This window comes from Pseudomonas sp. GM55 (assembly GCF_000282395.1).
In the GTDB taxonomy this organism is placed as follows: domain Bacteria; phylum Pseudomonadota; class Gammaproteobacteria; order Pseudomonadales; family Pseudomonadaceae; genus Aquipseudomonas; species Aquipseudomonas fluorescens_CC.
This window is the reverse complement of the sequence record NZ_AKJJ01000032.1, coordinates 1-57,381: the sequence shown is the minus strand read 5'-3', so window position 1 is coordinate 57,381 and position 57,381 is coordinate 1. Positions and strand designations below refer to the sequence as shown.

Below are 57,381 nucleotides of genomic sequence, written 5' to 3'. Positions count from 1 at the left end.
AGGTACGCATCCCGCACGGCCAGATCAAGCGTTTGTGGACTAACGTACTGTATGTCTATAGGACAACACCCTCGGATAGATTAATCTAGGCCGGTTTTTTTGCCCGCCGCCGGAGCCTTTCCCCATGCCCATCCATGAGATCCGCCACCCGCTGATCCGTCATAAACTTGGCCTTATGCGCCGTGCAGACATCAGCACCAAGAATTTCCGTGAGCTCGCTCAGGAAGTCGGCGCCCTGCTGACCTATGAAGCCACCAAAGACCTGCCGCTGGAAGCCTACGATATCGAAGGCTGGTGCGGCACCGTATCGGTCGAGAAAATCGCCGGCAAGAAAATCACCGTGGTACCGATCCTGCGTGCCGGCATCGGCATGCTCGAAGGCGTGCTCAGCCTGATCCCGGGCGCCAAGGTCAGCGCCGTTGGCGTGGCTCGCAACGAGGAAACCCTCGAAGCCCACACCTACCTGGAAAAACTGGTACCGGAAATCGACGAACGCCTGGCGATGATCATCGACCCGATGCTCGCCACCGGCGGCTCGATGGTTGCCACCATCGACCTGCTGAAAAAAGCCGGCTGCAAGGACATCCGCGCCATGGTGCTGGTCGCCGCGCCAGAAGGCATCGCCGTGGTCGAGAAAGCTCACCCGGACGTGATCATCTACACCGCTTCCATTGATCAGAAACTGAACGAGCACGGCTACATCATCCCAGGGCTGGGCGATGCCGGTGACAAGATCTTCGGCACCAAGCAGAAGGACGCGTGAGCATGCAGCACGAGTTCAACGATCCGCTCTGGCGCACGGTGCTGTCGGGTGCGCAGATGCTGTTCGTGGCCTTCGGCGCCCTGGTGTTGATGCCGCTGATTACCGGTCTCGACCCGAACGTAGCGCTGTTCACGGCCGGCCTGGGGACGATCCTGTTCCAGATCGTCACCGGGCGTCAGGTGCCGGTGTTCCTGGCATCGAGCTTTGCCTTCATCACCCCGATCATTCTCGCCAAGGGCCAGTTCGGCCTGGCCGCGACCATGGGTGGCGTGATGGCGGCAGGTTTCGTCTACACCTTCCTCGGCCTCGCGGTGAAGATCAAAGGCACCGGTTTCATTGACCGCCTGCTGCCGCCGGTGGTGATCGGGCCGGTGATCATATCGATTGGCCTGGCCATGGCGCCGATTGCCGCCAACATGGCCATGGGCAAGGCCGGCGACGGCAGTGAATTGATTCATTACCAGACGGCGATGATGATCTCGATGCCTGCGCTGCTGACCACGCTGATCGTCGCGGTTTTCGGCAAGGGCATCTTCCGCCTGGTGCCGATCATCTCCGGCGTGCTGGTCGGTTTCGGCATGTCGTTCTACTTCGGCGTGGTCGATGTTGCGAAGATTGCTGCGGCGCCGTGGTTCGCCATCCCGAACTTCACCGCGCCGGAATTCAACTGGCAGGCGATCCTGTTCATTGTTCCGGTGGCCTTGGCCCCGGCCATCGAGCACATCGGTGGCGTGATTGCCGTGGGTAGCGTGACCGGTCGCGATTACCTGAAGAAGCCCGGCCTGCATCGCACCCTGCTCGGCGACGGCATTGCCACCACGGCGGCCGGCCTGTTCGGCGGTCCACCCAACACCACCTACGCCGAAGTGACCGGCGCGGTCATGCTGACCAAGAACTACAACCCGAAAATCATGACCTGGGCGGCGATCTTCGCCATCAGCCTGGCGTTTATCGGCAAGTTCGGCGCGCTGCTGCAAAGCATCCCGGTGCCGGTAATGGGCGGGATTCTCTGCCTGTTGTTCGGTTCGATTGCGGCGGTGGGGATGAACACGCTGATCCGCCACAAGATCGATCTGGGCGAGGCGCGCAATCTGGTGATTGTTTCGGTGACCCTGGTATTCGGGATCGGCGGCGTGCTGATCGGCACCGGCACCGGGCCGGACGATTTCGGCCTCAAGGGCATCGCGCTGTGCGCGGTGGTGGCGATTGGTTTGAATCTGATCCTGCCGGGCAATGACAGCTGGAAGCACAAGAAGGCGAATGAGCCGCTGATCTGATCCATGGTTCTTGATTGCGGTTGAAGACGCCATCGTCGGCAAGCCGGCTCCTACGTAGGAGCCGGCTTGCCGACGAAGCTTTTAAAGCGCCAGCGGCGCTCGCTCACACAACGCACTCAACGCCCGCGCCCAATGCGGGTCATCGTTGAGGCACGGCACCAGCACCAGGTCCTCGCCCCCCGCCGCGCGGAACTGCTCCTTGCCGCGATCACCAATCTCTTCCAGTGTTTCGATGCAATCGGCCACGAATGCCGGGCACATCACCAGAATCTTTTTCACGCCACTTTTGGCCAACTCATCGAGACGCGCTTCGGTGTAGGGTTCGATCCACTTGGCGCGCCCCAGACGCGACTGGAACGATACCGACCACTTACCGTCCGGCAACCCCATGCGCTTGGCAAACTCTGCCGCCGTACGCAGGCATTGGCCGCGATAACAGGTGGCGACCACCTCAGCTGGCGCCCCGGCGCAGCAATCACCGCCACCCTCGAAGCTGTGCCCGGGGTTGAGCTTCTTCAGATGCCGTTCCGGCAATCCATGAAAACTCATCAACAAGTGATCGAAGTCCTGCTGCAAATGCGGCCGGGTCGTGGCCACCAGCGCATCGAGGTACTCCGGTTGATCGTAGAAAGGCTGGAGCACCGACAGCTGTACGTCGAGGCTCTTCTCGCGCACCACACGCCTGGCTTCTGCAATGACCGTGGTGGTGGTGCTGTCGGCGAACTGTGGATACAGCGGCGCCAGGGTGATTCGCTTGTGCCCCGCGGCGGCCATGCGCACCAGCGTCGATTCAATCGACGGCTCGCCGTAGCGCATCGCCAGTTCGACCGGGCCGTGCTGCCACTGGCCGGTCATGGCTTGTTGCAAACGACGGCTAAGCACCACCAGCGGCGAGCCCTCGTCCCACCAGATCGAGGCATAGGCGTGGGCCGACTGTTCGGGACGCTTGATCAGGATCAGCGACACCAGCAAGCGTCGAACCGGCCATGGCAGGTCGATCACGTATGGGTCCATCAGAAATTGATTGAGGTAGCTGCGCACATCCGCCACCGAGGTGGAGGCAGGTGAGCCCAGGTTGACCAGAAGCAACGCGTGATCGGTCATGCAACGTCCTATTTCAAAGGCGACCGGACAGATCGTCCAGAGCCGCGCGCAAATCCGTGAACTTAAATGTGAAACCCGCCGTCAACAGGCGAACCGGCGTGGCCCGTTGACCACCCAGCAACAGCAAGGACAACTCGCCCAGCCCCACCCTCAATGCGAAGGCCGGCATCGGCATCAACGCCGGGCGATGCAGCACGCTGCCCAGCGCCTTGGCAAACTCGCGGTTGCGCACCGGTTTGGGCGCGCACGCATTATAGGGACCGCTGGCCTCGTTGCGGTGCAGAAGAAAATCAATCAGGGCGATTTGATCGTCGATATGAATCCACGGCATCCACTGCCGGCCGTTGCCGATCGGCCCTCCCAGGCCCAGTTTGAACGGCAGTAACAGCCGCGACAAAAAGCCGCCCTCCGCCGACAGCACCAACCCGGTACGGATGAGAATGACGCGAATGCCCAGCGTTTCAGCCCGCTGTGCAGTCTCCTCCCAGGCAATGCATAACTGGCTGGCGAAATCTTCGCTGACCGGCGCCGAGTCCTCGGTCAGTTCGCGCTCGCCACCATCGCCATACCAACCGGCAGCCGAACCGGAAATCAAGACCCGTGGTTTCTGCTCGCGGCTTTCAAGCCACGCCAGCAGGGTTTCAGTCAACGTGATCCGGCTGCTCCACAACAAGGCTTTGCGCTTGTGCGTCCAGGGCCGGTCGGCAATCGGCGTTCCGGCAAGATTGACGATCGCATCCACCGGCTCCTGCCCCAGCTCCTCCAGCCGGGCAATTCCACGCACTTGGGCACCACATACTTTCGCGACTTTTGCAGGCTTGCGACTCCAGACTGTCAGGCGATGGCCCTGCCCCGACCAGTGTCGGCAGAGCTGACGTCCTATCAAACCAGTACCGCCGGTCAGCAATATGTGCATGACTACTTCCTCGCGTGGCGTTTTACCTTGTCCATTAGTCTATTTTTATAAGCAGGGATCTTTGGTATCGAGCAGGCTCTATGTTTAACAATAGGCCAAGCTGTCAGAACGAGAACGCTAAAAGTTATACCGAAAAACAATATTGTACAGGTTTAAACCTCGGCGTAGTCTGTACAGAAAGGTAAACGAGGCACCTATGACTGTACCTATCGCAATCATTGGCACCGGCATTGCCGGACTCTCCGCTGCCCAGGCCCTGACCGACCTCGGGCATGTGGTTCAACTGTTCGATAAAAGCCGCGGTAGCGGCGGGCGCATGTCGAGCAAGCGCAGCGATGCGGGTGCTCTGGACATGGGCGCGCAATATTTCACCGCCCGCGACCGCCGCTTTGTCACGGAAGTCCAGCGCTGGCAGGCCAGAGGCTGGGTCGCCGAGTGGACGCCGCAGCTGTACACCTACCATGGCGGTCAGCTCAACCTGTCGCCGGACGAGCAGACCCGCTGGGTCGGCACGCCCCGCATGAGCGCCATCACCCGCGCCCTGCTCGGTGACCTTGAAGTGCATTTCGCCTGCCGGATCACCGAGGTCTATCGCGGTGAAGAACACTGGCATCTGCAGGACGCCGAGGGCTTCACCCACGGACCGTTCAGCCACGTGGTCATCGCTACGCCAGCCCCACAGGCCACGGCTCTGCTGGCATCGGCGCCGAAACTCGCGGGCGCCGCCGCCGGGGTGAAAATGGACCCGACCTGGGCAATTGCCCTGGCCTTCGAAACGCCGTTGGAAACCCCCATGGAAGGCTGCTTCGTACAGGACAGCCCACTCGACTGGCTGGCCCGCAACCGCAGCAAACCCGGGCGCGACAACACCCTCGACACCTGGGTGCTGCACGCCACCAGCGCCTGGAGTCGCCAGCACATCGACCTGCCCAAGGAGGCTGTGATCGAACAGCTGCATGGCGCATTCGCCGAATTGCTGCACGACTCCATGCCTGCGCCGAGCTTCAGCCTCGCCCACCGCTGGCTCTACGCCCGCCCTGCCAGCAGTCACGAATGGGGCACCCTGGCCGATGCCGACCTGGGGCTGTACGCCTGCGGCGACTGGTGCCTGTCCGGACGTGTCGAAGGGGCCTGGCTCAGCGGTCAGGAAGCCGCCCGCCGCTTGCATGAACACCTGCAGTAAGGAGCATCAATCCGAGCAAGTCGCTGCTGTCATCATGGACAGCAGCCAGCCAAATACCTATACATAGGATTTGACTTGTACAGCTTTGAATCTATGATGAAGTTATCTTGTACAGACCCGAATGTTTGTACAGGTTCAGATTCGAGGTGCTCCGATGCCCCACTCCCCCGCCAAACCGAAAATCGCCATCAGCGCCTGCCTGATGGGGCTCGACGTGCGCTACAACGGCGGGCACAAGGAATCGCGGCTGTGCAGCCGCACCCTAACTGATTACTTTGATTTCATCCCGGTCTGCCCGGAAGTGGCTATCGGCCTCGGCGTGCCCCGCCAACCGATTCGGCTGGTGAGTGGCGCAGATCAACCCGAAGCCGTGGGAACCCTCGATCACAACCTTAACGTGACACAAGCGCTGGCCACCTACGGCCGCAACATGGCAGTGCAGCTGGGGGATATTTGCGGCTATATCTTCATGCAAAACTCCCCATCCTGTGGCCTGGAGCGGGTCAAGGTCTACCAAGCCAACGGCACACGAGCGGACGGCGGTGGTCACGGGATCTACGCCAAGGCTTTCTGTCTGCTGCACACGGACTTGCCGGTGGAGGAAGACGGCCGGCTCAACGATCCGGTGCTGCGGGAAAACTTCCTCACTCGCGTATTCGCCTACAGCGCCTGGCAGCAGCTGTGCCAGGAAGGCCTGACCCGGCGCGGTCTCACGGACTTTCACTCGCGCTACAAATACCTTTTGATGGCACACAACCCGGGGCAATACAAAGTGCTCGGCAACCTGTTGGGCAACATGGGCCAGACCGATCCGAAGCAACTCGGCGCGCGCTATTTCAGTGAACTGATGGCTGCCCTGAAAAAGTGTGCCACCCGTGGCACCCATACCAATGTCCTGCAACACCTCAGTGGCTACCTGAAGCAGGCCATCAACCGCGAAGACAAGCAGGAAGTGCAACACGTGATCAGTCAGTACCGCCAAGGTATCGTGCCGCTGGTGGTGCCCCTGACGCTGCTCAAACATCACTTTCGCCAACACCCTGATCCATACATCGCACAGCAGGTCTACCTGCAACCGCACCCGGAAAACCTAAGCCTGCGAAACGCCATCTGATGAAAAAAGCACTCGACACCAGCGCCCGCGAAGATCTCGGCGATGACTTTAAAAAGGCGTTGGACGAAGGCTGGCTGCCGATCCGTGAAGTGGCGCGGCAAACCGGCGTCAATGCCGTGACCTTACGCGCCTGGGAGCGGCGCTACGGGCTGATCGTGCCGCAACGCACGCCCAAGGGGCACAGGTTGTTTTCGGCCGATCATGTACAACGCATCCAGGCCATCCTCACCTGGCTCAACCGTGGCGTTGCCGTCAGTCAGGTCAAGCAATTGCTCGACACGCCGCAAGCCTTCAGCGAGTCCGTCGACAACGATTGGCACACCTTGCTGCAAACGTTGCTGCAGGCGGTCAGCGGATTGCAGGAACGCGCCCTGGATGACAGCGTCAATCAGGCGATGGCGCTGTATCCGCCGCGAACCCTGTGCGAACAATTGCTGATGCCCCTGCTGGCCGCTCTGGAGCTACGCTGGCAAGGCCAATTCGGTGCGCAGATGGAGCGGGTGTTTTTTTGTGCCTGGTTGCGCAGCAAGTTCGGCGCACGCATCTACCATAACAATCGTCAGTTGCGCAGCGCGCCGCTGCTGTTGATCAACCACTCGGACCTGCCCACTGAGCCGAATCTGTGGCTCACGGCCTGGTTGATCAGCACGGCCGATTGCCCGGTAGAGGTCTTCGACGGACCGCTGCCTGTCGGTGAACTGGCATTGGCGGTTGAACTACTGCAACCCCGCGGGGTTCTGCTGTACTCCAGCAAGGCCATGAACCTGGCGCAACTGCCGAAACTGTTCAAAGGCATCAGTTGCCCAAGAATGATTGCCGGACCAACGGTATGCATCCACCACGCCGAGTTGTCTGCAAGTACTACCGAGATCGCTGACTTGTACCTGGCCGAAGATCCATTGTCGGCACATCAGGCACTCATTCAGTGCGGGCTGATTTAAATGAATCGCGCGGATACCAACATGCAATTGATCTGGTTGCGCAGCGACTTGCGCCTGCATGACAACACCGCTCTCTCGGCCGCCGCGACTCGCGGGCCGTGCGTGGCCGTGTATCTGCTGAGTCCGGAACAATGGCTGGAACACGATGACGCGCCCTGCAAAGTGGACTTCTGGCTGCGTAACCTGCGCGAGTTGAGCCGCGAACTGGGTCAACTGAACATTCCCCTGCTGGTCCGCTGGGCACCGCGCTGGGAGGACGCCCCAGCCGTGTTGCTGGATCTGTGCCGACAATGGCAGATCGACGCGGTGTACCTCAACGAAGAGTACGGCATCCATGAAACCCGTCGCGATGCGGCGGTCGCCAGGACGCTCGGGGCCGAAGGCATCAAAGTTCACCGCTACCTCGATCAATTGCTGTTCAAGCCCGGGAGCGTGCTGACCCGGACCGGCACTTGTTTTCAGGTCTTCAGCCAGTTCCGCAAAGTCTGCTACGAACGCCTGCACCATTCGCTGCCCGGCCTGGTCCGCGCACCACGCAAGCAAGCGCCGCTGAACATTGCCAGCGATGCAGTTCCCACGAGTATCGAGGGTTTCGCAACGCCCGCCGACAATCTGCGTCAACTGTGGCCGGCCGGCGAAACCGAAGCCCGGCGTCGCCTCAACAGCTTTACCGATGCGCAGATCGACCACTATCAAAACGAACGCGACTTCCCGGCGAAACCCGGCACCAGTCAGCTTTCGGCCTATCTCGCCGCCGGAGTGATTTCTCCCCGCCAATGCCTGCACGCCGCCTTGAACAACAATCAGGGCGAGTTCGAAAGTGGCAAGACCGGTGCCGTCACCTGGATCAATGAACTGCTGTGGCGCGAGTTCTACAAACACATCCTGGTGGGGTACCCACGGGTGTCCCGGCACCGCGCGTTTCGCCCGGAAACCGAAGCGCTGGCCTGGCGCAATGCCCCCGAAGAACTGGCCGCCTGGCAACAGGGGCGCACCGGTTTGCCGATCATCGACGCGGCCATGCGCCAACTGCTGGCTACCGGCTGGATGCACAACCGCCTGCGTATGGTGGTGGCGATGTTCCTGACCAAGAACCTGCTGATCGACTGGCGCGAAGGCGAACGTTTTTTCATGCAGCACCTGATTGATGGCGACCTGGCGGCGAACAATGGTGGCTGGCAGTGGAGTTCCTCCACCGGTACCGACTCGGCGCCTTATTTCCGGATTTTCAACCCGTTGAGCCAGTCGGAAAAATTCGACCCCGAAGGGCTGTTCATCAAGCACTGGCTACCGGAACTGGCCGGTCTGAGTAAAAAGGACGTGCACAACCCCGCCAGTTTCGGCGGCCTTTTCGGTGTTGTGGATTACCCGTCACCGATCGTTGACTTGAGTGCTTCGCGTACACGCGCCTTGACTGCGTTCAAGAATCTGCCGTCACGGCAACTGTCCGCCGAACTGGCCGGGAGTGCCTATGAATAGTTTCATGCAGCAGTTTGCCCTCCGTTCATGACGCTCGACAAAGACAACCTGCAACATTTGGCAGACCGGGCAATCGCCTGGCTGAAAAGGAGCTTGGGATGAGTCGTACACCTCCTCGCCGTTATTGGCTGACCGGCGCCAGCAGCGGTATTGGTGCCGCGCTGGCCGAGAAAATCCTGAAGACCGGCGCGCACCTGGCGGTAAGTTCAAGGTCAGTTGCGCCACTGAAAGTCTTGTCACAACGTTATCCGGGACAAGTGCTGGTAGTCGCCGGAGACCTGACCAACAGCCAGACCGTGCGCGAGATTGGCGAGCAGATTGCCGAGGATTGGGGTTCGCTGGACACCGTGATACTCAACGCTGGCACCTGCGAGTACGTGGACGCCAAGCAGTTCGACGCGTCGATTGTCGAGCACGTGGTGCGCACCAACCTGTTGGCCAGCAGCTATTGCATCGAGGCAGCCCTGCCTTTGCTACGGGCTGGCACCGCACCGCATATGGTGCCCATAGCCAGTGCGGTGACTTACCTGCCGCTGCCCAAGGCGGAAGCCTGCGGCGCCTCGAAGGCCGGGCTGCGTCATCTGTTCGAATCCCTGCGTATCGACCTGGCTCCCGAAGGCATAGAAGTCACGGTGATCAGCCCCGGTTTTGTCGAAACGCTGCTGACGACGAAAGACGACTTCTCCCTGCCCTTGCGTTGGCCAGTGGCGAAAGCCGCACGGTACATCTTCGAAAAGCTCAAGGACCGTCCGCAGGAAATCGCTTTCCCGGCAGCATTCATGGCTACCCTGTGGCCGCTCTCCAGACTGCCGGACCATGTGAAACTGGAGATAGGGAAACGCACGGTGCGCAGCCAGCCGCCGCTCAAGGATCAACCGTGAACATCGCCATCATCGGCAGGGGTATCTCGGGGGCGGACCTGCGTCCGTCCGACCTTTCACATATCACCCGGCGACTGCCTTACACTGCGCGCCATGAATACCATCCCCCATACGCAAATCGCGGAACCCGCGGTCACGTGCTCGACCTGCGCAGCCTGCTGCTGCCAGCTCGAAGTCATGCTGATCACCGACACGGGTGTGCCTGAACGGTTCATCGATACCGATGACTGGGGCGGGGAAGTCATGCTGCGCCTGGACGACGGCTGGTGTGCCGCACTGGATCGCAACTCGATGATGTGCACCATCTACGAAAAACGCCCGCTGATCTGCCGGGAGTTCGAAATGGGCGCACCAGAGTGCATCGACGAACGCCAGGGGATTTCGACGGCGTACCGCTGATTTCAAAATCACCCGAAAGCAAATGTGGGGGCGCCGAACCGTCGCGCCCACATTGATTGTGCGGGGTGTTACAACGGCAACGTGTAATGCAGCGCGTAGCTTTCTACACCGTCGTTGGAACTGGCGAGCCCGGCGTTGGAATAGTGCGTCGCGCGGATTCCTACTTCATGGCCGCCATTGAAGCGCAGGCCAAAACCGAGCCGGTCTTCAAACTGGAAAGAACTGCCGAGGTTGTTGTCTTCGAGTCGGGTATTGGAGAAAAACGCCACGCCAATGCCTGCTTCAACGTACGGTTTGACGTTCTGGCCGGCAAATTCGTAAACGAACACCGGGGAGAACGACAGGCTGTTATTGCTCGAGGTCTTGTCGCCTTCCCAGTAGGTATAGGCACCGCTCCAGTAGCCGGTCATGCGACCGACGTCACTCTGCCACCAGCTCTGGTCCCAATCGAATTGCATGCCCAGTCGATACGTCATGGTCGAATCGCTGGTCTGACCAACCGCGAACTCCACACCTGCCGCCTGCGCAGTAAAGGTGTGCCCCATTAATGCGGCCGCAATCGCGGCCAAACAGAATAGTCGCTTCACGAGAAACTTCCTTTTCCGAACGATTTCGTATGATTTTTTTTGTAGCCCAACCCTGCAACGCTATAGAAGTCAGCGATCAATCAGAAGCTCACCCGATTTTTCGTATTCCCCCGGTCAATCTTTTACCTGTTGAAGCTTCGCACAATGCCAGAGGTATTCCACAGTTTCGGCAAGATATTTCTGAAATGCAGCGGATCGGCGCTGGTCCAGAACTGCGCCTCACGGGCAGCCCCTTCGGCGAGCAGTTCGCTTTCGGCCAATAGCCGCTGGAGCTGCCGTGCGACGGCGGCACCGGTGTCGATCAGACTGATGTCCTCGGGGATCATCTGCCGGAGCATCGGCTTGAGAAAGGGATAATGGGTGCAGCCGAGAATCAGGGTGTCCGCGCCGGCGGCCAGCAGCGGCTGGACATACCTGGCCAACAGCTGACGCAGCTCGGGGCTACGCAGATCGCCGTTTTCAATCAGCTCCACCAGCCCGGGGCACGGCTGGGTAATCACTTTCACGTCCGTGGCGAAACGGTCGAGCAATGCGGCGAACTTGGCACTCTGCAAGGTGCCAGTGGTGGCCAGTACCCCCACCACGCCGGAGCGGGTTGCGGCAGCGGCCGGTTTGACTGCCGGCTCCATGCCGACGATGGGCCATTCGGGATAGTCGCGGCGCAAGTCGGCGACACCTGACACCGTTGCCGTGTTGCAGGCCAGCACCAGGGCCTTGGCGCCCTGTTGCTGAAAGAAATCGGCCATCACGCTGCAACGCTGCCGGATGAATTCCGGGGTTTTCTCGCCATAGGGAACATTCCCGCAATCGGCGACGTACATCAGCGTCTCGTTGGGCAACAAGCGCTGGATCTCGGCCAGCACCGAGAGCCCACCGACACCAGAGTCGAACACGCCGATTGGCGCCTCACGCATGTTTCGACCCACAGACGCTGCAACCCGGATCCCGCTTGACCCGCAATTCGCGAAAGCGCGTGCCCAAGGCATCGATCAATAACAGGCGCCCCACCAGCGGCTCACCGAATCCGGCCAGCAACTTCAGCGCTTCAAGCGCTTGCAGGCTGCCGACCAGCCCCACCAGCGGCCCGACCACCCCGGCTTCGCTGCACGTCAGTTCGGCTTCGCTGCCGTGCCCATACAAACAGTGGTAGCACGGGCTCTCGGGGCGACGCGGATCGAACACCGACAATTGCCCTTCGAGGCGAATCGCCGCGCCGCTGACCAGCGGTTTGCCGGCCGCCACGCAAGCGGCGTTGACCGCTTCACGGGTGGAGAAATTGTCCGAGCAATCGAGCACCAGATCCACCCCGGCCACCACGGCAGCCAGGGAATCTTCATCCAGCGCCGCACGATGGGCGATCAGTTGAATTTCAGGATTGATCGCACTCAGACGCTTGAGCGCCGAATCGACCTTCGTCATGCCGACGCTGTCGGTGTCGTGAATGATCTGGCGTTGCAGGTTAGTCAGGTCAACCGTATCGAAGTCCGCCAGATGCAACTCGCCGACCCCTGCGGCGGCGAGATACAGCGCCACCGGCGCACCGAGGCCACCGAGGCCGACGATCAATACGCGGCTGTCCTTGAGGCGCAACTGGCCGTCGATATCGATGTGTTGCAGCAGAATCTGCCGGCTGTAACGCAGCAACTCCTGATCATTCAGCACGGCAGGCGCCCCAGACTGATGCGTTGGTGACCGCCCAGATCGGTGCGGCTGTGAACTTCCTCAAAACCGCGGGTCAGCAACAAATCGCGGACCGCCTCGGCCTGATCATAACCATGCTCGAGCATCAGCCAACCGCCAGCGTCGAGATGGTCCGGTGCCTGGGCGACGATCAGACGCAGATCGTCGAGCCCGTCGACACCAGCCACCAGGGCGCTGGCCGGCTCAAAGCGCACATCGCCCTCGACCAGATGCGGATCGGCCGCTGCTATGTAGGGCGGATTGCTGATGATCAGTTGAAAACGCTGACCTTCCAGGGCGCTGAACCAATGGCTGCTCAGTACCTTGGCGTTGTTCAGGTGCAGGCGCTGACGATTGCGTTCGGCCAGGGCCACGGCTTCCAGCACGCGATCCACGGCAGTGACGTTCCAGGCCGGACGCTCGCTCGCCAGTGCCAAGGCAATCGCGCCGCTACCGGTGCCCAGGTCGAGGACCCTGGCCGGTGTGGCGGGCAACAACTCCAGCGCGGCTTCCACCAGCAGCTCGGTGTCCGGTCGCGGGATCAGCGTGTGCGGCGCCACTTCCAGATCCAGCTTCCAGAAACCTTGCTGGCCGAGGATATAGGCCACTGGCTCACCACTGCGGCGGCGCTGCAAATACTCGGCGAACGTCAGCGCCGCTTCGCTCGGCACGATGCGTTCCGGCCAGGTGTGCAGGAAACTGCGGGACTTGCCCAACGCCGCCGCCAGCAACAATTCGGCGTCCAGACGCGCCGTCGGCGAGTCGGGTAAATCGGCGGCACGCAACAAACTGGCAATGATCGTCATTTACTCACCTATCGCTGCCAGTTGATCAGCCTGGTACTCGGCCAGCAACGGCTCGATCACCGCCTCGACGCCGCCGGCAAGGATCTCGTCGAGGGAATACAGGGTCAGGTTGACCCGGTGGTCGGTGACCCGGCCCTGGGCAAAATTGTAGGTGCGGATGCGCTCGGAGCGATCACCGGAACCGACCAGCAACTTGCGCTCACTGGCGATGGCGTTGGCCGCGGCCGAGGTCTGCTGATCGTTCAGCTTGGCCGACAACCAGGACATCGCCCGGGCGCGGTTCTTGTGCTGTGAACGTTCTTCCTGGCATTCGACCACGATGCCGGACGGCAAGTGCGTGATACGGATCGCCGAGTCGGTCTTGTTGACGTGCTGGCCACCGGCGCCGGAGGAGCGATAGGTATCGATGCGCAGGTCGGCCGGGTTGATCTCGATGGCTTCCTGTTCGTCCGGCTCGGGCAATACCGCCACGGTACAGGCCGACGTGTGGATGCGGCCCTGGGATTCGGTCGCCGGCACCCGCTGCACGCGGTGGGCACCGGATTCGAATTTCAGCTTGCCGTAGACGTTGTCGCCTTCGACCCGGGCAATCACCTCTTTATAGCCGCCGTGTTCACCCTCGTTTTCCGAGAGGATTTCCACCCGCCAGCCACGACGCTCGGCATAACGCGAATACATGCGGAACAGGTCGCCGGAGAAAATCGCTGCCTCGTCGCCGCCGGTGCCGGCACGGATTTCGAGGAACACGTTGCGCCCGTCATTCGGATCCTTGGGCAGCAGCATGCGCTGCAGGTCGGCTTCGAGCGTGACCAGGCGCTCCTTGGCCTCGCGAACTTCTTCCACGGCCATTTCCCGCATGTCCGGGTCGCTGTCCTTGAGCAGAGCCTGGGCGCCTTCGAGGTCGGCCTGCACTTTCAGCAGCTGTTTATAGGCGTTCACGATCGGCTCAACTTCCGCGTACTCCTTGGAATAGGTGCGGAACTTGTTCTGATCGGAAATGACCTCGCCGTCGCCCAGCAAGGCGGTCAATTCCTCGAAACGGTCCTGGAGAATATCCAGCTTATTGAGCAGTGACGCTTTCATTGCGGTTTTTTATCCGAAAAGCTATCCGATGAGCCCTCACCGAGGGCAAAGAGTTCCTGGGCCATCGCCAGCGCATCCAGGCGACCTTCGGCAGAGAGCTTTTTCAACTGCACGCTCGGTGCGTGCAACAGTTTGTTGGTCAGCCCGCGAGCCAGTTGCACCAGCACCTCTTCGGCACTGGTGCCGTTGGCCAGCAGGCGCTGGGCCTTTTGCAATTCTTCGTCGCGCAGGCGCTCGCTCTGTTGACGATAAGCCTTGAGCACGTCCACCGCCGCCAATTCACGCAGGCGGACCATGAAGTCTTCGGCGCCGACCGAGACCATCTCTTCGGCGGCCTGGGCTGCGCCCTGGCGGCTCTTGAGGTTCTCGGCGACCACTTCGTGGAGATCGTCGACGCTATAGAGGTAAACATCGTCCAACTCGCCGACTTCTGGCTCGATGTCACGCGGAACAGCGATATCCACCATGAAGATCGGTTTGTGCTTGCGCAGTTTCAAGGCGCTTTCCACGGCGCCCTTGCCCAGAATCGGCAACTGGCTGGCGGTGGAACTGATGACGATATCGCTACGCACCAGCTCCGCCGGAATATCCGACAACAACACGGCATGGGCACCGAACTGTTCGGCCAGAATGCTGGCGCGCTCCAGGGTACGGTTGGCGACCACGATACGCTTTACACCGAGGTCATGCAGATGGCGGGCGACCAGGGTGATGGTCTCCCCGGCGCCGATCAACAAGGCCTGGCTGCGCTGCAAGTCGCTGAAAATCTGTTTCGCCAGGCTCACCGCGGCAAACGCCACCGATACCGGGTTCTCGCCGATGGCCGTGTCGGTGCGCACCTGCTTGGCCGCATTGAACGTGGCCTGGAACAGCCGCCCGAGCAATGGCCCGATGGTGCCGGCCTCGCGGGCCACGGCATAGGCCGACTTCATCTGGCCGAGAATCTGCGGTTCGCCCAACACCAGCGAGTCGAGCCCGGAAGCCACCCGCATCATGTGACGAACTGCCGCATCATCTTCATGCACATAGGCGCTTGCGCGCAGCTCGTCGAAGCTCAAATGATGATATTCGGCCAGCCAGTGCAGCACGACGTCCGCCGACAGGTGATCCTGTTCTATATAGAGTTCACTGCGATTGCAGGTGGAGAGGATCGCAGCTTCGCGGCTGTCGGTGAGTCGGCAGAGCTGCTGCAAGGCCTCAACCAGCTGCTCAGGGGTAAAAGCCACGCGCTCGCGGACGTCTACTGAAGCAGTCTTGTGGTTAATACCGAGTGCAAGGAAGGCCATTCAAAGTCGCTGATTGTGACGTGAAGCCGGTAATTGTCCTACTTCGACGGAGTCAGAACAACTACTCGATATCTATTGGCCCGGTAGGCGTCGTCGCATACTGAGAGCGGTTCTTGTTTCGCATCCCTTTGTAGGAGCTGGCTTGCCAGCGATGGACCGACAGGCGCCGCGTCTTTGCGGTTAAAACGCGTCATCGTTAACGACCATCGCTGGCAAGCCAGCTCCTACACAAGGACCCGGTGTACACGGGTAAATTGGCGGCTCGGTTATGTTTGGCCGAAAGCTTGTGTCATGATGATCTGACCGCAGGTTAGTCGTCCTCTTCCTATATGAATAGATCCTCCGCGTTGCTCCTCGCTCTTGTCTTCCTCAGCGGCTGCCAGGCCTTGGCACCCGTTTCGTCGGACGGTACGCCGCCGGTTGAAGACAGCACCCCGGCCCCTGAAAAGCCCAAGGTCTACAGCTCGTTCAGCGAGGAAACCATCTTCAGCCTGTTGAGCGCCGAACTGGCTGGCCAACGCAATCGTTTCGACATTGCGCTGGACAACTATGTGACTCAGGCCATCAACACCCAGGATCCGGGAATCTCCGAGCGGGCATTCCGTATCGCCGAATACCTGGGCGCCGATCAGGCAGCCCTGGATACCGCGCTGATCTGGGCCAGAAACGCCCCCGACGACCTCGAAGCGCAACGCGCCGCCGCCGTGCAACTGGCGCGCGCCGGGCGTTATGACGACTCCATGGCCTATATGGAGAAAGTCCTGCAAGGCAAGGGCGACACCCATTTCGACTTCCTCGCGCTGTCCGCGGCCGACACCGACCAGGACACCCGCAACGGCTTGATGAAAAGCTTCGACCGTTTGTTGCAGCGTCATCCGAACAACAGCCAGCTGATTTTCGGCAAGGCACTGCTGATGCAACAGGATGGCGACGCCAAAGGTGCGCTGACGCTGCTGGAAAACAATCCGCCGGATGACGGCGAAATCGCTCCGATCCTGCTGCGCGCACGCCTGCTGCAAACCCTCCATCGCGGTGACGAAGCCCTGCCACTGCTGCAGAAAAGCATCAAGAAATACCCGGACGACAAACGCCTGCGCCTGACTTACGCACGCATGCTGGTTGAACAGGACCGCATGGACGACGCCAAGGCCGAGTTCTCGAGCCTGGTCCAGCAATACCCGGAAGACGACGAACTGCGTTACTCCCTCGCGCTGGTCTGCCTGGAAGCCAAGGCCTGGAATGAGGCCAAGGGTTATCTCGAAGACTTGATCGCCCGGGAAAGCCATGTCGACTCGGCACACCTGAACCTCGGCCGCATCGCCGAAGAGCAAAACGACCCGCAAGGCGCGCTGATCGAATATGCCAAGGTTGGCCCGGGCAACGACTTCCTGCCGGCGCAATTGCGTCAGGCCGACATCCTGATCGACAACGGCAAAACCGCCGAAGCGCAACGCAAGCTGGCGGCAGAGCGCGATGAGCAGCCGGATTACGCCATCCAGTTGTACCTGATCGAAGCCGAAACCCTGTCCGCCAACAATCAGGGCGACAAGGCCTGGAATGTTCTGCAGCAGGCCTTGCAGAAATACCCGGACGACTTGAACCTGCTCTACACCCGCGCCATGCAGGCGGAAAAGCGCAATGACCTGGCGCAGATGGAAAAAGACCTGCGCATGATCATCAAGCGCGACCCGGACAATGCCATGGCGTTGAATGCCCTCGGCTACACCCTGTCCGACCGCACCACGCGCTACGCCGAAGCCAAGGCCCTGATCGAACAGGCGCACCAGATCAGTCCGGAAGACCCGGCGGTACTCGACAGCCTTGGCTGGGTGAATTACCGCATGGGCAACCTCGACGAAGCCGAGCGCCTGCTGCGTCAAGCCCTGGACCGCTTCCCCGATCAGGAGGTCGCCGCTCACCTGGGCGAAGTCCTGTGGGCCAACGGCAAACAGCGTGAAGCGAAACAAGTCTGGGGCAAGTTCCTCAAGGAACAGCCTGACAGCCCGACCTTGCGCGGCACCATCAAACGCCTGACCGGATCAGAGACCCTTTAGGATTATGTTTTTGCGCCATTTCATCGTTTTCAGTTTTATCGCCCTGCTCGCCGGTTGCGCAGGCCTGGGTCCACGCGAGTCGGTCGAGGGGCATGGCAATCCAGCCCAATGGCGTGAGCACAAACAGCAACTGACCGGCCTCGATGGCTGGCAAATCGACGGCAAGATCGGCATTCGCGCCCCGAAAGACTCGGGCAGTGGCACGCTGTTCTGGCTGCAACGCCAGGATTACTACGACATTCGCCTGTCCGGCCCGCTAGGCCGCGGCGCGGCTCGCCTGACCGGCCGGCCGGGCAAGGTGTCGCTGGAAGTCGCCAACCAGGGGCGTTACGACGCGCCGAATCCGGAAGTGCTGCTCGAAGAACAGCTTGGCTGGAAGCTGCCGGTGTCCAATCTGGCCTGGTGGGTCCGCGGGCTCCCGTCTCCAGACAGCAAAAGTCACCTGACACTGGATGCCGACAGCCGCCTGGCCAACCTCGAACAGGATGGCTGGCAGGTCGAATACACCGACTACACCCAGCAAAACGGTTACTGGCTGCCCGAGCGAATCAAGCTGCATGGCACCGACCTTGACGTCACACTGGTGATCAAGGCCTGGCAACCACGCAAATTGGGGTCATGAGATGCCAGCCAATCGCCTGACTTTGCCATCTCCGGCCAAACTCAACCTGATGTTGCACATTCTCGGTCGCCGTGAAGACGGCTACCACGAACTGCAAACGATGTTTCAGTTTCTCGATTACGGCGACGAAATCACCTACGCCCTGCGCGAAGACGGTGTCATTTGCCTGCACACCGAATTCGACGGCGTCCCCCACGACAGCAACCTGATCGTCAAGGCTGCGAAAAAACTCCAGGAACAGTCCGGGTGCACACTGGGTGTCGACATATGGATCGAAAAAATCCTGCCCATGGGCGGCGGCATTGGTGGCGGCAGTTCGAATGCCGCAACGACTTTGCTCGGCCTCAATCACCTGTGGCAATTGGGTTGGGATGAAGATCGCCTGGCTGGCCTGGGATTGACGCTGGGCGCCGACGTCCCGGTTTTCGTACGTGGCCACGCGGCTTTTGCCGAGGGCGTGGGGGAGAAACTGACCCCTGTCGACCCGGAAGAACCGTGGTATCTCGTGCTGGTGCCGCAAGTCTCTGTAAGTACGGCAGAAATTTTTTCAGATCCGTTGTTGACACGTAACACTCCTCCCATTAAAGTGCGCCCCGTTCCCAAGGGAAACAGTCGAAATGACTGCTTGCCGGTGGTAACAAGGCGTTATCCAGAGGTACGTAACGCTTTGAATTTGTTAGGTAAATTTACCGAAGCAAAACTCACCGGAACTGGAAGTTGTGTGTTTGGGGGCTTCCCAAGCAAAGCTGAAGCTGATAAAGTCTCGGCCCTTCTTACAGAGACCCTTACAGGGTTTGTAGCAAAAGGAAGCAACGTTTCGATGTTGCATCGCAAGCTACAGAGTCTGCTCTAAAGGAACCGATTACAGGGTAATCGTTGCAACAGATACAGGGGCGTCGCCAAGCGGTAAGGCAGCAGGTTTTGATCCTGCCATGCGTTGGTTCGAATCCAGCCGCCCCTGCCATTTTCCTATACTCATCCAGGTTACCCTCAGCCTTCAGGTACTGCGCGTGTCCAAGATGATGGTCTTTACGGGGAACGCTAACCCCGATCTGGCTCGGCGTGTCGTACGTCAGCTGCATATCCCTCTCGGTGACATCTCTGTCGGTAAGTTTTCCGACGGCGAAATTACAGCCGAGATCAATGAAAACGTCCGCGGTAAAGACGTCTTCATTATTCAGCCGACTTGCGCTCCGACCAACGATAACCTGATGGAACTGGTAGTGATGGCTGATGCCTTCCGCCGCTCCTCGGCTACTCGTATCACTGCTGTTATTCCTTACTTTGGTTATGCCCGTCAGGATCGCCGTCCGCGTTCCGCACGTGTGGCTATCAGCGCGAAAGTCGTGGCTGACATGCTTACCGTAGTCGGCATCGACCGTGTTCTCACGGTTGATCTGCATGCTGACCAAATCCAGGGTTTCTTCGATATTCCGGTAGATAACATCTACGGCTCCCCGGTTCTGGTGGATGACATCGAAGATCAGCGCTTCGAAAACCTGATGATCGTGTCCCCGGACATTGGTGGCGTCGTGCGTGCACGTGCCGTTGCCAAATCCCTGGGCGTGGATCTCGGGATCATCGACAAACGCCGTGAGAAAGCCAATCACTCTGAAGTGATGCATATCATCGGTGATGTCGAAGGGCGTACCTGTATTCTGGTCGATGACATGGTCGATACCGCCGGCACCCTGTGCCACGCGGCCAAGGCCCTGAAAGAGCATGGCGCTGCCAAGGTTTTCGCCTACTGCACGCACCCGGTGCTGTCGGGTCGGGCGATCGAAAACATTGAAAATTCCGTGCTGGACGAGTTGGTGGTGACTAACACCATTCCTCTGTCCGCTGCAGCACAAGCCTGTGCGCGTATCCGCCAACTGGATATCGCACCGGTAGTTGCCGAGGCGGTCCGCCGCATCAGCAATGAAGAATCGATCAGCGCGATGTTCCGCTAAGGGCCCTGCCCTTCTCGAAATGTCTCGTTGACGAAAAGCGCCCCGCCCCGGCATTCCTGTCGGGGCGGGGCTTTTTTGCCCATATCGCCTTTAGCGCTGGTCGCAAACGCTGGGGCGAGTGTGGTTATTTTGGAGATACAACATGAACGATTTTACTCTGAATGCTGAAGTGCGTTCCGACCTGGGGAAAGGTGCGAGCCGCCGCCTGCGTCGTCTCGCAAGCCTGGTTCCAGCTGTAGTTTACGGTGGCGACAAAGCCCCTGAATCCATCAGCATGCTGGCCAAAGAAGTTGCCAAACTGCTCGAAAACGAAGCGGCTTACAGCCACATCATCGAGCTGAACGTTGGTGGCACCAAGCAGAACGTCGTGATCAAAGCCCTGCAACGTCACCCGGCCAAAGGCCACGTGATGCACGCTGACTTCGTACGCGTAGTCGCTGGCCAGAAACTGACCGCTATCGTTCCAGTGCACTTCATCAACGAAGAAGCACCGACCAAGAAAGGCGGCGAAATCTCCCACGTTGTTGGCGAGATCGAAGTTTCCTGCCTGCCGAAAGATCTGCCTGAGTTCATCGAAGTCGACCTGGCTAACGCTGAAATCGGTTCGATCATTCACCTGTCCGACCTCAAAGCTCCTAAAGGCGTTGAGTTCGTGGCCCTGGCACACGGCGATGACAAGGCTGTTGCCAACGTCCACGCTCCACGTGTTGCTCCAGAAGCTGCAGAAGGCGCTGCAGAGTAATTTTACTCTGTACGCCGGAGTGACCGGAAACATCGCGGACTAGAGCGTAGCGAGAAAGCGGGCGAGAACGCGGAGTTTACATCATGGTAAATGAGCAATTTTCGTCCACTTTCGCCGCACTCCCTGATTGCGGCGATGTTATCCACCACTCCAATGAAGGGCCCCTATCGTGACTGCCATCAAACTGATCGTTGGCCTGGGAAATCCAGGCGCTGAATACGAACAGACCCGGCATAACGCAGGGGCCCTTTTTGTTGAGCGCATCGCGAACGCACAAGGCGTGAACCTTGTGGCGGACCGCAAATATTTCGGCCTGACCGGGCGCTATTCGCATCAGGGTCAGGATGTTCGTCTGCTGATTCCCACCACGTACATGAACCGCAGCGGCCAGGCCGTGGCGGCCCTTGCAGGTTTCTTCCGCATCAAGCCTGAAGAAATCCTCGTGGCACACGACGAACTCGATCTGCCTCCGGGCGTTGCCAAACTCAAAGTGGGCGGCGGCCATGGCGGTCACAACGGGTTGCGCGACATCATTGCGCAACTGGGCAATCAGAACACTTTCCACCGCCTGCGGCTTGGCATCGGTCACCCGGGCGTCGCCAGCATGGTTTCAAATTTCGTCCTGGGTCGTGCGCCACGCGCCGAACAGGAAAAACTCGATGCCAGCATCGACTTTGCCCTCGGCGTGCTGCCGGATATCCTCGCCGGTGAATGGAACCGCGCGATGAAAAACCTGCACAGCCAGAAGGCCTGACTTTTACCCGAGGGGAAACACCATGGGATTCAATTGCGGCATCGTCGGCCTGCCTAACGTCGGCAAGTCCACCCTGTTCAACGCCCTGACCAAATCCGGGATCGCGGCCGAGAACTTCCCCTTCTGCACCATCGAGCCGAACAGCGGTATCGTGCCGATGCCGGATCCGCGCCTGCAAGCCCTGGCGGAAATCGTCAATCCAAAGCGCATCCTGCCGACCACCATGGAATTCGTCGACATCGCGGGCCTGGTTGCCGGTGCGTCGAAAGGCGAAGGCCTGGGCAACAAGTTCCTGGCCAACATCCGTGAGACCGATGCCATCGCCCACGTGGTCCGCTGCTTCGAAGACGAGAACGTGATTCACGTCTCCAACAGCGTCGACCCGAAACGCGACATCGAAATCATCGACCTGGAACTGATCTTCGCCGACCTCGACAGCTGCGAGAAGCAACTGCAGAAAGTCGCGCGCAACGCCAAGGGCGGTGACAAGGACGCTGTGGTCCAGAAAGGCCTGCTGGAGCAACTGATCGCTCACTTCACCGAAGGCAAGCCGGCGCGCAGCCTGATGAAAAACATGGGCACCGACGAGAAAGCGGTGATCAAGGGCTTCCACCTGCTGACCACCAAACCGGTCATGTACATCGCCAACGTCGCTGAAGACGGTTTCGAAAACAACCCGCACCTGGATGTGGTCAAGGCCATCGCCGAAGAAGAAGGCGCCGTGGTTGTTCCGGTGTGCAACAAGATCGAAGCGGAAATCGCCGAGCTCGATGACGGCGAAGAGAAAGACATGTTCCTCGAAGCCCTGGGCCTCGAAGAGCCTGGCCTGAACCGCGTGATCCGCGCCGGCTACGAAATGCTGCACCTGCAGACCTACTTCACCGCCGGTGTCGAAGAAGTCCGCGCCTGGACCGTCCGCGTCGGTGCCACCGCACCACAAGCCGCTGGCGTGATCCACACCGACTTCGAAAAAGGCTTCATCCGCGCCGAAGTGATCGCCTACAACGACTTCATCCAGTACAAGGGCGAAGCCGGTACCAAGGAAGCCGGTAAATGGCGTCTGGAAGGCAAGGATTACATCGTCAAAGACGGCGACGTGATGCACTTCCGCTTCAACGTGTAACGGTGACCGTGGATTTACACGGAACCCGATAGACTGAAAATCCCCGTAATCACTCGCTGATACGGGGATTTTGCTTTTTGGGATCGTGGTAGCGCGCAGCCCTCTCCACATGTGCTCTGCTAGACTGAAAACGGCTCATCCGTGATCTGGAGAACCGTCATGCTGGAGAAATTTGAACGCTATCCACTCATGTTCGGCCCTACGCCGATAGAGAAACTGAATCGCCTATCGGCGTATCTCGGGGGCAATGTCGAGCTCTATGCCAAACGAGAGGATTGCAACTCCGGACTCGCGTTTGGCGGTAACAAGATCCGAAAGCTGGAATACATTATTCCCGATGCCATTGCCTCGCAGGCAGATACGCTGGTGTCCATCGGTGGCGTCCAGTCAAACCACACGCGCCAGGTCGCGGCTGTGGCTGCCAAACTCGGTATGAAGTGCCGTCTCGTTCAAGAAAGCTGGGTTCCGTTCCCGGATGCGGTCTATGACCGAGTTGGGAATATCCTGATGAGCCGCGTGCTGGGAGCCGAAATTGAATTCGTCGACGAAGGTTTCGATATCGGCATCCGCGAGAGCTGGGAGCGGGCGCTGGAAGATGTTAAGGCGAAAGGAGGCAAACCGTATGCCATTCCCGCCGGCGCTTCTGTGCACAAATTTGGAGGTCTCGGCTATGTCGGCTTCGCCGAAGAAGTACGCGAACAAGAGACCAGGATGGGGATCAGGTTTGATTACATAATCGTCTGCACTGTGACCGGCTCCACGCATGCAGGCATGTTGGTGGGATTTGCCAAGGATGGTCGTGCCCGCAATGTGATTGGTATCGACGCCTCCGCCACACCTGAACAAACCAGGGCACAAGTGCTGGCCATTGCCCAGCAAACGGCCAGACTTATTGGGCTTGGCCAGGAAATCACAGCTGACGATGTTGTCCTTAAAGAAGAATATGCCTATCCGGCCTACGGCATCCCATCAGAAGAAACCAATGCAGCCATCCGATTGTGCGCTCGCATGGAAGGCATGATGACGGACCCGGTATACGAGGGAAAATCCATGCAAGGCCTCATTGATCTCGTCCGCCAGGGGTTTTTCCCGAATGGGTCGAAGGTGCTTTATGCACATCTCGGTGGTGTACCGGCGATTAACGCGTACAGCTATATCTATCGAAACGGCTGAATTTTTAGAGGGTCCTGAAACCGGCGTAAACCATATTCAGGACGCAACACGACGGAAATTTCAGCCACACCACCGCACTCACACTCGATGGGTGTTGGTTCAGGCTTTTTGGGTTCTGGGCAGGAAGATCGCCAACACCCCAAACAGCGGCAGGAACGAACACAGGTAGTACACGTACTCAATGCCGTGCATGTCCGCCAGATGGCCCAGCAACGCCGCGCCAATCCCGCCGAAGCCGAACATCAGGCCGAAGAACACGCCGGCAATCATCCCGACATTGCCCGGCACCAGTTCCTGGGCGTACACCACGATGGCCGAGAACGCCGAGGCGAGAATGAAGCCGATGACCACGCTGAGAATGCTGGTCCAGAACAGGTCGACATGCGGCAGCAGCAAGGTGAACGGCGCAACGCCGAGGATCGAAAACCAGATCACCGCCTTACGCCCGATCCTGTCGCCGATCGGTCCGCCAAAGAATGTCCCCGCCGCTACCGCGCCGAGAAACAGGAACAGGTGCAACTGCGAACTGGCGACCGACAGGTCGAATTTCTCGATCAGGTAGAAGGTGAAGTAGCTGGTGAGGCTGGACATGTAGAAATACTTGGAGAACACCAGCAACCCGAGCACGACCAGCGCGCTGATCACTCGCCCCCTGGACAGGCCGTGAGTCGCCGCTTGACCCTGCTTGAGCTTGAACAGGTTCAAGTGGTTGGCGTACCAGCGGCTGATGCGGTAGAGCACGAACAGCGCAAATACCGCGAACAGGCCGAACCACGCCACCTGCCCTTGACCGTAGGGAATGATGATCGCCGCCGCCAGTAACGGACCGAACGCCGAGCCTGCGTTCCCCCCGACCTGGAAGGTCGATTGCGCCAGCCCGAAGCGCCCGCCCGAAGCCAGGCGCGCCACGCGGGACGCTTCGGGGTGGAAGGTCGAAGAACCGATACCGATCAAGCCCGCCGCCAGCAGAATCAGCGGGAAGCTGCCGACTACCGACATCATCAGAATCCCGATCAAGGTACAGACCGTACCCGCCGGCAGCAGCCACGGCTTGGGATGGCGGTCGGTGTAGTAACCGACCCACGGCTGCAACAGCGAGGCCGTCAACTGGAACGTCAGGGTGATCAGGCCGACCTGGGTGAAGGTCAGGCCATAGTTGGCCTTGAGCATCGGATAGATCGACGGCAGTACCGACTGGATCAGGTCGTTGATCAAATGCGCCAGCGCCACAGCGCCGATGATGCGCATCACCAGGGGACTGCTTTGGGGCGTAGCGGACGCCGGCACTGAACCGGTCTGGGCGTTGCTGATAGCCATGGGGTTTTCCGTACAACAGGTGGGTGCAAACGGGCAGGTGCGCCAATGTGCCATTTTTCAGTGCAGCAACGCCATCCCCTTAGCCTGCTAACGACTTCGATTTTCATCGCTACAACGTTGATGGCGCAAAGCCATGGTCTGAATCTTGCCTTGCTTGTCTGCTTGAACGCGGCTTCCTTACAAAGGAGGCCGACAATGGGAAGTTTCGCCACAGAGTCAGCCTACAGAGCGGACAAGGGTGAACTTTCGAGGCCTTTTTAGAGGGCACGAGTCGGCGGTGCAACAACCTCCGACGCACGCCAATGGTGCGTGGTGCCCAGAGGAGTCATGGGGCATGCAGGCTTTTTTATCACCGGGGATCGGGTTGCTGGGGCGTTTCGGCTTTGCACGCAAATTCCAGCTGTTGTTTCTGCTGTTTATCCTGCCGCTGGCTGGCAGCCTGTGGATGATCGGCCAGGACTATCGCGACAAACTCAGCCTGATCTCCGGCGAACGTGCCGGGGTGCGGCAACTGCTTGCGCTTGATGCGCTGGATGACCTGCTCGCCGCACAGCGTGATCGCGCCGCCCGGTGGCGCGCCACGGAAACCAATCGCCAACCAACACCCGCCACCCTCGCTGCAATGGCTGCGTTCGATGCGGCTCAACCCGCCGTCAGCCAGGCCACTTCCGAGTTGGGCAACGCCCTGCAAAAAGAAGGTGCCGAGGGTGAAACGCTGTCGCGTTATCAGGCCCTGAAAACAGCCCTTGATGGCCTCGACTCAAAAAGCCTGAGCAATGTCGGCTGGTGGCCGGATGGCTACGATCGCTTCACCAACGCCTTGAGCACCCTGCAAGCCTTGCGCGAGCAGATCGCCATGGACAACCGCCTGACGCTGGCACCGTGGCTGGAAACCTACTTGTTGACGCAGATCTCCACCCAACATGCGCCGGACCTGATCGAACGCGTCGGTCGCCTGGCGGCGGTGGGCCAGGCGTCGGTAGTGTCCGGGCAATTCACCCTGCAAAGCCGCCTGCAGCTGCGCGACTTGCGCAGCCGCATCGGCGATGCGCGCGAGCAGCTGGTGAAAACCGCAGGCCTGCTCGAAGCGCGCCTGCCTGGCGCCCTGCAAACCTGGGCCGGGCAATACCACGACAGCCTCAAGCACCTGGACGCCGGCCTGAAGGTGCTGGATGACGGCGTTTTCGGCGGCAGCATCAACCTCAAGCCGGAGGACTTCGAACGCAGTCTCGACGCCCTGCTCTCGGACCTCGCCTCGTTGCGCCAGCAGTCGCTGGTGTCGCTGGATCAACGCCTTGATTACTACCACGGCTCGGCGATCCGCCAGTTCATGGTGGTGGCTGCCGTGTTGGGTTGCCTGCTGTTGGCCGCGCTGTATCTGTTCATCTGTTTGCAGGCCTCGATCCGCCGCAGCGCCAGCGGCATCACGGTACTGGCCGAGGCCTTGCGCGATGGCAATCTGAGCCTGCAAGTAGCGGTTCAAGGGCGGGACGAACTGGCGGCCATCAGCACCGCGCTGAACGTCGCCGTGGTGCAACTGCGCACCAGCCTGCAAGGGGTGGATCACGAAACCCTGCAATTGAGCCACGCGGTGCAAACCCTCAACCATCACGCCAGCGACGCCTTGGGCGAAGTCGAAGCCCAGCAGTTGCAGATCAGCCAGATTGCCGCGGCGGCGACGCAACTGGCCGCCACCTCACAAGGGGTGGCCCACAGTTGCGAACAGGCCTCCGGTAGCGCCCAGCACACCCGGCGCATTGCCGCCGACAGCAGCCGGGACAGCCAGCGCACCACCGCGAGCATCCAGCAACTCAACCAACGTCTGAATGAAACCGCAGCGGCGCTGGGCCGGGTCAGCGAGCAGGGACAGCAGATCCAACTGGTGGTCGACACCATTCGTGGCGTCGCCGAACAGACCAACCTGTTGGCACTCAACGCCGCGATCGAGGCGGCTCGGGCGGGCGAGCAAGGGCGCGGCTTTGCGGTGGTGGCCGATGAGGTGCGCAGTCTGTCGCAACGTACGCAATCTTCGACCGCGCAGATTGCCGGCACAGTCGATAGCTTGCGCAACACGGTGAACGAAGCCGTGAGCCTGATGGAAGCGGCCTGTGGTCAGGCACAATCCGATGCGCAGGCAGTAACAGGCCTGGGTGAGCGGCTCGGGGAGATCGCCAGTGCGGTGCAAAGTGTCACCGATACCCTGGCGCAAATCGCTACGGCGGTGGAGGAACAGGCCAGCACCGCCGACGAGGTCAGCGGCAATATCCAGCAGGTCGATCAAGCGGCGGTACGCTTGCTCGAAGGTGCACGCGCGGTGAACCAGGCAGCGGACACCTTGAGCCACGGCAGCAAGGCCCTCAGCGACAACACCGGGCGCTTCCGCTTGAGTTGAGTCCGGCAGCGCTGCTCAGACGCGGATCACCGCCTCCGGGAAGTCCTGCTCCAGCTCGGTCTTGAGCCAGTCGATAAACCACGCCACGTCCGCCGAGAGCTCGGCGGACGGCGTGAGCACCCGATAGCTTTCCAGCTTCACTTGCGCGTCCACCACCCGCACCAACTTGCCGCTATGGAGTTCGTCGCGCACCAGCACTTCGTTGGCCAGGGCAATGCCCTGCCCGCTCTCGGCCACCGACAACGCGTGGTCGTTGTTGACGTAGAGCATGTCCGAATTGAGGTGCATGTCGAGGTCGTTGGCGGCGAACCACAGGTTCCACCACTCGCCGTCATCGACGTGGATCAGGTTGTGTTTCACCAGATCCGCGGGGCTGTCGATGGGCTCGACGCTGGCCAGATATTCGGGGGAACAGATCGGAAACACCCGAGGACAAATCAGGCTGGTGCGGGAGTGGGCATACTGGCCATCCAACCCATAGACGATGCCCAGGTCAGCGCTTTTGCCATCCACTTCGGTGAAGGTCGAATTGGGTTCGATGGCGAATTTCAAACCCGGACGCAGGTGGCGCATGACCTCGATGCGCGGCATCAGCCAGCGCTTGGCGAACCCCGGCACCACCATGATGCGCAGCCAGCGCTCGGCGTGTTTGGGCTGCGCCTCTTTTCCGGCTTCGATGATCAGTTGCAGGGCGGCGCTGATCTTGCGGTGGTACTTCTCCCCTGCCGCCGTCAGGTTGACCCCGCGCGAGGTGCGCTCGAACAGTTGGATGCCCAGCCAGTCTTCCAGCAACTTAACGTGACGGCCGATGGCCGGCTGGGTCACGTGCAGGGCCTTGGAGGCTTCGACATAGCTGCCCAACCGGGCCGCGGCATCAAAGGCGCGCACCGCGTTGAGCGGCGGCAAACGGTGGTCAGGCATGGCTTGTGGACGCCTTTGGCTGTTAAATTATTTAACAGCCACTATGTTAAAATTGAAGTTTCGCCCCCGCAACCCCTCGCTGATAATCGAGCCACAGCAGAACAAAAAAACAGCTGGTTACAACACCCGAACGCAATCTCGATCCTGCCCAGAAAAATAATATCCATGGCCCGACGGCACAGCTGTTTTCAGCACGCGCGCAGGCGATGGGGGAATCGGAGGTAACGCATGAATGCCCTGCATTCGCTGCAAACGCTGGCGGTGTCCATCCGCTCAGTGCGCAAAGTCTACGGTGATCCACACACCGGTCCGGTGGCGCTCAAAAGCATCGACCTGGACATTCGCGACAACGAGTTCTTCACCCTTCTCGGCCCTTCGGGCTGCGGCAAAACCACGCTCCTGCGGATGATCGCCGGGTTCGAATTCCCTACCGAAGGCGAGATTCTGCTCTACGGCGAAAACATCGCCGACCGCCCGCCCTTCCAGCGCCCGGTCAATACGGTGTTCCAGCATTACGCACTGTTCCCGCACATGACCATCGCCGAGAACCTGGCCTTCGGCCTGGAATCCCACCCGATGGGCAAAGTCCTGAACAAAACGCAAATGGCCGAACGGGTGCGCGAGATGCTCGCCCTGGTACAGATGGAACGCTTCGCCAACCGCAAGCCGGCGCAACTTTCCGGCGGTCAGCAACAGCGCGTCGCCCTCGCTCGCGCACTGGCACCACATCCCAAGGTCTTGCTGCTCGACGAACCGCTCTCGGCCCTGGACCTCAAGCTGCGCCAGGCCATGCGCGAAGAGCTGAAAACCATTCAGGCGCGCACCGGCATCACCTTCATCTTCGTCACCCACGACCAGGAAGAAGCCCTGACCATGTCCGACCGCATCGCCGTGTTGTCCGAAGGCGAAGTGCAGCAGGTCGGCCGCCCGGAAGACATCTACGAACGTCCGCGCAATCGCTTTGTCGCGGACTTCATCGGTGAAACCAACTTCATCGAAGGCACGGTCACCCGCGTCGAAAATGGCCTGGCCTGGTTCGCCGGCCCGGCCGGTCACCCGCTGCCTGCGCAGCCGTGCAGCGATGTGCGGGTCGGTGCCAACGTCGCGTTGTCGGTGCGCCCCGAGCGTTTGCATCTGGTGCAGGGCAATACCGATGGTGCCTTGCCGTGCCGGATCGAAGCGCAGATCTACCTCGGCACTGACCTGCAATACCAGGTCAGCCTGAGCGACGGCTCGCGCCTCACCGTGCGTACCCCCAACTGCGTCGACCAGAGCAAACGCTTCGCAGCAGGAAGCCAGGCCGGCCTGTTGTTTGACCAGGGTAGCGCCAGCGTCCTGCACGATTGAGCACGAGGAATTGCCATGCACGCTTTACCGATTGCCAATGCCCTGGAACGTCGGCGGGCTTTCCAGAGCTTTCTCGGTGTCAGCCCCGCGCTGATCGCCATCGGCCTGTTTCTGATCGTGCCGATCCTGATCGTCATCGGTTACTCGCTGATGGAAGCCAACCCCTACGGCGGGGTGAACAAGGTGTTCAGCAGCGACGCCTACACCTCGCTGCTGTTCGAACGGCAACTGGATGACAGCCTGGCCTTCGCCGACTCCTACCTGATCATCGCCTTGCGCTCCATCGGCATCGCCGGGCTGACCACCGTCATTACCCTGCTGATCGGCTTTCCGGTCGCTGTATGGCTGGCCATGCAACCGGCTCATCGCCGAGGCCTGCTGATCTTTCTGATCACCGTGCCGTTCTGGGCCAACCTGTTGATCCGCACCTATGCGTGGATTCTGCTGCTGCGCAACACCGGGGTGATCAACAACAGCCTGATGGGCCTGGGGGTCATCGATCAGCCGTTGCAACTGCTCTACACCGACGGCGCGGTGTTGCTGGGGCTGGTCTACACCTACGCACCCTTCGTCGTGCTGCCGATCTACGCCACCCTGGAAAAAATGGACATCCGCCTGCTCGAGGCCGCCCAGGACCTCTACGCCGGGCGCGTACGGACCTTGCGCAAGGTGGTGTTGCCGATCGCCAAACCGGGAATTCTCGCCGGCGCCATCCTCACCTTCGTGCCTTGCCTCGGAGCGATGATCGCCCCGGAACTGCTTGGCGGCGGCACGCGAATGATGCTCGGCAACCTGATCTTCCGGCAGTTCAGCGATGCCCGTAACTGGCCCTTCGGTGCGGCCCTGTCGCTGGTGCTGATGGCCGCGGTGATGTTGGTTCTGACGGTCTATGCCCTGCGTGCCGAACGCCAGCGCATCGCCAAAGGGGGTGCGTGATGATCGGCCTGTTCAAACGCAATACGCTGGGTGTGCAGGACTTCCCCGGTTTCGGCGGTTTCAGTTTCCTGTTCTACCTGTATCTCTACGCGCCGATCGTGGTGCTGGTGGCGTTCTCGTTCAACGCCAATCAGTCGGCAACGGTATGGACCGGGTTCAGCCTCGACTGGTATCGCGCTGCATTCGCCAACCAGGCCCTGCGCCAGGCAGCCGGCAACAGCCTGTTGATCGCGGTCTGCGCCAGCATGGTCGCCACGGCCATCGCCACCCTCGCCGCCCTCGGCACGTCACGGGGTGCGAAATTCAAAGGCCTGCAACTGTCCATGGGCGCAATCATGCTGCCCCTGGTATTGCCGGAAATCGTGGTCGGCGTTGCCACCCTCGCGCTGTTTTCCACCATCGGTCTGTCCCTGGGCTACGGCAACCTGATCATCGCTCACACGGTGTTCTGCATTCCGTTTGCCTTTCTGCCGATACGGGCACGCCTGAACGACATGGACCTGTCCCTCGAACAAGCCTCGGCCGACCTCTATGCCGGCCCGTGGCGGACTTTCCGCAAGGTCACGCTGCCGCTGCTGATGCCGGGGATTTTCTCCGGACTGATGCTGGCCTTCATCGTCTCGCTGGATAACTTCGTGATCTCGATGATGGTCTCCCAGGCCGGCACCACGACCCTGCCGATCTTCATCTTCGGCCTGTTGCGCATGGGCGTGACACCCGACGTCAACGCCGTGTCGACCCTGATCCTGGGCGTCTCGGTGCTGTTCGTGACCCTTTCCTATCTGCTGGGCAAAAAGAAATCCTGAACCTTCTACGTACTGTGGGGAAATAGCATGAGCAAGTGGATTAAAAGCATCGGCACTTCGTTGTTCCTGACTTTGCCGCTGACCATGGCCGGCAGCGTTCAGGCCGCGGAAAAACTCAATGTGGTGAGCTGGAGCGGCTACTTTTCGCCGGAGATCCTCGCCAAGTTCCAGAAGCAGACCGGCATTGAAGTCACCGTCGACTCCTACGACTCCAACGAAACCTTGCTGGCCAAATTGAAACAGGGCGGTGCCGGTTATGACGTGGCGATCCCGTCCCACCAGTTCGTGCCGATCCTGATCCAGGAAAAACTGCTGGAGCGTTTCGACCCGGTCAACGAGCCCTACTACGCCAGCGTCGTCGACAACCTGAAAAAACCCACCTGGGACCCGGAAGGCGCCTACTCCGTGCCGTTCATCTGGGGCACCACCAGCGTGGTGCTCAACACCGAGCGCTACAAGGGCCCTGCCAACAGTCTCAAGGTGCTTTACGAGCCGCCGACCGAACTGCAAGGGCGAATCAACATGTTCGACTCGGTCAGTGATGTGGTGGACATGGCCAGCCTGTACTTGAACATTCCGCTGTGCAGTGAAGATCCGAAGCAGATGCAGCAGATTCTGACCCTGCTCAAGGCGCAAAAACCGTTCGTCAAAACCTACAGCTCCAAGGCCGGTTCGATCCGCGAAAACCTGGCGTCCGGTGAGATCGACATGTCGACTTTCTGGGGTGGTTCATCGATGCGCGCCCGGGAAATGAAACCGAGCCTGAACTACCTGTACCCGAAAGAAGGCGTACTGGCCTGGGTCGACAACATGGTCATCCCGACCGGCAGCAAGAATCCGGCGAACGCCAAGGCCTTCATTGCCTTCCTCAGCCAGCCTGAAAACGCGGCGATGACCCAGAACTTCCTCAAGCACCAGAGCCCGATCAAGGGCGTGGAGCCGTTCCTCGACGCAGGCCTCAAGGATGCGCCGGAACTGCACATCCCCGCAGGCACTCCGGTGGTGTTCAGCAAGACCTGCGGCGAAGGTGCGATCCGCCTGGCCGACCGTCTCTGGACCAACCTGATGCGTTGATCGCTACCGCCCCGACGCAATGGCGGGGCGTTTTTCCAGCCGTCTGAAAGGCCGCTTGCAATGAACTCTAATAACATCAGCGAACTGGTCCTGTTGCAGGCCCACGAGCTCGCCGAACGCATCCGCCTGCGCCAGGTTTCCTGCCGGGAAGTGATGCAGACTTATCTTGCCCATATCGAATGCTTCAATCCGCAGGTCAATGCCCTGGTGAGCCTGCAAGCACCGGAGGACCTGCTGGCCCAGGCGGATATCCGCGACGCGGAGCTCGCCAGCGGCCAATACCGTGGCTGGATGCACGGCCTGCCCCATGCCATCAAGGACCTGTCCCTGACCCGCGGCATCCGCACCACGCTGGGTTCGCCGCTGTACAAGGACTTCATCCCCGAGCGCGACGGCATCATGGTCGAGCGGATCAAGGCCGCCGGCGCGATCATCATCGGCAAGAGCAACACTCCGGAATTCGGCCTCGGCTCGCAAAGCTATAACCCGCTGTTCGGCGCGACCGGTTGCGCCTACGACCCGAGCAAGACCGCTGGTGGCAGCAGCGGTGGCGCGGCGGCGGCGCTGGCCATGCACCTGGTGCCGGTGGCCGATGGCAGCGACATGATGGGCTCGCTGCGTAACCCGGCCGCGTTCAACAACATCTTCGGCTTCCGTCCGTCCCAGGGCCGCGTGCCCTTCGATGACAGTGCCGACCTGTTTATCGACCAACTCGGCTACGAAGGCCCCATGGCTCGCAGCGTGCGCGATGCGGCGTTGCTGCTGTCGGTTCAGGCCGGGGCCGACGCGCGGGCGCCACTGTCGATTGCCGAGTCCGGCAACGCCTTTGCGGCACCGCTGGAGCGAGACTTCAAAGGCACTCGTCTGGGCTGGCTCGGCGACTTCAACGGCTACCTGCCGATGGAAAAAGGCATCCTCTCGCTGTGCGAAAAGGCCTTCGGCGATTTCGAAAGCCTTGGTTGCCATATCGAGCCCGTACAGTCCGAATTCGCGCCAGAGAAGCTGTGGAGCAGTTGGCGGACATTGCGTCACTGGATGATCGCCGGCTCGTTGGGCGCGACCTATGCCGACCCGCAAAAGCGTGCACTATTGAAACCGGAAGCCTGCTGGGAAGTGGAAAACGGCCTGAAACTCTCGGCCACCGACGTGTTTGCCGCGTCGGTGATGCGCAGCGACTGGTATCGGGCGATTTCCAGGCTGTTCGAAAGATACGACTACCTGCTGCTGCCCAGCGCCCAGGTATTCCCCTTCGACAAAACCCAAGCGTGGCCCGCCGCCATCGAAGGCGTGACCATGGACACCTACCACCGCTGGATGGAGGTGGTGATTCCCGGCACCTTGTCCGGCTGCCCGGTGGCCAGCGTACAGGTCGGCTTCAACGCCAGCGGCCTGCCCATGGGCCTGCAAATCATCGGCAGACACCAGGCCGACTTCGCTGTCCTGCAACTGGCGCACGCGTACGAACAGGCCAGCCGCTGGTTCCAGCGCTGCCCTTCACCCTTGCTCAGAGGATAGATTTTGATAAACGGTTGAAAGCGCAGAGAAATATTTTAGATTTATGCTTGACGCATCCCCATTACCGGTGAATAATGCGCGCCACTTGGCTACATAGCTCAGTTGGTTAGAGCATAGCATTCATAATGCTGGGGTCCGGGGTTCAAGTCCCTGTGTAGCCACCAAGTACTAAAAACGGCTTACCGAAAGGTAGGCCGTTTTTTTATGCCTTGAAAAAAATACGCTGCGGTTACAGGAAACCCTGAACCGCATGCGCGCGTCGATCAGACGCCAATGGTCGGCAATGCAGACAACGCCCGCTCCCAGATCTGCCACGTGCGCAACCAGACCATCGCCTGCCAATCGCTATCTGCCGGATAGAACTGCTCCAGCAGATTCAACTTGATCCCGCGCCCCGTTGCGTCGCTCGGGTTGCCATGCAAATGCAGCCAGTGGTCATCGCGCAGATGCCGGTGAACGTCCGGCCCGGGATAGGTCCCGCACTCGATGACAAAAGGCATCAGCCGTACCTGCGGCAGCGCATCGATCAACGCCTGCGAGGTATAGCCGGTGGCCGTCGCGGCCACGCCGGTTTCGCTGACAGTCTCGGCGCCGGTTTGCAGGCTGTAGAGCCACGGGCCGTAAATCGCCTGCGCATCCGCCAGCGCCGGATAGGCGGACTCGGTGATGGTCAGCAACATCGGATGACCGTACTCGCCCGCACCGGTGTGCAAGTCGAAACACATGGCGACCTCGGCATGGCTCACGTGCTTTTGCAGGATTTGGTGCAGCGTGCGGTTCGACCAGCTCGGTGCCAGCCCGCCGTAAAACAGGCCATCGGGATGAGCGTGCTGACCGCCCTCGACAATCGACATCACCGCCGGCCAGCCATGCAGGCGAATCTGCTCGTCAAGCAAGGCATCGGCACGCTCACGCTGCGGGCCGTACAACTGCGGGCAGGCATAGATTTCATGCAGGGCGTTGTACGCCTGATTGTCTGGCAGCGGACGCTGGAAGTTCAGGTGATTACGGTTCAGGTCGATGTTGTCTTCGTTGACCCGGCGCAACCACGCCATGCCCCAAGGGTTGATGGCATGGATCATGACCACGGCGACATCCGCTGGCAGGGAACGCCTGCCCAACTCCTGCAGCCATTTGATCTGGCACCCCGAGCCATAGAAGCCTTCAACCCCATGGGTGCCGCTCAGCGCAATCAACAGGCGCCTGGCGCCCGGATCACCGAGCACCGCCACATCGGTACTCAGCGATTCGCCGAACGGTCCTTTGAGCGGGTGTGGATACTCCGTCAGCGTCGCGCCTGCCGTAGTTGCTGCGGCCAGGAACTGTTCACGCTGGGTACGATAGCCGGGCTGGGTGGGGAACTCGGTTTGCATGTCTGCCTCTTGTTGATTTTCTGGCCTGCCTGTTGGCAACGACCCTACAGAAAATCCTGTCGTTGATGAAGGACTAAAACGTCAATGCAGCCGGAGCTGGTTTGCGTCCCTTCCAGTCGGCCGATAAAGTCCACTGATCGTAGATCCAACGGACGGAGTGCCCCACGTGTTTTCAGCCATCCCTTTTCGCCGCTATCACCTGCCAGCCCTGGTTCTGCTCGCCAGTGCCCTGACCCTGGCCGCGTGCCACAACGCTTCGGTACCGACATTACCGCTCGCTCCGGAAAGCGCTTCCGGGTTCCGCACCGACTTGCGTACCCAGCACGCCGACAAATACATGGCAGCGGCGGCCAATCCGCTGGCGGCCGAAGCCGGGCGGGAGATGCTGCGCCGGGGCGGCTCGGCCATCGATGCCGCGATTGCGATGCAAGCGGTGTTGACGCTGGTCGAACCACAGTCTTCGGGCATCGGCGGCGGCGCATTGATCGTACTCTGGGATGGCAAAGCCGTGCGCACCTACGACGGACGTGAATCCGCCCCGGCCGGCGCCACCGAGAAGCTTTTCCTGCAAGCCAACGGACAACCGATGGGGTTTACCCAGGCACAGATCGGTGGTCGTTCGGTGGGCACGCCGGGCGTACTGCGCGCCCTCGAACTGGCCCATCAAAAACATGGGCGCCTGCCCTGGGCGCAGCTGTTTGAACCGGCCATCCAGCTCGCCGAGCAAGGCTTCGCCATTTCGCCACGTCTGCACCAGTTGATCGCCGCGGACTCATCCATGCCGCGCTCAGCGGAAATGATGGCTTACTTCCGTAATGCCGATGGCAGCCCGAAAGCCGTTGGCACAATCCTGAAGAACCCGGCGCTGGCCGCCGTGTTCCAACGCATCGCCCATGAAGGCCCCGATGCCCTATACAAAGGCCCGGTCGCCGAGGAAATCGCGGCCAAAGTTCAAGGGCACGCCAACCCCGGCAGCTTGTCCTTGACCGACCTCGCCAACTATCAGGCCAAGGAACGCGCACCGCTGTGTACCGACTACAAGCGCTGGCAAGTCTGCGGCATGCCGCCGCCGTCGTCGGGCGGGATCGCCGTGGCGCAGATTCTCGGCACGCTGCAAGCCCTGGAGGCTCGCGACAAGCGCTTGGCGCTGGCGCCGCTGAAACCGCTCAAAACCACCACCCCGGCCGGCATCGAACCCGCCCCGCAAGCCGTGCACCTGATCTCGGAAGCCGAACGCCTGGCCTACGCCGACCGAGCACAGTACGTCGCCGATACCGACTTCGTGCCCGTGCCGGTCAAGGGCCTGGTCGACCCGGCTTACCTCACCAGCCGCGCCGCCCTGATTGGCGAACGCAGCATGGGCACGGCCAAGCCCGGCACCCCGCCGGGCATCCGGGTGGCCTACGCGCCGGACCGTTCGCCGCTGCGGATTTCCACCTCGCAAGTGGTGGCCGTCGATGACGCAGGCGGTGCCGTATCGATGACCACCACCATCGAGTCGGCGTTCGGCTCCCACATCATGGTTCAGGGGTTCATGCTCAACAATGAGATGACCGACTTCTCGTTCATTCCCGAGGAGAACGGGCAGAAAGTCGCCAACCGCGTCGAACCCGGCAAACGCCCGCGCTCATCCATGGCCCCGACCCTGATCTTCGACCGCCAGAGCGGCGAATTCCTCGCCACTGTAGGCTCCCCCGGTGGCTCGCAAATCATCGAGTACGTCGCCAAATCCACCATCGGCCTGCTCGACTGGAACCTCGACGCACAAGCCGCCATCAACCTGCCCAACTTCGGCAGCCGCAACGGCCCGACCGAACTGGAACAGGGACAGTTCAGCCCCGCGCTGATTCAAGCGCTGAAAGACAAAGGGCATAGCGTGAGCGAAATCGACATGACCAGCGGCACCCAGGCGATTGTTCGGGTCAAGGACGCCCAAGGCAAAGCATCGCTGACGGGAGGTGCCGACCCGCGGCGCGAGGGGCAAGCGTTGGGGGATTGAGTCGTACGCAGGTGTGAGAAAGGGCTTACCAGTGGGTAGGCCCTTTTGTTTATGAGCAAGCGAAAATCAGCAGCGCACTTATCGACTGATCTTCAACCCCTGCCGAACCTGATGCTTCTCCAGCGCCAGCTCGATCAGTCGCGTCACCAGTTCGCTGTAGGTCATGCCGGTGGCCTGCCACAGTTTCGGGTACATGCTGATGCGGGTGAAGCCGGGCAGCGAGTTGATTTCGTTAATCAACACTTCGCCGCCGTCGGTCAGGAACACATCGACGCGAGCCAGGCCGGAACAGCCCAGTACCTGGAACGCTTCGACGGCCAGGGCGCGGATCCGCTCGCTGGCCTCGACGCTGATATTGGCCGGCACCACCACTTCAGCCGCCTTGTCGTCGATGTACTTGCTGTCGTAGGAATAGAACCCGCTGTGCACCACGATCTCGCCACAGCCACTGGCGACGGCCTCTTCATTGCCGAGCACTGCGCATTCAATCTCGCGACCGTTGACGGCAGACTCGATCAACACCTTGGTATCGAAACTTAACGCCAGCTCCACGGCAGCGGCGTACTCGACCTCATCGGTGACCTTGCTCACGCCCACGGAGGAGCCCTGGTTCGCCGGTTTGACGAACAGCGGCAAGCCCAGCTTGCCCTGCACCTCGGCAAACCCGGTGCGAGCCACCGTGGCGCGGGTCAATGTCACGAACGGCGTCACGGCCAGGCCGGCATCGCGCAGCAGGCGCTTGCTGATGTCCTTGTCCATACACACGGCAGAGCCGAGCACATCGGAGCCGACAAACGGCAAATCGGCCATGCGCAGCAAGCCTTGCAGGCAACCATCTTCGCCGAGGGTGCCGTGGACAATCGGGAAGATCACATCGACGTGGCCGAGCATTTCCTGGCTGGTAGTTTCCACCAGTTGCTGGCTGGCCTTACCCGGCACCACGGCCAGTTCACGATTGGACTGGTTGAGGGCGATCAGCGCCGGGTTTTCCTGGTTCAGCAAAAAATTGGAAGGATCGTTGAGGTGCCAGTGGCCTTGTTTGTCGATGCCGATCAGCACCGGTTCGAAGCGAGAGCGATCCAGCGCATCGACGATGTTTTTCGCCGATTGCAGCGACACCTCATGTTCGGCCGAACGGCCCCCAAAGATTATCCCTACACGCAGTTTTCTCATCGCCTGGCCTCTTGGTGAATGTGCTTACAACTCGAATAGTCGAAACCTTAAGGCTGCAAGGTCCTGCCGTCCACCGGGTCACCAATGGTCAAGAAGTGCCCGCCTGCCACGTGGTGCAAGGTGCGCAACGCATTCTGCCCTTCGAAGTGCCAGCGGCCTTCGCTGAACACGCGTTCGTCAGCCTGGGCGGCAATCACTTCGGCCAGAAACAGATCGTACTGCTGGTGATTGTTCGGCTCCGGCAACAGGCGACATTCCAGCCAGGCCACGCAGCCTTCGAGCATCGGCGCATCGACCGCCTGGCCGGCGAACGTCTGCAAGTCGTAGGTTTCAAACTTGTCGCGTCCCTGGCCCTGGGTCAGTTCCAGGCCGGAGGTCGAACCGACGGTTTGCACAATGTCAGCCTGGGCAGCACAAGGAACGTTCAGCACAAACGTGCCCGAGGCTTCCAGCAACTGGCGAGTCCAGGTGGACTTGTCCAGCACCACGGCAATTTTCGGCGGCTCGAAATCCAGCGGCATGGCCCAGGCTGCCGCCATGATATTGCGCTGACCACCGTGGGCTGCGCTGACCAGCACGGTCGGGCCGTGATTGAGCAGACGATAAGCCTTGGACAAGGGAACCGGACGGCGGTGGGAAACGCTCATGGAAGTCTGCTCCTGGGGGAAAGAGCCGATTGTAACGGGATAAAACCAGCTGAAATGAAAAGATCGCCGATGGCGATCTTTTCAGGCTTCGAGCTGAACGCTGGACTCAACTCGCCAACTGGTTGGCAAACTGCCCCACCGCATCGACCACTTTCTGCGCGCCGTCCTGGATCTCGACAATCACCGTACCTGCCTCCGCCGCCAGCGCCAGGCCCTGTTCGGCCTGAAGCTTGCCGTCGGTCATCAGCGCCACGGCGTTGCGCGCCATTTCCTGGTTCTGCCGCACCACGAGGACAATTTCGTCGGTGGCCTGGCTGGTCCGCGAAGCCAGTTGTCGGACTTCATCCGCCACCACGGCGAACCCTCGACCCTGTTCGCCCGCACGCGCCGCTTCGATGGCCGCGTTGAGCGCCAGCAGATTAGTCTGCTCGGCGATGCCGCTGATGGTCTTGACGATGGTACCGATCACCAGCGACTGCTCGTTCAGGGCTTCGATGCCATCGCCAGCGGTTTGCATATGCCTGGCCAAGTCACGCATCACGTCCACGGCCTGAGTCACCACGGCATTACCGCGCTGGGCGCTTTGGTCGGTTTGCTGCGAAGTGCTGTAGGCGATGTTGGCGGCCTCGGCGACGGCTTGCTCCTGATTGATCTGATCGGTAATCACCGTGGCGAACTTCACCACTTTGTAGAGATTGTTGTTGGCATCGGCCACCGGGTTGTAGGAAGCCTCCAGCCAGACCGTACGACCGTGGCTATCGACACGCTTGAAACGGCCAGCGACGTATTCACCCGAGTTCAGGCGACGCCAGAAGTTCTGGTACTCGGCACTGTTGTACTCTTCAGGCAGGCAAAAGGTGCGGTGATGTTTGCCCTTGATCTGCGCCAGGCTGCAACCCATGCCGCTGAGGAAGCGGTCGTTGGCGGTCAGCACGTTGCCGTTGAGGTCGAATTCGATCACTGCCGTGGAGCGAACCAGTGCGCCGATCAGGTTCTCGTGTTCGCGGGAGGCCTCGATGGTGCGGGTCAGGTCGCTGGAGAAGATCGAAAATTGCTTGATCCGCCCATCTGCCGAGCGCACCGGTTGCAGGATCGACCGCAACCACGCTTCCTGGCCGGTACCGCGCAACAGGCGCACCGCGCCAGCGAAGTGCTCGCCACGGGTCAGCGCGTTCTTGAAACGCAACTGGAATTCATCGGATTTGACGTGATCCGGGACGAAGTCGTCGATGTGTCGGCCGATCAGGTCGGCACTCTTGTAGTGCATCTCGCCAAGGAAGTTCTGGTTGACCGACTGAACCCGCCCGTCGCTGTCGAGGGTCAACACCAGCATCTCGCTTTCCAGACTTTCCTTCACTTGCTGGAGGCTGGAGAGTTCTTCACGAAGAGCCGACAGCTCCTGCTTCAAGCGTTTATTGAACATGGGAAAGCACCGATGGACAGGGGTAGAAAGCGATATGCAGCCTAACCATCGGCCTTGGAAACATTTTCTTAAGCGTGCTTCAGGCTTGTCCTGCAAAAAATAGTTACGACATACCCGATCAATGCGCGCCAGCGGCAGAACAGCCGGCGATTCTCGGCATCCGCACACCGAAGTACGCCGCACTGCCCACACCCACCGCCCCCATCACTGCACTGAACATCACACAGATCCATGGGCTCCACGGCATCAGACCGATCAACAACAGCGGTGTGATGCTCGCCCACGCGGCGTAGGCAATGTTGTAGGTGAACGAGATGCCCGAGACACGAATTCGCGCCGGGAACAGACTGACCATCACCGATGGCACCGCGCCGACCACCCCGCAGGCCAGCCCTGCCACGGCATAGGCCAGGCCGATCCAGTCGCCGCCCATGATCAGGCAGGCATACAGCACGCCGATGCCCAGCGGCAGCAGCAGGCTATAGAGCATCACCGTGCGCCAGGCGCCGATGCGGTCGACCAGCAGCCCGGCAAGTACGCAGCCGATGTTCAGGAACACGATGCCCAGCGCGCTCAAGGCGAAGGTATGGCTGGCGGTCATGCCAAAGGTTTTCTGCATCATGGTCGGGGTGATGACCACGAACACCACTACGGCCGAGGTCAGCACACAGGTGAGAATCATCGCCGGCAAAATGGCCAGGCGATGCTCGCGCAAGACCGTGCGCAGCGGCAGTTCGCCGGCCGCTTCGCGTTGCGCCTGCATGGCCATGAACACCGGGGTTTCGCTGAGCCAGCGACGCAGCCACACGCCAATCACCCCAAACACGCCGCCGAGCAGGAACGGGTAACGCCAGGCGTAATCGAGGATTTCCGCTGGAGTGAATGCCTGCGCCAGGAAGGTCGCGGTCAATGCACCGATCAAATAGCCGAAGGTCAGCCCCGCCTGCAGGAAACCCAGGGCATAACCACGATGGGCGATGGGCGCGTGCTCGGCGACGAATACCCAGGCACTGGGCACCTCGCCGCCCACCGCCGCGCCCTGGAGGATGCGCAGGGCCAACAGCAGCAACGGTGCGAAATAGCCAATTTGCGCGTAGGTCGGCATGATCCCGATCAGCAGGCAGGGCAACGCCATCATCAGGATGCTCAGGCTGAAGACTTTCTTGCGCCCCAGGCGGTCGGCGAAGTGCGCCATCAGGATGCCGCCCAACGGTCGCGCCAGGTAACCGGTGACGAAGATCCCGAAGCTTTGCAGCAGGCGCAGCCACTCGGGCATTTCCGGCGGGAAGAACAACTGACTGAGGGTCAGGGCGAAAAACACGAAGATGATGAAATCGTAGATTTCCAGTGCCCCGCCGAGGGCGGCGAGCCCCAGGGTCTTGTAGTCCGAGCGGCTGAACGGCGCCGGGCGCGAATCGGTGTTAGTCATGAAAAGAACTCTGGCACAGGCAAAAACCAAGGCGCCCATGGTCTACGCAAATGCACCGGCGAACAACCCGTTAGACCAAAGTCCCATAGCCACGAAACAGCCCCACAAAAATCCTCGGCTTGAATTAAGGTTGGCGCCTGTCCAGACGGGCCGCTGCTGCCCCGAAGACCACAACAATCATAAAAATCCGAGGTACCCTCCGTGGCCGCCAAGATCGAAGATAGCCGCTCCGCCCGCTTTGCCCTGCACTGCTCAAGTTTTGCCGAACGCTGGTTCCCCGACTCCTGGGTGTTTGCCGCCCTGGCGGTGATTATCGTGGCCCTGGCCACCATGGCGATGGGAGCCAAACCCACCGATGCCGCCATGGCCTTTGGTGATGGCTTCTGGAGCCTGATCCCCTTCACCATGCAGATGGCCTTCGTGGTGATCGGCGGTTATGTGGTCGCCAGTTCGCCGCCAGCGGTGAAGCTGATCGATCGCCTGGCGAAAATCCCGAAAAACGGCCGCTCTGCCGTGGCCTGGGTCGCCCTGATTTCCATGGTCGCGTCGCTGCTGAACTGGGGGCTGTCGCTTGTCTTCGGCGGCCTGCTGGTGCGCGCCCTCGCCCGTCGTACCGATCTGAAAATGGACTATCGCGCCGCCGGTGCCGCCGCCTATCTGGGTCTCGGTGCCGTGTGGGCATTGGGCCTGTCGTCGTCGGCCGCACAGTTGCAGGCCAACCCGGCGAGCCTGCCGCCATCGATTCTGTCGATCACCGGGGTGATTCCATTCACCCAGACAATCTTTCTCTGGCAGTCCGGCGTGATGTTGCTGGCCTTGATCGTCATCTCGCTGATCATTGCCTACGCGACTGCCCCCGGCCCGAATTCGGCGCGTGACGCCAAGGCCTGTGGCGTCGACCCGAGTTTCAACCTGCCGCCGCTGCAACCGCGCACCCGTCCCGGCGAATGGCTGGAATACAGCCCACTGCTGATGATCCTGCTGGTGCTGCTGGCCGGTGGCTGGCTGTTCCACGAGTTCTCGACCAAACCGGCGATCAGTGCGATTTCCGGGCTGAACACCTACAACTTCCTGTTCATCATGCTCGGCGCCCTGCTGCACTGGCGCCCACGCAGCTTTCTTGACGCCGTGGCCCGTGCGGTGCCGACCACCACCGGCGTGTTGATCCAGTTCCCGCTGTACGGCTCGATCGCCGCACTGATGACCACGGTCAAAGGCGCCGATGCGCAGACCCTGGCGCACCACATCTCGACCTTTTTCGTCAGCATTGCCTCCCACGACACCTATGCCCTGCTGATGGGCGTGTACTCGGCGATCCTCGGCTTCTTCATTCCGTCCGGTGGCGGCAAGTGGATCATCGAAGCACCGTACGTGATGCAGGTGGCCAACGATCTGAACTATCACCTGGGTTGGGCTGTGCAGATCTACAACGCCGCCGAAGCCTTGCCGAACCTGATCAACCCGTTCTACATGCTGCCGTTGCTGGGCGTGCTGGGGTTGAAGGCCCGGGACCTGATCGGCTTTTCCTTCGTGCAGTTGCTGGTGCACACGCCACTGGTGCTAGTGTTGTTGTGGGCACTGGGGACGACGCTGGCGTATTTGCCGCCGGTCATGCCGTAACCATGAAAAAGGGCCGGTATTGATATCGGCCCTTTTTGTTCCGCCCCGTCTGTTTCAGTATCTGTTGGTCTTAATACGCTGAAAAGGATCTGAGCATGTTCAAACTCGCGGCACTCACCCTCGCAGCCCTCACCCTGAGCACCACCGCCCACGCCGATGCCAATTTGAAGCTCGGCACTACCGAACGCGTTACCCGCCTCTTCGCCTACCCCAACAATTGCAACGTGATCTGCTTTCGCAACTGGACGCTTGAGCAAACCGTCGAGCATTACCTGACCCAGAGCGTGCAGCGCGATGGCTACGGCGACGCGAAGGTTCTGGTCAAAACCGACAATGGTCAGCTGCACGCAGAAATCATCGGCGTGCCCAATGGCTATGAAAAACCTTTGGCAGCACTGCTCGATGCCGGTGACCTGGCCTATAACGGAGCCAGCAAACTGAATGCCGACGGCAAGTGGGCGTATAGCTGGTACCTGTTCCTGCCGCTGGGCATGGCCCTGGAGAACCGCAAAAGTGTCGAGCTGTTGCACTTCCCGCCTGACTATTCGTTGACTCAGGCTCAGGATTACCTGAAGTCCGCCACTACGGATCGCTGGGCCACGCTGCTCACCGCCAACGGCATCCCGGCCGAGCAGACGCCAGCCTTTCAGACCATTGTCGACATCGCCCCTATCGCCGCCCCATCCAACGCAGGCAAAGACCTGGAGGGCGTCTACAGCTACTTCAACGACTACCAGACCACCATGGTCAAGAATGTCAGCCTGCACTCCAGCGGTGAAACATTGCCGATGGTCGCCTTCGGCGCACCGGTGCGTAACTGGATCAAACAACAATACGGCTCGACCGTGAACGTGCTGGGTCTGGCGACAATCAGCCCGAGTGACGGGATGAAAGTGCGGGTGCTGGGTTCCAACCACCCGAGCTACATCTGGTACGCCGCCGACCCGGCGAACTATTCCGGCAACGATGCCAAGGCCAAGGCCGATGCGGCGGGCCTGAAAGTCATGGGCCAGGATTTGAGCGCTGCGTGCTGGCAGGCCGTCATGGGCCGCCAACCGGACAGCAATGCTGATGTCGAGCTGAAAACCTGCACTCAAACCTGGCAAGTGGCCGAGAAAGAAAAAACCTGCGAGCTGTTCTACACCTCGATTCGCGACCTGACGCCTGGCCAGGCAGCGGCCAAATGCTCGACGGCAGCGATTCAGTTGCAGCTCAAACAGCTCAAGGCGCCAGTGCCAGCCACTGCCCTGCCCGCTCCACCGTTTTAAACCGATTGCGGGCAGTCGACCTGTCAGTTATAACAGTAGACCTCTCGCGATTTCTGCGAGAGGCTTGGGCCGTACCCACGTGCTGCAGGACTGACAGGATCGTCAGCCGATGGAAGTCGCAGCACCCAGCCGACAAGGATCGTTATGAGCGCTCACGCCCTTCAAGGAAAATATCCACAACCACCGCAAGGTGTTTACCCCTTTTCGAAGCTGCCCGTTCGCATGGGATTTCCGTCCCTGGCCGACTTCGAGATCATTGAAAACGCCAACGGCCAGGCCACTGCCATTGCGGTACGACGCGAATTCCCGCGAATCACCCGTATCTGCCGGGCGTCGGGGCATTTGCTGCCCTATCGCTGCCGCCATACCCGCCAGCTCGCGCCGGGCGTGCATGTCTATGACCCGCGCTTCTGCGGACTGCTGCGACACTCCTGCGACCCCAATGTCTTTCTCGACATGAGCGAGTTGTGGTTATGGGCGCTGAAGGACATCAGCAAAGGTGACTGGCTGACCATGGACTTCGCCGCCACCGAAGACAAACTGCAACGCCAGTTCGCCTGCCAGTGCGGCTCATACGATTGCCGTGGCTGGATTACCGGCTACGACGAATCGCCGAACGCCGACGGCCAGGCGTTTCTGCAACACTGGCGTCGGCGAAGCCGCGATTGACGGGCTTTATTGTGGATCGATCGGACGCAGGCGGTACTGCGGCGGCAATTGCTCGAAGCCGCTGATGGTGGTGTTCAGGCTTTTCCAGCGACCGTCCTTGATGCCGTAGATGCAACCGTGGATCGACAGGCTCTGCCCGCGGTGCCAGGCATTTTGCACAATGCTGGTATGGGCGACGTTGGCCACTTGCTGAATCACGTTGAGTTCGCAGAGGCGGTCGACCTGTTCCTCTTCGGTGGCCAGTTTGGCAAGTTCTTCGCGCTTCTCGTAGTAGAGATCGCGAATCGAACGCAGCCAGCCGTCGATCAGGCCGAACTGGCGATCCTGCATCGAGGCGCGCACGCCGCCGCAGCCATAGTGGCCGGTGACGAGGATGTGCTTGACCTTGAGCACGTCGACTGCGTACTGAATCACCGACAGGCAGTTAAGGTCGGTGTGCAGCACGACGTTGGCCACATTACGGTGTACGAACAGATCGCCGGGCAGCATGCCGACGATCTCGTTGGCCGGCACCCGGGCATCGGAACAGCCGATCCACAGGTACTCAGGCGTTTGCTGGCGGGCCAGTTTGGCGAAGAAATCCGGGTCTTCCTTGGTGATCGCGTCAGCCCAACGCTCGTTGTTATCAATCAGGTCTTGTAAGTCGTGCATGCTGTAAGGCCTCAAGAAAGATGCGCTGCTTTGACAGACGACCGCCCGTCGGGGTCACGCAAGAACCGCAAGTGTTTTCGTTGGAATTCTCGTGTGTCCGGTGAGTCCACCCTAGTAAGGCCCACAGTATGAGGAATTGCCATGACTGATTCACGACGTCCGTACGATGCGGTGCAACCGGAGCCCATCGATGATAACGAAGACCGCATGGGTTCGGTGCATGAGCTGGATTTCGACAAAGAAGAACCCGGCGCCAGGATCGGTGATGAATTACCGGAGAACCAGCGTGGGCAGCATATGCTCCATCAGCGCGCGCTTGAAGCGGCCATGACCGGCGTCTCGACCGATGACCATGAACCCACTGACGACGACATGAGCCCGGAAACCCTGATTCTTGAAGATGGCGCGCGGGATGCCCGCGAAGCCGGTGAAGGTCATCAGGCGGATTGGGACTTGAGCGTTGTCGATGAGGACGACATTGGTGGCGGCAATGGTCTGGATGAGGCAGAGCTGGCGCGGCAGGATCCGATGGACAAAAAGCGTTGATTTTCAGTGCCTGAAAGAATGCCTTCGCGGGCAAGCCCGTTCCCACAGGGTTCAGTGTCGTATACAAGATTACGGTGCGACACAAAACCTTTTGGGAGCGAGCCTGCTCGCGATGCTTTTGAAGCCTTAGTCCACCAAAGTACAGGCCATGACCACCGCATCTTCGCGCCCACCCACCGCCGGGTAGTAATCGCGCCGACGACCGATTTCGTTGAAGCCATAGCGTTCATACAACTTGAACGCTGCGGTATTGCTGTCGCGCACTTCCAGGAAACACTCCCGGGCGTCGGCCTTGTAGGCAATCGACATCAAATGTTCAAGCAAAGTCAGCCCCAGGCCACGGCCCTGGTTTTCCGGCTTGACCGTAATGTTCAGCAGGTGCGCCTCGTCGAGGATGATCTGCACCACACCGTGGCCCACCTGTTGCTGACCTTCGAACATCAGCCAGATCTGATACTTGCCCAGGCCATCGAGGAAAATCCCGCGAGTCCACGGGTGGCTGTAGGCCGCGTATTCGATTTTCAGTACAGCTTCCAGGTCTGCCTCGGTCATCGGGCGAAACGATACAGCGTCACTCATTCGATTCTTTCCAGCGCGCCATCAGCCGACGCATGGCTTGCCAGACATCAGCCTTACGCTGTGGCTCTTCCATTAATAATTCCAGGCCCGGCACCGCCCAGGCCGCGCCCAGTCCTTCAATCTGCAACTCGCGATTGAACGCCCCGGCATCCGCTTCACCGGCAAACCGCACCGCGGGCAGGCCAATCAGCCACAAGCAGGCGAATGGCGTTTCTTCCATCCGCACAGAAAGGAAACCCTGTACGAAGTCCCGTGCGGCTTCCGGCCCCTGATCCATCGTGCCACGCACCAGCAACGGCCAGCGTACCGGTTCACCGACGATCTGCGGGCTGTCCGGCAGACCGGCGGCGCGCAACATGTCCTTGAGCAGCAGGTAGGCAGGATCACGAGTCTGGAAGGATTCGCCTGTGGGTAACTCCACCAGCAGCAGGCAGCGCCCGGCCCGCAGCAATTGCAGGGCGAAACGCGGGGGCGGCACGACTGGCGCCTTGACCACGACGGGCGCCTCTTCGGCCTCTTCCACCGGTTTGGCACCGGTGCGCGTGCTTGCCAGCGACGGCCGCGGCACCTCGATCTTCGCCCGCTCGGCCGGTTTGACCACCGGTGCTACGGGCGTTTCAGCCACGACAGCCGGCACGACAGGCGCGACCATAACCGGCTCGGGCATCTCCAGCAGTTCGGGCCGCGACGGCGCAGCAAAGGGCAATTCGGTGCGCGGCAGCCAGTTGACCACCTGCATGGCGGCCAGATAAGCGCGACGACGGGACTCGATAAGCAAAGGTCGGCCACTTGTGGATAACTAAAGTGCGCTGATTCTACCGCCGTTCGCTGAAGATCGCCCGCAGTTGATCGATGCACCTTACCGAAAAGAAGGCGACAGTCCGTCCCGAGAGTGAATCGCATTGCCCCCGATGCAGTACAATCGCGGCTTTTAATCGCCAACCAGCCGGCCATTCCGATGATCGAACCCAAGCGCGTCTTGCGCGCCCTCGCTGAACACTGGGCACTTCTGGAGCCACTGTGCGAGCACTTCGACCAAGGCACACTGAGCCTGAACGAACTGCGCACGCAACTGGCCGCCCAGCAACTCGACAGTACGCCGCAGGACATTACCAGCCTGCTCGACGTGTGGATTCGCCTCGACATCCTGGTTCCCGTGGCCAAAAGCCCGAACCGTTTCGAGCTCAATGCGCAGATTCACGACTTCCTCGCCTATCTGCGCCGTGAACACCGTCTGGGCCTGTGCCTGGAGATCGAAGCCTACCTGCGCCATCTGGAGCGTCTGGCCGGCTATATCCAGGACGCGTTCGATATCCGCGACGGCAATGACCTCGCCCGCCAGTTGCGCCTGCTCGACATGCGCGTGCGTGACGTGCTGAAAAAACTCGATAACGACGAACAGGCACTGGTGGCCGTCGCCGAACGGGCGAAAACCAGCGACCGGCAGATTCCGTTGCGCCAGCGTTACGCTGAAGTGCTGGCGACCTGGGATGAATACGTCGAGCCGATGATTGATCTGGTGAATGCCGACGGCGCCTTCGAACAAGGCGTGCGCAAGGTCGAAACCGTTCTGCTGAAGATGCTCAGCGAACAGCAACGCCTCGGCCACCTGGTCGACGACGACATGCTGCTGCGCACCCACGCGCGCATCCTCGAAATGCAGACCAGCGCCCAGCTGACCCTGCGTCATGCCCGCGAACTGCTGTTGCCGCTGCGTGAAGAAGCCCGCCGGCACAACGCCGTGACCCGTGGCGCGGCACTGGCCTTGTCGATGATCCGTCGCAAGGGCCTCGACGCGGTGCCACAAGCGGCAATGCCGATGTTCACCCGCCCGCAAAGCACCTTCCTGGGCAGTGCCAGTCAGGTCGAGGCCTACGTTTATGCCCTGGCGCGTTTCGAACCGAAACCGGCGCGTTTCCCCAAGGCGCACAAGACCCACAAGGGCGGCGATGCACCACGGGCGCCGCGCACGGTTCGGGAAATGCTCGAACGCTGCGAAGACGCCTTGCCGATGCCGGACCTGATGACCTGGCTGCTGGAGCAGGAACCGGACGGCGCCACCGACGAATTGCTGTACTGGTTCTCGCGCCTGTCGCGGGAAAAACGCTTCACTCGCGAGCGTCTGGAACGTCGCGAATACCATACTCACGAGCATCAGGTCAGCCTGCGCTCCTTCGCCCTGCTCTCGGTCAGCGATGACGCCGCCGAGAATTCTGCGAGCATCCCAAATGCATCTTGATCTTTCCGAACTGTCCCAACTGGCGCCGATCTTTCGCGAGCTGTTCAAGGGTTACCACGTCAGCCGCCGCGATCCGGAGCTGTACGCACAATTGTCGAACTTCCAGGACCAGTACCGCACGCTGTTCAAGGCCCTGGGCTTTGAACTGGTCTGCGACACCCGCGGCTTCTACTACTTTGTGCCGGACCTCGCGGCAGCGGCAGTGAACAAGACCGCCCAGCGTCTGGCGCTGTTCACCTTCATCCTCGTCGAGCACCTGGCCGATCAGGGCCGCGATCCGATCGCCGTGCTCGACGGCGGCAGCCTGGGGCGTGATGAATTGCCGTCGCTGCTGGAGAAATACCGCGACCTGTTCATCCAGGCCGAAGTACAGACCCAGGACGAACTGGAAGAAAAGATCATGCGCCGCATGACCCAGCTCGGTTTCGCCAGCGAAGAAAACGGCGTCTACCGTTTCCTGCCGCCGATGCACCGCTTCCTCGATGTGTGCCTGTCGGTGCAGCAGGACCGCGATCTGGCCGCCAGCCTGCACAGCGTCCTGCCATTGCCGGTACCGGTGCTGATCGACGAAGACAGCGACGAAAAACTGCTGCAGACCGACGACCCGCTCGACTTGGCGGAGTTTGCAGATGAAAGCGAAGAAGACGCCCTGGCCCGCGCCATCGCCGAAGAACAGGAGCTCGACGCATGAGCAAGGAACGTTACGGCATCCGCCGCTTTGCCCTTTTGAACACCGCCGGCTACAGCCTTGGCCTGTTCCCGCTGGAAGAACCACTGTCGGTGTACGGCGCAAACAACCTCGGTAAATCCGCCTCGATCAACGCCTTGCAGTTCCCGATCCTGGCGCGCATGTCGGACATGAGCTTCGGCAAGTACAGCCTGGAACAATCCCGGCGCTTCTACTTCGCCTCGGACACCAGCTACATCCTGGTCGAAGTGAACCTGCCCCACGGCCCCCATGTGATCGGTGTGGTCGGTCGCGGCCCGGGCGGTGGTTTCGGTCACCAGTTCTTTGCCTACGCCGGCAAACTGGACCTGGCCCACTACCAGAAGAACGACACCTGCCTGCGCCAGAAAGAACTGTTCACCAACCTTGAACGCGAAGGCCTGAAGGCCTACGAACTCAAGCCGGATGAACTGCGCCGTTTGCTGGTCGGTGGCCACACCTCGATCCCGCTGGACCTGACGCTGATCCCGCTGCGCTCCACCAGCGAGCAAAGCCTGAAGACCTTCCGCGCGCTGTTCATCAACCTGCTGCACATGCGCGAAATCACCGCAGCCAAGCTCAAGCAACTGTTCCTCGATGCCTTCGAGCACAGCCTGCGCTCCGGCAGTGTCGATTACATTGCCGCGTGCGAAGAAGCGTTCCGCGATGTACGACGCATGGAGCAGGACTACAACTCGCTGGTGGCCGCAGGCCCCTTGGTCGAAGCCCTGGCCAACGGCGTGAAGCAACGCGACATCCTGCGCGGCAAACTGCACCGGATCTCACCCCTGCTCGACTCCTTGCTCGGCACCTGGTCGGACTACGCCAGTGCGCGCAAAGAGGAGCTGACCATTCAGGCCGAACACTACCGCAACGAGCAGGATGCCCTGCAAAACGACCAGCGCGGAGGCACTCAGGAACTGATGCGCCTGGAGCGGGAAATCACCGGCATCCAGCGCTGGCTCGGCGAATTGTCCGTACTCAAGCATCGCTTTGCCCTGGTCGATGACGTCAAGGTGCTGGAACAGCAACTGCTGGCCGCCAAGGACGCCCACGACGAACTGGCCGGTGCGCTGGCACAGTCCCGCCAGTTCAGCGCCGAAGACCTGGACGAGCGCCTGCGCGACCTGGAAAAACGCCTGAAGTCGGTCAAGCAGCAACTCGATCACGCCGATAACAACAGCTACGCCCGCCTGCGCGAAGAATTTTCGCAGCAAGACGTCGAACGTCTGATGCGCCTGTTCAACAGCGCACTGTTCAGCCTGCCGCTGGGTGAACACGGCATCACCCTTGACGACGACGGCGAGTGGGTCAAATCCGTGGAGCTGATCCTCGACGGTTTCAAAGGCGAACGCTTCGAAGTACCGGGTCTGTCCATCGACATCTCGCACATCGAACCACCGGCGTTGCAGGCTCTGGCCGACCGCGCAGCCCTGCGCGACCAGAAAGAACGCCTGGAAAAAGAACTCAAGCAACTGAAAACTCAAGCTGCCGTGGCTGCCGACCGCGCCGCGAGCAAGACCCAGACCGAAGTGCTGTACCAGCAAGTGCTGGATGCGCAGAAAGCCCTGGAAGATTTCCGTCGCGCGCAAACCCTGAGCGCCGAAGAAGGCGACAAGCTGGAACAGATGGCACAGATGGAAGCCGCGCAGGAAGAATTGAAGCGTTCCAGCGATGCCTTTACCGAGCGCGTCCAGCAACTGTCGGCCAAGCTGCAACTGGTCGGCCGGCAGATCGGCGACATGGAGGCCAAGCAACGCACCCTCGACGACGCCCTGCGCCGCCGTCAGTTGTTGCCGGCAGACCTGCCGTTCGGCACACCGTTCATGGACCCGATCGACGATTCCATGGACAACCTGCTGCCGCTGCTCAATGACTATCAGGACAGCTGGCAAGGCCTGCTGCGGGCCGATGGCCAGATCGAAGCGCTGTACGCCCAGGTGCGCCTCAAGGGCGTGGCCAAGTTCGACAGCGAAGACGATATGGAGCGTCGCCTGCAACTGTTGATCAACGCCTATGCGCACCGTACCGACGAAGCCCTGACCCTGGGCAAGGCTCGCCGTGCCGCGGTGACGGACATCGCCCGGACCCTGCGCAACATCCGCAGCGACTACGACAGCCTCGAACACCAGCTGGCACTGTTCAACCGCGAGATCAACAAACGCCAGGTCTCCAACCTGCAGAGCTTCCGCATCGTGCTCGCGCCGAACAAGGAAGCGCTCAAGCACATCGACCAGATCATCCACAGCGCCGGCCAGTATGAGGAAGGCGAAACCCTGTCGGTCTTCGACCTCAGCCAAAGTGCCGAGCAGGACAACAAGAACGAAGAGGCCAAGGAATACCTGGCGCGGCTGGTGGCCGCCAACCACAACCAGCTCGGCCTCAAGGACTTGTTCGAACTGGCGTTCGAGATCACCAAGGTCAACGGCCAACCGGTGATCCACACCGACATCGACGGCGCGGCGTCCAACGGCACCACCATGACCATCAAGGCCCTGACCAACATGTACTTGTTGCTGCACTTGATGGACCGTGACCAGGCCGGTCGTGTGCGCCTGCCGTACTACCTCGACGAGGCGGCGGACATCGATGAGAAAAACCAGGCCGCCTTGCTGGAAACCAGCCTGCAACTGGGCTTCGTACCGATCCTGGCGAGCGTGAAGCCGCAGGTCTGCGCCAGTGTCGCCATCGACCTGGAAGGCGGCAGCGGGCCGAACGGGATCTACATCGATGAAGCGGACTGGAAGTACATCCGTCGTCATGACCAGGTGAAGGCGACGAGCAACGAGCAAGCGGATGAACCGGAGCTGGACGCGGTCTGACGCTTGAGTCGAAGGCAATGAAAAAGGCCGCGATCCAATGGATCGCGGCCTTTTTGTGGGCACTACTGAAGACTTTCAGTGAGTTTCAGGGCCTCTTCGTCGGAACGCCGCCCGGGGCAAGCCCGCTCCCACAGGAGATTGGGTGTACACAATATTTGTGACCAACCAAGAACCCTGTGGGAGCGGGCTTGCCCGCGAAGGCGTCATCACTGACGCCACATAACCCTCAGACTATTTACCGAGGGAAATCTTCGGCGCCCAGGTCAACCACTCATCCTCGAACTTGTCGAACAGCGCGAACGTCTGCTCCGGTTGCGCCGGGCCGCCCATGCGCTCGCCGTCCGGCGTGGCAAAGGCGACACCGCCCTGAATCATCGTCTCCAGGGACTCAGTACGCACCGTTGCCCCCCTGAACAGACCGACATCGAAGTCGAATCCGCTGGTGTTCCAGAACCGGGTGCCGCTGCGTACCAGTGGCGCGTACTTCGGCTCAATCAGAATATGGATCAGGACACGATCAGCTGTCTGACCCAACTCATAACCCGTCACCTTGCCCACTGTGATTTCGCGATACGTCACCGGCACTCCGGCCTTCAGCGAACCGCGACGGGCAGCGCTCAGCACCAGGCTCAATCCCGCTTCCTGCTTGGCCGTTTCCGGCACAGTGGCCAAAGCCACAAAGTTCTTCTGCGGCCCCAAATTCTTCGGCGCCGGTTGCACCTCGATATATTGCCCGGTCACCAGGGTTTCGAGGTTGGAGGTCTTGATCAACCCCAGCTCAGGCTTGACCACCCAGAACTGACTACCGACCCGGGCGATGCGCTCCGGCACTTCCGTAATCCGCGCGGTCAGCAGCACCGATTGCAGGTCCTCGCTGAGATCAACGCCTTCCACCTTGCCGACATCCAGGCCCTTGAAACGAATCGGAGTGCCGGTACGCAAGCCATCCGCACGATCCAGCCTGATGGTGATGACTTCGCCTTTTTGCGTGGCGTCGTCATGGCTGGCGAACAAGCGGAAGCGTGGAATGCGCTTCTGTAGCGGCGCCTTGGCTTCCGGGGTTTCAAACGCAATACCGCCGGCCATCAAGCTTTGCAGCGATTCACTTTTGACTTGAATCCCACCGGTCAGTCCGCCCGTGAGCGTGATGCCGCTGGCATTCCAGAAACGTGTCGAGGCGTTGACCAGATCCTCGTATTCTTTCTCGATGTGCACGCCGATGATCAACTGCTTCTTGGTTCGCGAGAACTGATAGCTCTGTACCGAACCGACCTTGACCTGCTTGTAGAGAACCGGACTGCCGACTTCCAGCGAACCAAGGTTTTCAGTGAACAACACCAGGTGCAGGCCCGGCGCGCGCAGATCCAGCGGTGGTGCCTTCGGCCGCGCCACGAATTCGCGTTGCGGTGCGGAGCCCTTGTCGCCAGGACGCACAGCGATGTAGTTGCCTTTGACCAGCGCTTCCAGGCCGGTAATCCCCGCCAGGGAAATCGACGGTTTGACCACCCAGAATTGCGTACCCTCCACCAGGTAATCTTCGGCCAACGGGTCCATCGTCAATTCGGCGGTGGCCCCGGACAGATCGGGATCGACCTTCAGCGCCTTGAGATTGCCGACCTGAATGCCTTTGTACATCACCGGCGTACGACCGGCCTGCAAGCCTTCGAAGTCGCTGAGCTTGACCTTGACCCGGATACCGGCCGCCGCCGCATCGAAGTCTTCATAGAGCCTGAACGGCAGGCTTGGATCGGTAGGCGGGCTGTCCTTGCGGTTTTCAGGCGTAGCGAACGCAATACCCCCGGCGACGATGCTGGCCAACGACTCGCTGCGCACTTTCACACCGGACAGATTGGCATCGATGCTAATGCCGCTGGCGTTCCAGAAGCGTGTGTGTTTGCGCACCAGTTTGGCGTAGGTCGGTTCAATGAAAACCTTGAGCTCAACAGTGCTCTGATCTTCGGAGAGTACGTAGCTCTTGATCTGCCCGACCTTGATCTGTTTGTAGAACACCGGGCTGCCACGGTTCAACGAACCCAGGCGATCAGCCTTGATGGTCAGGTGCAGACCCGGTTGGGCATCGGAGAGCGGTGGCTCCTGTGCCAGGGCCTTGAACTTGCGAACCGGTTCACCCTCGCCCGGACTGATTGCAACGTAGTTACCCGAAACCAGCGTCTCGAGGCCCGTAATACCGGCCAGCGTCACGCTCGGCTTGACCAGCCAGAAACGCGTGCTGGTTCGCAGGTATTGCTCTACGTCCTTGTTCATTTCGATGCTGGCAATCACGCCTTTGGAACTGCCCTCGTCATCGAGCTTGAGGCTTTTGACCTTGCCGACCGACATGCCCTTGTAGACGACTTCCGTCTTGTTGGCCTGAATGCCTTCACCGCTTTCAAAGCGCACCTGAATCTCGATGCCATTCTCGTTGTAAGCACGCCAGCCAAGCCAGCCACCGATGATCAAGGCGATCAGGGGCAACACCCAAATGGCAGACCAGTTGGAGGCCGGTCGGGTTTTCGCTACGGGCAAATCAGTCATGGTCGTCGTCCGACTCCGTGTTATCCCAAATCAGTCGGGGATCGAAAGTTACGGCGGCAAGCATCGTCAGAATCACCACAGTGGCGAAAGCGATGGCGCCAAGATTGGCTTCAATGCTGGCAAGCCGTCCAAAATTGACGACCGCCACCAGGATGGCGATCACAAAGATATCGAGCATCGACCAGCGGCCGATGAACTCGATGAAGCGGTACATCCAGATACGCTGGCGAGCCGAAAGGGGTTGACGACGCTGCACGGAAAACAGCAGCAAGGCGATGCCGACCAGCTTGAAGGTGGGCACTATGATACTGGCGATAAACACCACGGCCGCAATGGGGAACATGCCGTAGTGAATCAACTCGATCACACCGGCCATGATCGTGCTGGGCGCACCTTTGCCCAAGGAGTTCACGGTCATGATCGGCAACAAATTGGCCGGTATGTAGAGAATGGCGGCGGTAATCAGCAATGCCCAGGTCCGTACCAGGCTGTTCGGGCTGCGGGCATGCACCAGCGCTCCGCAGCGCGTACAGACTTGCTCATCGGTATCAGCTTCCTGCCTGTTCAATTCATGACATTCCTTGCAAATCAGAATGCCTGCATCAATCGCCCGCATGGGCATCCTCTCCTGATAACGCTTGCCAGATCTGGTGAGGCGACATCACGACTTCCAGCCAGACCTGAATCAACAACAATCCAATGAAGCACGCCAGGCCGAGGCCTACGGTGATTGCTGCCATATCTGCCAGCTTGACGATCGCTACGAGAACGCCCATGAAGTAAACCTCGAGCATCCCCCATTCGCGTATATGGTGATAAATGCGATAGAGCAACAAGCCGTAGCTGCGTCCGACATCAAAACGGATACTCAACAATACGGCCAATTGGCACAGTAGCTTGAGCAGCGGAATCCCCATGCTGCACAGGAACACGATCGCTGAAACGCTTTGCATGCCTGTGTCAAAAAGCGCGACAACACCGCTCCAGACCGTGTCTTGCGAAGATTGCCCGAGCAGATTGAGTTGCATGATGGGTAAAAAGTTCGCCGGAATAAACAACAACAGGGCGGCGATAACCAGGGCAAGGCTGCGCTGTACGACGTTGTAGCGATTGGCATAAAGCTCGTAGCCACAGCGCGGGCACAGGGCTTTTTCGCCATGGGCGAGTTCTGGCTTACGCATGAGCAGGTCGCACTCATGACAGGCAACCAGATTGTCTAGCGGTAATTCTGACAGCCCTTGGGCGTCAACCGGATCCGGCATAAAGGCTCTGAGTCTGAAAAAGTTGGCCCTATTCTAGTGCCATGAACTGAAAATAACTGTGCAAAATGTGCAACAGCCAGCCCTGTTTTTTCACGCACAAAAACAAAACCCCTACCTGCGTACGCAGATAGGGGTTTCGGAATTTAATCTTGACGATGACCTACTCTCACATGGGGAAACCCCACACTACCATCGGCGATGCATCGTTTCACT

Annotated in this window: 50 protein-coding genes, 2 tRNA genes and 2 pseudogenes; 32 read left to right on the top strand and 22 right to left on the bottom strand. The window is 60.4% G+C overall.

Going from position 1 to position 57,381, the window contains the following annotated elements; translation table 11 throughout:
* Positions 1-124 precede the first annotated feature (124 nt).
* Together upp and PMI31_RS05065 are read left to right on the top strand one after the other, a co-directional pair.
* Positions 125-763: a uracil phosphoribosyltransferase gene (gene upp, locus PMI31_RS05070; protein ID WP_008016648.1), complete on the top strand. Its 639-nt coding sequence runs from the start codon at positions 125-127 to the stop codon at positions 761-763.
* 2 nt (positions 764-765) lie between these two features.
* Positions 766-2,040, top strand: a complete 1,275-nt coding sequence (locus tag PMI31_RS05065) for a uracil-xanthine permease family protein (RefSeq protein ID WP_008016646.1) — start codon at positions 766-768, stop codon at positions 2,038-2,040.
* 81 nt (positions 2,041-2,121) lie between these two features.
* Here the strand turns inward: PMI31_RS05065 and hemH are convergent, their stop codons facing one another.
* Together hemH and PMI31_RS05055 are read right to left on the bottom strand one after the other, a co-directional pair.
* A complete protein-coding gene (hemH, locus tag PMI31_RS05060; RefSeq protein ID WP_008016644.1) occupies positions 2,122-3,144 on the bottom strand; it encodes a ferrochelatase in 1,023 nt (340 codons plus the stop codon).
* 13 nt (positions 3,145-3,157) lie between these two features.
* Positions 3,158-4,060: a TIGR01777 family oxidoreductase gene (locus tag PMI31_RS05055; RefSeq protein WP_008016643.1), complete on the bottom strand. Its 903-nt coding sequence runs from the start codon at positions 4,058-4,060 to the stop codon at positions 3,158-3,160.
* A 196-nt stretch (positions 4,061-4,256) separates the two neighbouring features.
* On the opposite strand from PMI31_RS05055, the gene PMI31_RS05050 reads away from it, so the two are divergent.
* From PMI31_RS05050 to PMI31_RS05025, 6 genes are all read left to right on the top strand, one after another.
* Positions 4,257-5,243, top strand: coding sequence for an NAD(P)/FAD-dependent oxidoreductase (locus PMI31_RS05050; protein WP_008016642.1), 987 nt, complete (start codon positions 4,257-4,259; stop codon positions 5,241-5,243).
* Between the two features lie 154 nt (positions 5,244-5,397).
* Positions 5,398-6,357: a YbgA family protein gene (locus PMI31_RS05045; protein ID WP_008016641.1), complete on the top strand. Its 960-nt coding sequence runs from the start codon at positions 5,398-5,400 to the stop codon at positions 6,355-6,357.
* Positions 6,357-7,298: a MerR family transcriptional regulator gene (locus PMI31_RS05040; protein ID WP_008016640.1), complete on the top strand. Its 942-nt coding sequence runs from the start codon at positions 6,357-6,359 to the stop codon at positions 7,296-7,298. The genes PMI31_RS05045 and PMI31_RS05040 overlap by 1 nt, the downstream gene beginning before the upstream one ends.
* A 21-nt stretch (positions 7,299-7,319) precedes the next feature.
* Positions 7,320-8,777 (top strand): deoxyribodipyrimidine photo-lyase, encoded by a 1,458-nt coding sequence (gene phrB, locus PMI31_RS05035; protein ID WP_008016639.1) that lies wholly within the window; start codon positions 7,320-7,322, stop codon positions 8,775-8,777.
* A 98-nt stretch (positions 8,778-8,875) separates the two neighbouring features.
* The gene (locus PMI31_RS05030; protein WP_008016638.1) at positions 8,876-9,658 is read left to right on the top strand and encodes an SDR family NAD(P)-dependent oxidoreductase; all 783 of its coding nucleotides are present in this window, start codon (positions 8,876-8,878) and stop codon (positions 9,656-9,658) included.
* A gap of 93 nt (positions 9,659-9,751) precedes the next feature.
* Positions 9,752-10,057: a YkgJ family cysteine cluster protein gene (locus PMI31_RS05025; protein WP_008016637.1), complete on the top strand. Its 306-nt coding sequence runs from the start codon at positions 9,752-9,754 to the stop codon at positions 10,055-10,057.
* A gap of 68 nt (positions 10,058-10,125) precedes the next feature.
* Here the strand turns inward: PMI31_RS05025 and PMI31_RS05020 are convergent, their stop codons facing one another.
* The 6 genes from PMI31_RS05020 to hemA form a co-directional block, all read right to left on the bottom strand.
* Entirely contained in the window at positions 10,126-10,644 is a 519-nt protein-coding gene (locus PMI31_RS05020) for an acyloxyacyl hydrolase (protein WP_008016635.1), read from the bottom strand.
* Positions 10,645-10,766: 122 nt separating this feature from the next.
* Positions 10,767-11,558, bottom strand: a complete 792-nt coding sequence (gene murI / locus PMI31_RS05015; protein WP_008016634.1) for a glutamate racemase — start codon at positions 11,556-11,558, stop codon at positions 10,767-10,769.
* Positions 11,551-12,306, bottom strand: coding sequence for a molybdopterin-synthase adenylyltransferase MoeB (locus PMI31_RS05010; protein WP_008016632.1), 756 nt, complete (start codon positions 12,304-12,306; stop codon positions 11,551-11,553). The genes murI and PMI31_RS05010 overlap by 8 nt, the downstream gene beginning before the upstream one ends.
* Positions 12,300-13,130, bottom strand: coding sequence for a peptide chain release factor N(5)-glutamine methyltransferase (gene prmC, locus PMI31_RS05005; protein WP_008016626.1), 831 nt, complete (start codon positions 13,128-13,130; stop codon positions 12,300-12,302). Before prmC ends, PMI31_RS05010 begins: the two co-directional genes overlap by 7 nt.
* Positions 13,131-14,213: a peptide chain release factor 1 gene (prfA, locus tag PMI31_RS05000; RefSeq protein WP_008016625.1), complete on the bottom strand. Its 1,083-nt coding sequence runs from the start codon at positions 14,211-14,213 to the stop codon at positions 13,131-13,133.
* Positions 14,210-15,499 (bottom strand): glutamyl-tRNA reductase, encoded by a 1,290-nt coding sequence (gene hemA, locus PMI31_RS04995; RefSeq protein ID WP_008016623.1) that lies wholly within the window; start codon positions 15,497-15,499, stop codon positions 14,210-14,212. The genes prfA and hemA overlap by 4 nt, the downstream gene beginning before the upstream one ends.
* 329 nt (positions 15,500-15,828) lie before the next feature.
* On the opposite strand from hemA, the gene PMI31_RS04990 reads away from it, so the two are divergent.
* The 9 genes from PMI31_RS04990 to PMI31_RS04950 all read left to right on the top strand — a co-directional run bounded on the left by PMI31_RS04990 (position 15,829) and on the right by PMI31_RS04950 (position 23,919).
* Positions 15,829-17,553 (top strand): tetratricopeptide repeat protein, encoded by a 1,725-nt coding sequence (locus tag PMI31_RS04990; protein ID WP_008016621.1) that lies wholly within the window; start codon positions 15,829-15,831, stop codon positions 17,551-17,553.
* Positions 17,554-17,557: 4 nt separating this feature from the next.
* Positions 17,558-18,175, top strand: a complete 618-nt coding sequence (lolB, locus tag PMI31_RS04985) for a lipoprotein insertase outer membrane protein LolB (protein WP_008016620.1) — start codon at positions 17,558-17,560, stop codon at positions 18,173-18,175.
* A 1-nt stretch (position 18,176) separates the two neighbouring features.
* Entirely contained in the window at positions 18,177-19,028 is an 852-nt protein-coding gene (gene ispE / locus PMI31_RS04980; protein WP_008016619.1) for a 4-(cytidine 5'-diphospho)-2-C-methyl-D-erythritol kinase, read from the top strand.
* A gap of 36 nt (positions 19,029-19,064) precedes the next feature.
* Positions 19,065-19,139 (top strand) — tRNA-Gln (locus tag PMI31_RS04975).
* 46 nt (positions 19,140-19,185) lie between these two features.
* Positions 19,186-20,127, top strand: coding sequence for a ribose-phosphate pyrophosphokinase (locus PMI31_RS04970; RefSeq protein WP_003171603.1), 942 nt, complete (start codon positions 19,186-19,188; stop codon positions 20,125-20,127).
* 142 nt (positions 20,128-20,269) lie between these two features.
* The gene (locus PMI31_RS04965) at positions 20,270-20,869 is read left to right on the top strand and encodes a 50S ribosomal protein L25/general stress protein Ctc (protein ID WP_008016617.1); all 600 of its coding nucleotides are present in this window, start codon (positions 20,270-20,272) and stop codon (positions 20,867-20,869) included.
* A gap of 169 nt (positions 20,870-21,038) precedes the next feature.
* On the top strand, positions 21,039-21,623 hold the full coding sequence (gene pth / locus PMI31_RS04960; protein ID WP_007973893.1) for an aminoacyl-tRNA hydrolase: 585 nt from the start codon (positions 21,039-21,041) through the stop codon (positions 21,621-21,623).
* A 22-nt stretch (positions 21,624-21,645) separates the two neighbouring features.
* Positions 21,646-22,746, top strand: a complete 1,101-nt coding sequence (gene ychF / locus PMI31_RS04955; protein WP_008016614.1) for a redox-regulated ATPase YchF — start codon at positions 21,646-21,648, stop codon at positions 22,744-22,746.
* A gap of 159 nt (positions 22,747-22,905) precedes the next feature.
* Positions 22,906-23,919: a 1-aminocyclopropane-1-carboxylate deaminase gene (locus tag PMI31_RS04950; protein WP_008016613.1), complete on the top strand. Its 1,014-nt coding sequence runs from the start codon at positions 22,906-22,908 to the stop codon at positions 23,917-23,919.
* A 99-nt stretch (positions 23,920-24,018) separates the two neighbouring features.
* Here the strand turns inward: PMI31_RS04950 and PMI31_RS04945 are convergent, their stop codons facing one another.
* Positions 24,019-25,236: an MFS transporter gene (locus tag PMI31_RS04945; protein WP_008016611.1), complete on the bottom strand. Its 1,218-nt coding sequence runs from the start codon at positions 25,234-25,236 to the stop codon at positions 24,019-24,021.
* A 334-nt stretch (positions 25,237-25,570) separates the two neighbouring features.
* Here PMI31_RS04945 and PMI31_RS04940 point away from each other — a divergent pair, with 334 nt between their 5' ends.
* Positions 25,571-27,628, top strand: a complete 2,058-nt coding sequence (locus PMI31_RS04940) for a methyl-accepting chemotaxis protein (RefSeq protein ID WP_008016610.1) — start codon at positions 25,571-25,573, stop codon at positions 27,626-27,628.
* 15 nt (positions 27,629-27,643) lie between these two features.
* On the opposite strand, the gene PMI31_RS04935 is transcribed toward PMI31_RS04940, so the two are convergent.
* Positions 27,644-28,549 carry a LysR substrate-binding domain-containing protein gene (locus tag PMI31_RS04935; RefSeq protein ID WP_008016608.1) on the bottom strand — a complete coding sequence of 302 codons (906 nt, stop codon included), beginning with the start codon at positions 28,547-28,549 and terminating at the stop codon, positions 27,644-27,646.
* A 228-nt stretch (positions 28,550-28,777) separates the two neighbouring features.
* Between PMI31_RS04935 and PMI31_RS04930 the strand changes: the two genes are divergently transcribed.
* The 6 genes from PMI31_RS04930 (at position 28,778) to PMI31_RS04905 (ending at position 34,391) form a co-directional block, all read left to right on the top strand.
* Entirely contained in the window at positions 28,778-29,896 is a 1,119-nt protein-coding gene (locus PMI31_RS04930) for an ABC transporter ATP-binding protein (RefSeq protein WP_008016607.1), read from the top strand.
* Between the two features lie 15 nt (positions 29,897-29,911).
* Positions 29,912-30,832 (top strand): ABC transporter permease, encoded by a 921-nt coding sequence (locus PMI31_RS04925; protein ID WP_008016605.1) that lies wholly within the window; start codon positions 29,912-29,914, stop codon positions 30,830-30,832.
* Complete coding sequence (locus PMI31_RS04920; RefSeq protein ID WP_008016604.1) at positions 30,832-31,638, top strand: ABC transporter permease; 807 nt, start codon at positions 30,832-30,834, stop codon at positions 31,636-31,638. Before PMI31_RS04925 ends, PMI31_RS04920 begins: the two co-directional genes overlap by 1 nt.
* Before the next feature lie 27 nt (positions 31,639-31,665).
* Entirely contained in the window at positions 31,666-32,712 is a 1,047-nt protein-coding gene (locus PMI31_RS04915) for an ABC transporter substrate-binding protein (RefSeq protein ID WP_008016603.1), read from the top strand.
* 60 nt (positions 32,713-32,772) lie between these two features.
* Positions 32,773-34,227 (top strand): amidase, encoded by a 1,455-nt coding sequence (locus PMI31_RS04910; RefSeq protein WP_008016602.1) that lies wholly within the window; start codon positions 32,773-32,775, stop codon positions 34,225-34,227.
* A gap of 87 nt (positions 34,228-34,314) precedes the next feature.
* A tRNA-Met gene (locus PMI31_RS04905) sits at positions 34,315-34,391 on the top strand.
* A 99-nt stretch (positions 34,392-34,490) separates the two neighbouring features.
* On the opposite strand, the gene PMI31_RS04900 is transcribed toward PMI31_RS04905, so the two are convergent.
* Positions 34,491-35,600: a DUF2817 domain-containing protein gene (locus PMI31_RS04900; RefSeq protein ID WP_008016600.1), complete on the bottom strand. Its 1,110-nt coding sequence runs from the start codon at positions 35,598-35,600 to the stop codon at positions 34,491-34,493.
* A gap of 166 nt (positions 35,601-35,766) precedes the next feature.
* On the opposite strand from PMI31_RS04900, the gene ggt reads away from it, so the two are divergent.
* Positions 35,767-37,599 carry a gamma-glutamyltransferase gene (ggt, locus tag PMI31_RS04895; RefSeq protein ID WP_008016599.1) on the top strand — a complete coding sequence of 611 codons (1,833 nt, stop codon included), beginning with the start codon at positions 35,767-35,769 and terminating at the stop codon, positions 37,597-37,599.
* A 78-nt stretch (positions 37,600-37,677) separates the two neighbouring features.
* Here ggt and ddlA read toward each other — a convergent pair whose 3' ends face one another.
* The 5 genes and pseudogenes from ddlA to PMI31_RS04875 all read right to left on the bottom strand — a co-directional run bounded on the left by ddlA (position 37,678) and on the right by PMI31_RS04875 (position 42,271).
* Positions 37,678-38,772: a D-alanine--D-alanine ligase gene (gene ddlA / locus PMI31_RS04890; protein ID WP_008016598.1), complete on the bottom strand. Its 1,095-nt coding sequence runs from the start codon at positions 38,770-38,772 to the stop codon at positions 37,678-37,680.
* A gap of 47 nt (positions 38,773-38,819) precedes the next feature.
* Positions 38,820-39,419: a flavin reductase family protein gene (locus PMI31_RS04885; protein ID WP_008016597.1), complete on the bottom strand. Its 600-nt coding sequence runs from the start codon at positions 39,417-39,419 to the stop codon at positions 38,820-38,822.
* A gap of 106 nt (positions 39,420-39,525) precedes the next feature.
* Positions 39,526-39,963 (bottom strand): annotated as a pseudogene (locus tag PMI31_RS31790) (methyl-accepting chemotaxis protein); the annotation flags it as partial.
* Between the two features lie 150 nt (positions 39,964-40,113).
* Positions 40,114-40,752 (bottom strand): annotated as a pseudogene (locus PMI31_RS31785) (PAS domain-containing protein); the annotation flags it as partial.
* Between the two features lie 208 nt (positions 40,753-40,960).
* Positions 40,961-42,271, bottom strand: coding sequence for an MFS transporter (locus PMI31_RS04875; protein WP_008016594.1), 1,311 nt, complete (start codon positions 42,269-42,271; stop codon positions 40,961-40,963).
* Between the two features lie 201 nt (positions 42,272-42,472).
* Between PMI31_RS04875 and PMI31_RS04870 the strand changes: the two genes are divergently transcribed.
* The 3 genes from PMI31_RS04870 to PMI31_RS04860 all read left to right on the top strand — a co-directional run bounded on the left by PMI31_RS04870 (position 42,473) and on the right by PMI31_RS04860 (position 45,828).
* The gene (locus tag PMI31_RS04870) at positions 42,473-43,891 is read left to right on the top strand and encodes a short-chain fatty acid transporter (protein WP_008016592.1); all 1,419 of its coding nucleotides are present in this window, start codon (positions 42,473-42,475) and stop codon (positions 43,889-43,891) included.
* 95 nt (positions 43,892-43,986) lie between these two features.
* Positions 43,987-45,159, top strand: a complete 1,173-nt coding sequence (locus tag PMI31_RS04865) for a hypothetical protein (RefSeq protein ID WP_008016590.1) — start codon at positions 43,987-43,989, stop codon at positions 45,157-45,159.
* Positions 45,160-45,303: 144 nt separating this feature from the next.
* Complete coding sequence (locus PMI31_RS04860) at positions 45,304-45,828, top strand: hypothetical protein (protein ID WP_008016589.1); 525 nt, start codon at positions 45,304-45,306, stop codon at positions 45,826-45,828.
* A gap of 6 nt (positions 45,829-45,834) precedes the next feature.
* Here PMI31_RS04860 and can read toward each other — a convergent pair whose 3' ends face one another.
* On the bottom strand, positions 45,835-46,479 hold the full coding sequence (can, locus tag PMI31_RS04855) for a carbonate dehydratase (protein ID WP_008016588.1): 645 nt from the start codon (positions 46,477-46,479) through the stop codon (positions 45,835-45,837).
* Positions 46,480-46,620: 141 nt separating this feature from the next.
* Between can and PMI31_RS04850 the strand changes: the two genes are divergently transcribed.
* Entirely contained in the window at positions 46,621-47,025 is a 405-nt protein-coding gene (locus PMI31_RS04850) for a hypothetical protein (protein ID WP_008016587.1), read from the top strand.
* Between the two features lie 126 nt (positions 47,026-47,151).
* On the opposite strand, the gene rimI is transcribed toward PMI31_RS04850, so the two are convergent.
* The gene (gene rimI, locus PMI31_RS04845; protein WP_007981794.1) at positions 47,152-47,604 is read right to left on the bottom strand and encodes a ribosomal protein S18-alanine N-acetyltransferase; all 453 of its coding nucleotides are present in this window, start codon (positions 47,602-47,604) and stop codon (positions 47,152-47,154) included.
* Positions 47,597-48,343: a hypothetical protein gene (locus tag PMI31_RS04840; protein ID WP_008016586.1), complete on the bottom strand. Its 747-nt coding sequence runs from the start codon at positions 48,341-48,343 to the stop codon at positions 47,597-47,599. Before PMI31_RS04840 ends, rimI begins: the two co-directional genes overlap by 8 nt.
* Before the next feature lie 219 nt (positions 48,344-48,562).
* On the opposite strand from PMI31_RS04840, the gene mksB reads away from it, so the two are divergent.
* From mksB to mksF, 3 genes are read left to right on the top strand one after another with little or no spacing between them, the layout of a single operon-like run.
* Positions 48,563-49,843 carry an Mks condensin complex protein MksB gene (gene mksB, locus PMI31_RS04835; RefSeq protein ID WP_008016585.1) on the top strand — a complete coding sequence of 427 codons (1,281 nt, stop codon included), beginning with the start codon at positions 48,563-48,565 and terminating at the stop codon, positions 49,841-49,843.
* Positions 49,833-50,534: an Mks condensin complex protein MksE gene (gene mksE, locus PMI31_RS04830; RefSeq protein ID WP_008016584.1), complete on the top strand. Its 702-nt coding sequence runs from the start codon at positions 49,833-49,835 to the stop codon at positions 50,532-50,534. Before mksB ends, mksE begins: the two co-directional genes overlap by 11 nt.
* Positions 50,531-53,371, top strand: a complete 2,841-nt coding sequence (mksF, locus tag PMI31_RS04825) for an Mks condensin complex protein MksF (protein WP_008016583.1) — start codon at positions 50,531-50,533, stop codon at positions 53,369-53,371. The genes mksE and mksF overlap by 4 nt, the downstream gene beginning before the upstream one ends.
* Positions 53,372-53,602: 231 nt before the next feature.
* On the opposite strand, the gene PMI31_RS04820 is transcribed toward mksF, so the two are convergent.
* The 3 genes from PMI31_RS04820 to PMI31_RS04810 are packed head-to-tail and all read right to left on the bottom strand — an operon-like array spanning position 53,603 to position 57,168.
* Entirely contained in the window at positions 53,603-55,906 is a 2,304-nt protein-coding gene (locus PMI31_RS04820) for a PqiB family protein (RefSeq protein ID WP_008016581.1), read from the bottom strand.
* Positions 55,899-56,522, bottom strand: coding sequence for a paraquat-inducible protein A (locus tag PMI31_RS04815; RefSeq protein WP_008016580.1), 624 nt, complete (start codon positions 56,520-56,522; stop codon positions 55,899-55,901). Before PMI31_RS04815 ends, PMI31_RS04820 begins: the two co-directional genes overlap by 8 nt.
* Positions 56,509-57,168 carry a paraquat-inducible protein A gene (locus PMI31_RS04810; RefSeq protein ID WP_008016579.1) on the bottom strand — a complete coding sequence of 220 codons (660 nt, stop codon included), beginning with the start codon at positions 57,166-57,168 and terminating at the stop codon, positions 56,509-56,511. Before PMI31_RS04810 ends, PMI31_RS04815 begins: the two co-directional genes overlap by 14 nt.
* Positions 57,169-57,381 lie beyond the last annotated feature (213 nt).

What these genes read in the sequence shown, in the direction of transcription:
- PMI31_RS04815 (WP_008016580.1), bottom strand. Translation starts at nt 56,522, where the DNA reads ATGCGGGCGATTGATGCAGGCATTCTGATTTGCAAGGAATGTCATGAA.
- PMI31_RS04915 (WP_008016603.1), top strand. Translation starts at nt 31,666, where the DNA reads ATGAGCAAGTGGATTAAAAGCATCGGCACTTCGTTGTTCCTGACTTTG.
- mksE (WP_008016584.1), top strand. Translation starts at nt 49,833, where the DNA reads ATGCATCTTGATCTTTCCGAACTGTCCCAACTGGCGCCGATCTTTCGC.
- murI (WP_008016634.1), bottom strand. Translation starts at nt 11,558, where the DNA reads ATGCGTGAGGCGCCAATCGGCGTGTTCGACTCTGGTGTCGGTGGGCTC.
- PMI31_RS05025 (WP_008016637.1), top strand. Translation starts at nt 9,752, where the DNA reads ATGAATACCATCCCCCATACGCAAATCGCGGAACCCGCGGTCACGTGC.
- PMI31_RS04865 (WP_008016590.1), top strand. Translation starts at nt 43,987, where the DNA reads ATGTTCAAACTCGCGGCACTCACCCTCGCAGCCCTCACCCTGAGCACC.
- PMI31_RS05030 (WP_008016638.1), top strand. Translation starts at nt 8,876, where the DNA reads ATGAGTCGTACACCTCCTCGCCGTTATTGGCTGACCGGCGCCAGCAGC.
- PMI31_RS04945 (WP_008016611.1), bottom strand. Translation starts at nt 25,236, where the DNA reads ATGGCTATCAGCAACGCCCAGACCGGTTCAGTGCCGGCGTCCGCTACG.
- hemA (WP_008016623.1), bottom strand. Translation starts at nt 15,499, where the DNA reads ATGGCCTTCCTTGCACTCGGTATTAACCACAAGACTGCTTCAGTAGAC.
- prfA (WP_008016625.1), bottom strand. Translation starts at nt 14,213, where the DNA reads ATGAAAGCGTCACTGCTCAATAAGCTGGATATTCTCCAGGACCGTTTC.
- PMI31_RS04910 (WP_008016602.1), top strand. Translation starts at nt 32,773, where the DNA reads ATGAACTCTAATAACATCAGCGAACTGGTCCTGTTGCAGGCCCACGAG.
- PMI31_RS04990 (WP_008016621.1), top strand. Translation starts at nt 15,829, where the DNA reads ATGAATAGATCCTCCGCGTTGCTCCTCGCTCTTGTCTTCCTCAGCGGC.
- PMI31_RS05040 (WP_008016640.1), top strand. Translation starts at nt 6,357, where the DNA reads ATGAAAAAAGCACTCGACACCAGCGCCCGCGAAGATCTCGGCGATGAC.
- phrB (WP_008016639.1), top strand. Translation starts at nt 7,320, where the DNA reads ATGCAATTGATCTGGTTGCGCAGCGACTTGCGCCTGCATGACAACACC.
- PMI31_RS04820 (WP_008016581.1), bottom strand. Translation starts at nt 55,906, where the DNA reads ATGACTGATTTGCCCGTAGCGAAAACCCGACCGGCCTCCAACTGGTCT.
- PMI31_RS05050 (WP_008016642.1), top strand. Translation starts at nt 4,257, where the DNA reads ATGACTGTACCTATCGCAATCATTGGCACCGGCATTGCCGGACTCTCC.
- PMI31_RS04920 (WP_008016604.1), top strand. Translation starts at nt 30,832, where the DNA reads ATGATCGGCCTGTTCAAACGCAATACGCTGGGTGTGCAGGACTTCCCC.
- PMI31_RS04860 (WP_008016589.1), top strand. Translation starts at nt 45,304, where the DNA reads ATGAGCGCTCACGCCCTTCAAGGAAAATATCCACAACCACCGCAAGGT.
- mksB (WP_008016585.1), top strand. Translation starts at nt 48,563, where the DNA reads ATGATCGAACCCAAGCGCGTCTTGCGCGCCCTCGCTGAACACTGGGCA.
- upp (WP_008016648.1), top strand. Translation starts at nt 125, where the DNA reads ATGCCCATCCATGAGATCCGCCACCCGCTGATCCGTCATAAACTTGGC.
- PMI31_RS04925 (WP_008016605.1), top strand. Translation starts at nt 29,912, where the DNA reads ATGCACGCTTTACCGATTGCCAATGCCCTGGAACGTCGGCGGGCTTTC.
- prmC (WP_008016626.1), bottom strand. Translation starts at nt 13,130, where the DNA reads ATGACGATCATTGCCAGTTTGTTGCGTGCCGCCGATTTACCCGACTCG.
- PMI31_RS04840 (WP_008016586.1), bottom strand. Translation starts at nt 48,343, where the DNA reads ATGCAGGTGGTCAACTGGCTGCCGCGCACCGAATTGCCCTTTGCTGCG.
- PMI31_RS04930 (WP_008016607.1), top strand. Translation starts at nt 28,778, where the DNA reads ATGAATGCCCTGCATTCGCTGCAAACGCTGGCGGTGTCCATCCGCTCA.
- PMI31_RS05045 (WP_008016641.1), top strand. Translation starts at nt 5,398, where the DNA reads ATGCCCCACTCCCCCGCCAAACCGAAAATCGCCATCAGCGCCTGCCTG.
- PMI31_RS04935 (WP_008016608.1), bottom strand. Translation starts at nt 28,549, where the DNA reads ATGCCTGACCACCGTTTGCCGCCGCTCAACGCGGTGCGCGCCTTTGAT.
- PMI31_RS04940 (WP_008016610.1), top strand. Translation starts at nt 25,571, where the DNA reads ATGCAGGCTTTTTTATCACCGGGGATCGGGTTGCTGGGGCGTTTCGGC.
- hemH (WP_008016644.1), bottom strand. Translation starts at nt 3,144, where the DNA reads ATGACCGATCACGCGTTGCTTCTGGTCAACCTGGGCTCACCTGCCTCC.
- rimI (WP_007981794.1), bottom strand. Translation starts at nt 47,604, where the DNA reads ATGAGTGACGCTGTATCGTTTCGCCCGATGACCGAGGCAGACCTGGAA.
- PMI31_RS05055 (WP_008016643.1), bottom strand. Translation starts at nt 4,060, where the DNA reads ATGCACATATTGCTGACCGGCGGTACTGGTTTGATAGGACGTCAGCTC.
- lolB (WP_008016620.1), top strand. Translation starts at nt 17,558, where the DNA reads ATGTTTTTGCGCCATTTCATCGTTTTCAGTTTTATCGCCCTGCTCGCC.
- PMI31_RS05065 (WP_008016646.1), top strand. Translation starts at nt 766, where the DNA reads ATGCAGCACGAGTTCAACGATCCGCTCTGGCGCACGGTGCTGTCGGGT.
- PMI31_RS04875 (WP_008016594.1), bottom strand. Translation starts at nt 42,271, where the DNA reads ATGACTAACACCGATTCGCGCCCGGCGCCGTTCAGCCGCTCGGACTAC.
- can (WP_008016588.1), bottom strand. Translation starts at nt 46,479, where the DNA reads ATGCACGACTTACAAGACCTGATTGATAACAACGAGCGTTGGGCTGAC.
- PMI31_RS04885 (WP_008016597.1), bottom strand. Translation starts at nt 39,419, where the DNA reads ATGAGCGTTTCCCACCGCCGTCCGGTTCCCTTGTCCAAGGCTTATCGT.
- PMI31_RS04950 (WP_008016613.1), top strand. Translation starts at nt 22,906, where the DNA reads ATGCTGGAGAAATTTGAACGCTATCCACTCATGTTCGGCCCTACGCCG.
- PMI31_RS04850 (WP_008016587.1), top strand. Translation starts at nt 46,621, where the DNA reads ATGACTGATTCACGACGTCCGTACGATGCGGTGCAACCGGAGCCCATC.
- mksF (WP_008016583.1), top strand. Translation starts at nt 50,531, where the DNA reads ATGAGCAAGGAACGTTACGGCATCCGCCGCTTTGCCCTTTTGAACACC.
- PMI31_RS04900 (WP_008016600.1), bottom strand. Translation starts at nt 35,600, where the DNA reads ATGCAAACCGAGTTCCCCACCCAGCCCGGCTATCGTACCCAGCGTGAA.
- ispE (WP_008016619.1), top strand. Translation starts at nt 18,177, where the DNA reads ATGCCAGCCAATCGCCTGACTTTGCCATCTCCGGCCAAACTCAACCTG.
- ychF (WP_008016614.1), top strand. Translation starts at nt 21,646, where the DNA reads ATGGGATTCAATTGCGGCATCGTCGGCCTGCCTAACGTCGGCAAGTCC.
- ddlA (WP_008016598.1), bottom strand. Translation starts at nt 38,772, where the DNA reads ATGAGAAAACTGCGTGTAGGGATAATCTTTGGGGGCCGTTCGGCCGAA.
- PMI31_RS04810 (WP_008016579.1), bottom strand. Translation starts at nt 57,168, where the DNA reads ATGCCGGATCCGGTTGACGCCCAAGGGCTGTCAGAATTACCGCTAGAC.
- PMI31_RS04965 (WP_008016617.1), top strand. Translation starts at nt 20,270, where the DNA reads ATGAACGATTTTACTCTGAATGCTGAAGTGCGTTCCGACCTGGGGAAA.